Consider the following 57,259-nt stretch of genomic DNA (forward strand, 5'->3'; position numbering starts at 1 on the left):
ATGGTCGTCGATGAACACGTACAGTGCCGCCAGAAGGGCGTCCAGGTTTGTCTTCACACACTGACCAACGGGCGCCCTTCGCCATGGTCGCGACCAGCACACACATCGGACTCACTCATCTAGCGGGCGCAGGCGCAGGCGCATCCCGGGGCCCGGTGCGCGGCGGCGTACGAGACCGCCCGGCGGCCCCACCGCCGCGGCTCACCGGCCCCCGCCCCGCCGCAGCACCGCCCGCCGTACCGCCCCCTCCCACGGCCCCGGCCGACGGTTGGCGCCGCTCGGCCCGGACTCCGGGTCCAGGACGAAGCCGAGCCGCTCCAGGAAGCGTTCCCCGGCGTGCCGGCCGGTGGGGACCGTCGCCGTCACCAGGGGCGGATCCCCGGCCCGCGCCAGCAGGGAGCGGGCCAGCCGGTGGCCGAGGCCGCGGCCCCGGCACCAGGGGGCCAGCAGGAACAGGCCGACGGCCACCGCGCCCGGCTCGGGGTGGTCGCGCACCGCGTCCACGACGCCCGCGACCACCCCGTCCCGCTCCAGCACCAGCAGCACCTTGTCCTCGGGGCGCGCGCCCTCGGGCAGGCCGTAGTACAGGCTCTGCACATCGCCCGGCGCCGACGGCAGCCCGGTGGCCGCAAGGAACCAGTCCTCGCACTCCTCGAACAGCCGGATCAGCGGTGCCTCGTCCGCCGGGGCGAGTTCCCGCACCAGCACCCGTTCGCCCGGCACCTCGAGCATCCACGTGTCCACCATCCGGCCGACGGTAGTGGACGATCCTCCCCGCTCCGACAAGTTTTCCCCGTACGGCAGTACCCACGTGCGGGTTCCGCTCGTTGCACGTACGGGACACCCCCTCTTCCCGTACCACCCGGAGCCCACGCGGCGCGCCCCCGAGCAGCCCCGAGAGCGGAGGCCAGCCCATGCCGACCCAGCCCCTCGCCTCGGGCCCGCACGGCCCGGACGTCCTCCGCCCGCTCCTGGACACGGTGCTGGACGCGCTGGCGGAAGGCCGGAAGGCGCGCGGCGGCCCCCTCCCCGCGGGCGGACCCCAGGCCACCGCCCGGCGGGTCGCCGACGTGCTCGGGGAGGTACTGCCGGACGAGGGCGACCCGGACGGCCTGCGCGATCTCGTACGGCTCCTCGCCGAGGGCGCCGCCGACCCCGCCGACCCGCTGTGCGCCGGCCATCTGCACTGCCCGCCCCTCGCCGTGGCCACCGCCGCCGACCTCGCGGTCAGCGTCCTCAACCCCTCCCTCGACTCCTGGGACCAGGCCCCCGGCGCCACCGCCCTGGAGGCCGCCGTCACCCAGGCCCTCGCGCGGGCGGCCGGACTGGCCGACGCCCTGGTCACCACCGGCGGCACCGAGTCCAACCAACTCGCCCTGCTGCTCGCCCGCGAGGCGGGCCACGGCAGCGTCCAGCTCGTCTGCGCCGCCGCCGCCCACCACTCACTGGCCCGCGCCGCCTGGCTGCTCGGACTGCCCGACCCGGTGCTCGTTCCGGCCCCCGGCGGCACCCTCGACCCGGCCGCCCTCGACGCCGCCCTCACCGCGCTCCCCGGCCCCCTGCTGGTCGCCGCCACCGCGGGCACCACCGACGCCGGCCTCATCGACCCGCTGCCCGAGATCGCCGCCCTGTGCGCGGCCCACGGCGCCCGGCTGCACATCGACGCCGCCTACGGGGGCGGACTCCTCTTCAGCGACCGGCACCGCGCCAGACTCGCCGGGCTCGACGCCGCCCACACCGTCACCCTCGACCTGCACAAACTCGGCTGGCAACCGGTCGCGGCCGGCCTGCTCGCCGTCGCCGACCCGGCCGAACTCGCCGTACTCCACCACCGGGCCGACTATCTGAACGCGGACGACGACACCGAGGCCGGCCACCCCGATCTGCTCGGCCGCTCCCTGCGCACCACCCGCCGCCCCGACATCCTCAAGGCCGCGGTCACCCTGCGGACCCTCGGCCGCCGCGGCCTCGGCGCCCTGGTCGACCAAGTCTGCGACCTGGCCCGCGAGTTCGCCGCGCTCATCGAGGCACACCCCGCCTTCGAGCTGTACGACACCCCCGTCATCAGCACCGTCCTGTTCCGCCCCGCCGAGGCCACCGACGCCGCCGTGGCCGACGCCCGCCGCGAACTGCTGCACGAGGGCCGGGCCGTCCTCGGCCGCGCCCGGCTCGACGGCCGCCTCTGGCTCAAGGCCACCCTCCTCAACCCCCGCACCCGGCCGGACGACCTGGCCCACCTGTTGAAACTCGTCGAAGGAAGCACCCCCAGATGACCCCCCACCCGGCTCCCCAGACGGCCTCCCGGACCGCCCTGCTGCCGCGCCGCGACCCCGACGCCCCCCGCGACCTGGTCGGCATCGGCATCGGCCCCTCCAACCTCTCCCTCGCCGCCCTCGCCCAGCCGCTGCCCGAACTGGACGCCGTCTTCTACGAACAGCGGCCCGGCTTCAGCTGGCACCCCGGCCTGCTCATCGAGGGCTCCACCATCCAGGTGCCCTTCCTCGCCGACCTGGTGAGCCTCGCCGACCCCACCAGCCCCTGGAGCTTCCTCAACTACCTCAGAACCCGCGAACGACTGTTCCCCTTCTACTTCGCCGAGCGCTTCCACATCGAACGCGCCGAGTACGACGCCTACTGCCGCTGGGCCGCCCGGAACCTGCCCGGACTGCGCTTCGGCCACCAGGTCGACGCCGTCCGCTGGAACCCCGAACGCGCCCTGTTCGAGGTCGACTTCACCCAGCTCGACGCCGACGGCGAGGCCGACGCCCTCGGTCGCGCCTACACCCGCAACCTGGTCCTCGGCGTCGGCACCGTCCCCCATGTGCCGGCCCCGCTCAAGCCCATGGTCGACGCCGAGGGCCTGCCCGTCGTACACGCCGCCGACTATCTCGACCACCGCGAGGAACTGCTGGCCGCCGGGCACATCACCGTGGTGGGCTCCGGGCAGTCCGGCGCCGAGATCTTCCTCGACCTGCTGCGCCGCCGCCCGGTCGGCGAGGAGCGGCTGCACTGGATCGGCCGCAGCCCCGCGTTCTCCCCGATGGAGTACTCCAAGCTCGGCCTCGAACACTTCACCCCCGACTACACACGCTACTTCCACGCCCTCACCGAACCCGTCCGCGACCGGCTGGTCGGCGCCCAGTGGCAGCTGCACAAGGCCGTCGACGCCGGCACCCTCGCCGCCATCCACGACGAGCTGTACCGGCGCACCCTGAACGGCGGCTGGCCCGACGCCGTCCTCACCCCGGGCGTGCGGGTGCGCACCGCGGGCCGGATCGCCAGCAACAAGATCGAGCTGCACCTGGAGCACCTGGACGAGAGCAGCCGCTCCCGGCTCGCCACCGACGCCGTCGTCCTCGCCACCGGCTACCAGCAGCGGCCCCTCGACCGGCTGCTCACCGGGCTCGACCCCTATATGCGCCGGGACGGCGGCGAACGGCCACGCATCGACGCGGACTTCCGCCTGGTCCTCGACCCCTCGGTCAAGGGCTCCGTCTACGTCCAGAACGCCGAACTGCACACCCATGGCGTCGGCGCCCCCGATCTGGGCCTCGCCGCCTGGCGCGGCGCCACCATCCTCAACTCGCTCACCGGAAAGGACCCGTACCCCCTTCCGGCCCGTACGGCCTTCACCACCTTCGGCCTGCGCGAACCGCATTCCGCCGTCCCCCAGGCCCGGCACTCCGCCCAGCGGCTCACCCCGCTCGTCGAAGAGAAGTGAACGGAATTCGCTCATAGGAGCGGCCGCCCGCACAATTCAACACTTGTCAATAAGGCTTCATGTAAAGGTTGTTGAGTGGTCATGCGGCCCGGAATCTCTACCGACGGGTAAGCCCTAGGCTCGAAGCATGCGCCGAGCAAAGATCGTTTGTACATTGGGGCCCGCCACCGACTCGTACGACCAGATCAAGGCACTGGTCGAGGCCGGAATGGACGTCGCCCGCTTCAACCTCAGCCACGGCACTCGCGCCGAACACGAGGAGCGTTACCAGCGCGTGCGCAAGGCTGCCGACGAAACCGGCCGCAGTGTCGGAATCCTCGCCGACCTTCAAGGTCCGAAGATCCGCCTCGGCCGTTTCGCCGAGGGGCCGGTACTCCTTGAACGCGGCGACGAGTTCACCATCACCGTCGAGGACGGCGTGGAGGGCGACCGCCACCGCTGCGGCACCACCTACGCGGGGCTCGCCGGGGACGTCGCCCCCGGCGAACGCGTCCTGGTGGACGACGGCCGGGTCTGCCTGGAGGTCACCGCCGTCGACGGCCCCCGGGTGCGCACCCGGGTGGTCGAGGGCGGCATGGTCTCCGACCACAAGGGCCTCAACCTGCCCGGTGTCGCCGTCTCCGTGCCCGCGCTGTCCGAGAAGGACGAGGAGGACCTGCGCTGGGCGCTGCGCATCGGGGTCGACGTCATCGCCCTCTCCTTCGTGCGCAGCGGCGACGACGCCCGGGTGGTGCACCGCATCATGGCCGAGGAGGGCCGCCGCCTCCCGGTGATCGCGAAGGTCGAGAAGCCGCAGGCGGTGGCCAACCTGGACGACATCGTGGCCGCTTTCGACGGGTTGATGGTCGCGCGCGGCGACCTCGGGGTGGAGATGCCCCTGGAGCAGGTGCCGATCGTCCAGAAGCGCGCCATCAAGCTCGCCCGGCGCAACGCCAAACCGGTCATCGTCGCCACCCAGATGCTCGACTCCATGATCGACAACGCCCGGCCCACCCGCGCCGAGGCCTCCGACGTGGCCAACGCGGTCCTCGACGGCACGGACGCGGTGATGCTCTCCGGCGAGACCAGCGTCGGCAAGTACCCGGTCGAGACGGTGCGCACCATGGCGAAGATCGTCATGGCGGCCGAGGAGGACATGCTGGCCAAGGGGCTGCCGCCGCTGACCGAGCGGAACAAGCCGCGCACCCAGGGCGGCGCGGTCGCCCGCGCGGCCGCCGAGATGGGCGACTTCCTCGGCGCCAAGTTCCTGGTGGCCTTCACCCAGTCCGGGGACACCGCCCGCCGGCTCTCCCGCTACCGCCCGCCGATCCCGCTGCTCGCCTTCACCCCCGAGCCGGCCACCCGCTCCCAGCTCAGCCTCACCTGGGGCGCCGAGACCTTCCTCGGCCCGCACGTCGACTCCACCGACGCCATGGTCGACCAGGTGGACGAACTGCTGCTGCGGTACGGCCGCTGCGAGAAGGGCGACGTCGTGGTGATCACGGCCGGCTCCCCGCCCGGGGTCTCCGGCTCCACCAACATGGTCCGCGTCCACCGCATCGGCGAGGACGACGACCCGGAGGCGTAGGCGGCGGGCAGGTACGAAAAAGGGCCCCTTCGCCGAAGGGGCCCGCACAAACCTGCGAATCAAGAAATCCGGTGACCTTGGAAAACAAGGAAAAGGTGCCCCGGGTCGGACTCGAACCGACACTGTACGGGTTTTGAATCCGTTGCCTGCTGCCAATTGGGCTACCGGGGCTCGCAGAATCAAAGGTTTCCCCCGACCCTCCGCGCGTCCACCATACCGTAGCTAGGTAGGCTCTTGTCAGCAGTACCCCTGCACCGAACGAGGAGCCCCCGTGACCGCCGAGTCGCCCCAGCCCGTAGACGCGCCCGACGACGACAAGTCGCACGTGCCTCCGCTGACGACCCGTGTCGTCATCGCCGAGGACGAGGCACTGATTCGCCTCGACCTCAAGGAGATGCTGGAGGAGGAGGGGTACAGCGTCGTCGGTGAGGCCGGCGACGGCGAGCAGGCGATCGAGCTGGCCCGCGAGCACCGGCCGGACCTGGTCATCCTGGACGTGAAGATGCCCAAGCTGGACGGCATCTCCGCGGCCGAGAAGATCGCCGAGGAGTCCATCGCCCCGGTCCTGATGCTCACCGCCTTCTCCCAGCGCGACCTGGTCGAGCGCGCCCGGGACGCCGGCGCGATGGCCTACCTGGTCAAGCCGTTCAGCAAGAGCGATGTGGTGCCGGCGATCGAGATGGCCGTCTCCCGCTTCACCGAGCTGAAGCAGCTGGAGCAGGAGGTCGCCGACCTCACCCTGCGCCTGGAGACCCGCAAGCTGGTCGACCGCGCCAAGTCCATCCTCCAGACCGAGTACGGCCTGACCGAGCCGGCCGCCTTCCGCTGGATCCAGAAGACCTCCATGGACCGCCGCATGTCGATGCAGCAGGTCGCCGAGGCCGTGATCACGGACAACGAGGAGAAGAAGGCCGCCAAGAACGGCTGAGCCCGCTCCCGCGTACGACGATGCCCGCGCCCCCTGGAAAAGGGGGCGCGGGCATCGTCGTACAAGAGGCGCGTCAGTCCTCGCCCAGATACGCCTTGCGGACCGACTCGTCGTGCAGCAGATCCTGTCCGCTGCCGGACAGCACGATCGAGCCGACCTCCATCACATGGCCCTGGTCGGCGAGCGAGAGCGCCGCCTGGGCGTTCTGCTCGACCAGCAGGATGGTGGTGCCCTGGGACTTCAGCTCCGCGATCGTCGCCAGGATCTTCTGCATCATGATCGGCGACAGACCCATGGACGGCTCGTCCAGCATCAGCAGCTTGGGCCGGGACATCAGCGCCCTGCCCATGGCCAGCATCTGCTGCTCGCCGCCCGAGAGGGTGCCCGCGGCCTGCTTGCGCCGCTCGCCCAGGATCGGGAAGAGGTCGTAGGCACGCTGGATGTCCCGCTCGATGCCGTCCTTGTCCTTGCGCAGGAAGGCGCCGAGCTGGAGGTTCTCCGCGATGCTCAGCCGCGGGAAGATGTGCCGGCCCTCGGGGGAGTGGGCCAGGCCCAGGGCGACGATCTTGTGCGCCGGGACGCCGGTGAGCGGCTTGCCGTCGAACAGGATCTTGCCGCCGACCGGCTTGAGCAGCCCGGACAGGGTGCGGAGGGTGGTCGTCTTGCCGGCGCCGTTGGTGCCGATGAGGGTCACGACCTGGCCGGCCTCGACGCTGAACGAGATGCCCTTGACGGCCTCGATCTTGCCGTAGGCGACCCTGAGGTCCTCGACCTCCAGCAGTGCGGTCACTGGGTCTCTCCCTCTGTGCTGTCGGCGGAACCAGCCGCCTCGACCTCGGCCGCACCGGCCTCCGTCGCCTCGCCCTCGGCCGTGACGGCCTCGGCCGTGGTCGCTGCGGCCTTCGCCGTGTCCACCGTCCCGGCCGCGTCGGCCGCGGTCGCTCCGGCCTCCGCCGCCTCGACCTCCGCGGCCTCCGCCGCGCCCGGTTCGCCCTCGAAGGGCTCGCCCAGATAGGCGGCGATGACCCGCTCGTCGGCCTGGACGACCTCGGAGGTGCCCTCGATCAGCTTCTCGCCCTGCACGAGCACGGCGACGCGGTCGCACAGGTTGAAGATGAACCGCATGTCGTGCTCGATGACGAGGACGGCGATGCCCATGTCCCGGATGGCGAAGACCAGTTCCTCGGTGGTCCGGGTCTCCTGCGGGTTCATGCCCGCCGTCGGCTCGTCCAGGAGCAGCAGGCCGGGCTCGCTGGCCAGTGCCCGCGCGATCTCCAGCTTGCGCTGCTCGCCGTAGGGCAGATTGCGCGCCAGGTGCTCGCGCTTTCCGGCCAGGCCGACGAACTCCAGGAGTTCCTGGGCCCGCGCCTCGGACTCGCGCTCGGCCTTGCGGAAGCCGGGGCCGCGCAGCAGCGCCGACCACAGGCCCTCCTTGGTCCGCGTGTGGCGGCCCACCAGGACGTTCTCCAGGACGGTCATGTTGGCGAAGAGCCGGATGTTCTGGAAGGTACGGGCGATGCCCGCCTGCGTCACCAGGTGCGGCTTGGGCGGCAGCACCTTGCCCTGGTAGGCGACGGTGCCCTCGGTGGGGACGTACAGACCGGTGAGGCAGTTGAAGAAGGTGGTCTTGCCGGCGCCGTTCGGCCCGATCAGGCCGACGATCTCGCCGCTGTTCACCGTGATGTCCACGGACCGTACGGCGGTCAGACCGCCGAACCGCATGGTGACGTCACGGGCTTGGAGTACAGGTGTCGTCATGGTTCCTTACGCCCCTGCCTTGGTGACGGCCGTGTCCTCGGACAGCGTCGTCTGTGCCGGTACGTCGAGCTGGCCGGTCTCGTGGAACTCCAGCTTGCGGCGGCGGTTGGCGATGATGCCCTCCGGCCGGAACCGCATGAGCAGGATCAGCGCCACACCGAAGGCGAGCAGCTCGTAGTTCTGCATGAACTGGAGCTTCTCCGGGATGAGGTAGAGCAGGCTGGCGCCGAGCAGCGGGCCGCTGACGGTGCCCATGCCGCCGAGGACGACGGCGGCCAGCAGGAAGGCCGAGTTGGGCGGGGCGGCGCCGGCGAACTGGTACGGCTGCGGGTTGACGCTGTAGTTCACATGCGCCATCACAGTGCCGGCCAGGCCCGCCAGGGAGGCGCCGAGCGCGAACGCGATCAGCTTGACCCGGAAGCCGTTGATGCCCATGGCGGTCGCGGCGGTCTCGTCCTCGCGGATGGCGATCCAGGAGCGGCCGATACGGGAGTCGGCGGCGCGGGTGAAGACGAGCACCACGATGGCCGTGATGATCAGCATCAGGAACAGGTAGTTGGCGAACCGGCCGAGGGTGAACGAGCCGAGGGTGTGGGCGTCGCCCAGGTTGAACCCGAAGAGCTGGATGTCGGGGATCTGGGTGATGCCGTTGGGCCCGCGGGTGATGTTCGGACCGGAGTCGCCGTCCAGGTTGTTGACGGTGATGCGGAAGATCTCTCCGAAGCCGAGCGTCACGATGGCCAGGTAGTCACCGCGCAGCCGCAGCGTCGGACCGCCGATCAGGACGCCGAAGACCAGCGAGGCGGCCATGCCGGTGAGCGCGGCGGCCCAGAAGGGGAAGTGCACCTGGAAGGGCGAGTACTCGGAGCCGGAGACCAGGGCGGCCGCGTAGGCGCCGACGCCGAGGAACGCGACGTAGCCGAGGTCGAGCAGACCGGTGAGGCCGACGACGATGTTCAGGCCGAGCGCGACGGTGGCGAAGATGAGGATGTTCACGCCGATGTTGGCGTTGTGGTCGTTGCTCTGCGTGAACGGGAAGATCACCGCGGCCACGAACGCCAGGCAGGCCGCGAAGCCCTTGTGACGGGTGGACAGGGTCGTGTACCGGTCGAGGAGCCCGGCGTGCACCAGGCCCCAGGCGGCGAAGACGCAGATCAGCAGGAAGCCGATGAAGGTCTCGCTGTCGTCGTCGTCGATGCCGATGCCGTAGGTGAAGACCACCAGGCCCAGCGCGGTGCCGACGGTGACGACGGCGCGTTCCACGAGCGGCGACAGGGTGCCGGTGCGGGGCTGGTCGGGCTTGGTGAGATAGCCCTTGAGACCGGTGCCCGGGGCCGGGTGCGGCAGGGCGAGGGCACCCAGCACGGGCAGCAGGGAGGCGACCATCGCGACGTACGCGCCCGGGTCGAGGTTGACCAGTCCGCCGAGGTCGACGGCGATGGCGATACCGGTGAACCAGCAGACGGCGAACGCCGACAGGGCGGTCAGGAACACCGGGCTGGTGGCGCCCGCCGGGTTCAGCCAGCCGAGGCCCTTCACCCGCCACAGGGCGAGCGCGTACAGCAGGGTGAGCGCGCCGGCGACCAGGGCCAGGATCTGGAGTCCGGCCGGGTAGCCGTAGATGGTCAGGTTGCCGGGGAAGTCGGGCGTCCAGGTCCAGCTCATGAAGGCGCTGGCGATGGTGCCGACGGCGCCGACGGCGATGAGCGGCCGGGCCACGGCGGCCGGGAGCGGCAGGGGGCCGCGCTCCGCCGGGGTCTGGAGGGTGGTGTCGGTCATGGTGCTCACGCCCTGTCCGCGACGCGTTCGCCGAGCAGACCTTGTGGTCTGAAGAGGAGTACGAGGATGAGGAGGACGAAGGCCCAGACCGGCGCCCAGCCCTGGCCGCCGAGCTGGTGCATGCCGGGGATGTCCGCGATGTAGGCGGTGGCCATGGCCTCGGCGATGCCGAGGACGAGTCCGCCGAGCATGGCGCCGTAGATGTTGCCGATGCCGCCGAGGACGGCCGCGGTGAAGGCCTTGAGGCCGGCGAGGAAGCCCATGTCGTAGGAGACCGAGCCGTACTTGAGGCCGTACGCGGTGCCCGCGACCGCCGCGAACAGGCCGCCGATGGCGAACGCGATCACGATGATGCGGTTGGTGTCGATGCCCATCAGCTGGGCGGTGTCCGGGTCCTGCGCGGTGGCCTGCATGGCGCGGCCGGTGCGCGAGAGCCGGACGAAGAAGGCGAGGATCGCCATGCACACCGGGGCGGCGATGATCAGGAAGAGATCGCCGCTCTGCACGGTGACCGAGCCCAGGTGGTAGGGCCCGAAGGGCAGTTGCGGGAAGACCCGGGCGGCCTTGGCGTTCGGGTACAGGTTGAAGACGAGCTGCTGGAGCGCGAGCGAGAGACCGATGGCCGTGATGAGCGGCGCCAGGCGTGGCGCGCCGCGTAGCGGCCGGTAGGCGAAGCGTTCGGCGCCGACGGCGATGAGTACGGCGACCAGGGCGCCGCCGACGAGCATCGCCGGCAGGGCTATCCACATGGATATGCCGTCCGGCAGGACGAGATACACCGTGAGGGCGCCGAAGCCTCCCGTCATGAAGATCTCGCCGTGAGCGAAGTTGATGAGCTGGACGATGCCGTACACCATCGTGTACCCGATGGCGATCAGACCGTACATCGAGCCGAGGAACAGCCCGTTGGCCAGCTGCTGCGGCAGGGTGTTCACCGCATGGCCTCCATGTGGTGGGGAGAGTCAAGGGGGCGGTAGAGGGCGGGCCGCGCGGTGACGGTGGTCAGTGCCGCGCGGCCCTGGAGTCGCGATGGGTGCCGGGGGCTACTTGGGGTTGGCGACGCCGCTCTTGACGGACTTCCACGCACCGTTGACGACCTGGTAGACGGTCAGCTGCTTGTTCGTGGTGTCACCGAACTCGTCGAACGAGATCTTGCCGGAGATGCCGTCGAAGGAGTTGTGCTGCACGGCGTCGACGACCTGGGCGCGGGCGTCGTCGGGGAGCTTGCCGTCCTTGATGACCTGGCCGACGGCCTTGATGATCGCGGTGGTGGCGTCGTAGGAGTACGAGCCGTAGGTGCCGTAGTCACCGGGGTACTTCTTGGCCTTGTAGGTGGCCACGAAGTCCTTGGCGGCGGGCAGGGTGTCGACCGGGACGCCGATGGAGGTCGCGAGGTCGCCCTCGGCGGCCTTGCCTGCGGTCTTGATGTAGGTCGGGGTGAACATGCCGTCGCCGCCGAACAGCGGGATGTTGGCGCCGGCGTCCTTGAGCTGCTTGGTCAGCACCTGGGACTCGTCGTACTGGCCGCCGTAGTACAGGATGTCGGCGCCCGAGTTCTTGATCTTGGTGACGAGGGTGGAGAAGTCGCGGTCGCCCACGCTGACGTGGTCGGTGCCGATGACCTTGCCGCCCTGCTTGGCGAACTGCTCCTTGAAGATCTTGGAGAGGCCGGCGCCGTAGGTCTGCTTGTCGTCGACGACGAACGCCTTCTTCTTGTGCAGACCGTTGTAGGCGTAGTCCGCCGCGAAGGCGCCCTGGAGGGCGTCCGTGGTCGCGGTGCGGAAGTAGTTCTTGAACGGGCGGACCTTCTTGGTCTGCCAGTCCTTGCCCTGGGTCAGCTCCGGGGCGGTGTTCGACGGGGAGATCTCCACCAGGTTGGCGGTGTTCAGGACCTGCTGCATCTGGGTGGCCACGCCCGAGTTGAGCGGGCCGACCACACCGAGGACGTCCTTCTCGGCGACCAGCTGGGTGGCGTTCTGCTGGCCGGTGGCCGGGATCGCCTTGTCGTCCAGCGCCTTGACCTTGAAGGTCACGCCCGGGACCGTCTTGTTCTTGTTCGCGTCGTCGACCGCTATCTGCGCGCCGTACTGGATGCCGAGGCCGGTCGCGGAGTTCTGGCCGGTCAGCGGGGCGTCCACGCCGATGGTGACCGTCACGTTGCCGCTGTCGCCGCCCTTGCTGTCATTGTTGCGGGAGCCGCAGGCGGTGAGAGTCAGAGCTCCGGTCGTCAGAACGGAGGTAAGAATCACCAGAGAACGCTGTCGCACAATCGATCCTTTCCGCAGGCATGAGCGGTCCCTGGAACGGGACGGCGTAGAGCCGCGTTGGTACCGAACTCCCGTTGGAGCGGTGACTGGCCGTGACTCTAAGCCCGCTATGGAGACCTGGGCAGCGCCGTAGGCGTCCTTGTGACTTTCTTGTTATGACGGCGTGGACGGGAAAGTTCCGCCAGGGATACTCTCGGCCGGTTTGGCGGAATTTCCCCACGGTCCACATTTTGAGAATGCGCACTTCCGGTTGGCCCTCGGGCCGAGGTCGCGGGCCGGTGGGCGCGGCGCCCCCGGGGCGCCCGGGGAAGATCACTCAGAGGTGCGCCCCCGAAGCGGAGCCAGGGGGCGCTTATTGCGCGCACGTTACGCAGCGTTACGCCGGAAAAGAAAGGTGCGGCATACAGCAATTTTGGCCGGCCGGATGCCGATATCTCCGCCCCGGACCCGGTGGACGTCAAGGGCTGTTCCGGCCGGACCAGGGAATTCCACTTTTCCATATGCGGGATGACGCCGCATCGGTGACAAAAAGGCCCGGTCGCACCCCTTTTGGGGAGTGGACCGGGCCTTTACTGAGAGGACGTCAGACCGCCGCGGACGCCTGCTCGCCGTTCTGGGCGCCGAGGTCACGGAGCATGCAGGTCAGTCGCGCGCTGCACACCCGGCGGCCCTGCTCGTCGCTGATGACGACCTCGTAGGTCGCCGTCGACCGGCCCCGGTGCACGGGCGTGGCCACACCGGTCACCAGACCCGAGCGGATCCCGCGGTGGTGCGTGCAGTTGAGGTCCACGCCGACCGCGACCTTGGCGCTGCCGCCGTGCATCATCGCGCCGATCGAGCCCAGCGTCTCCGCGAGCACCGCCGAGGCGCCGCCGTGCAGCAGGCCGTACGGTTGGGTGTTGCCCTCCACCGGCATCGTGCCGACGACCTTCTCGGCGGACGCCTCCAGGATCCGCACGCCCATCCGCACGCCGAGGTCACCGGCCGAGAACCGCGCGGGCAGGTCCACGCCGAGCGCCGCGTACTCCTCGATGACCTCCTGCGGGAACTGCACCTGCTGCTGCTCGCCCATGAACCCGGCTCCGTTCGTCGTACACCTGTCTTAACCTGAGCGAACGCTCAGTCGGTCGCCGATTGTTCCAGACGGCCTTCCACGTGCGCCTCCAGGCGTACGACCACCGACTTGCTGGCCGGGGTGTTGCTGGTGTCGGCGGTCGCGTCCAGCGGCACCAGGACGTTGGTCTCCGGGTAGTACGCCGCCGCGCAGCCCCGGGCCGTCGGGTAGAGCACCACCCGGAAACCGGGCGCCCGCCGCTCCACGCCGTCCCGCCACTCGCTCACCAGATCCACGTACGCCCCCTCGGCGAACCCGAGCGAACGCGCGTCCTCGGCGTTCACCAGCACCACCCGGCGGCCGCCCGTGATGCCCCGGTAGCGGTCGTCCAGGCCGTAGATCGTGGTGTTGTACTGGTCGTGCGAGCGCAGCGTCTGCAACAGCAGCCGGCCCTCGGGCAGTTCGGGGTACTCCACCGGCGCCGCGGTGAAGTTCGCCTTGCCGGTGGCGGTCGGGAAACGGCGCTCGTCGCGCGGCGCGTGCGGCAGCGCGAAACCGCCGGGCCGGGCCACCCGCGCGTTGAAGTCCCCGAACCCCGGGACCACCCGCGCGATCCGGTCGCGGACGGCCGCGTAGTCCTTCTCGAACTCCTCCCACGGCACCACGCTGCGCTCCCCGAGGACCGCGCGCGCCATCCGGCACACGATCGCCGGCTCGGACAGCAGGCGCGCGCTCGCGGGCGCCAGCCGGCCGCGCGAGGCGTGCACCATGCCCATGGAGTCCTCGACGGTCACGAACTGCTCGCCGCTCGCCTGCTCGTCGCGCTCGGTGCGGCCCAGGGTGGGCAGGATCAGCGCCCGCGCGCCGGTGACCGTGTGCGAGCGGTTCAGCTTGGTCGACACATGCACCGTCAGCCGCGCCCGCCGCATCGCCGCCTCGGTCACCTCGGTGTCCGGGGACGCGGAGACGAAGTTGCCGCCCATGGCGAAGAACACCTTCGCCTCGCCGTCGCGCAGCGCGCGGATCGCCCGTACGACGTCGAAGCCGTGCTCCCGGGGCGGCGCGAACCCGAACTCCCGCTCCAGGGCGTCCAGGAAGGCGGGCGCGGGCCGTTCGAAGATGCCCATCGTGCGGTCGCCCTGCACGTTCGAATGACCGCGCACCGGGCACACGCCCGCGCCCGGGCGGCCGATGTTGCCGCGCAGCAGCAGGAAGTTGACGACCTCGCGGATCGTCGGCACGGAGTGCTTGTGCTGGGTCAGACCCATCGCCCAGCACACGATGGTCCGCTCGGAGGCGAGCACCAGCTCCAGCGCCCGCTCGATCTCCGCGCGGCTCAGGCCGGTCGCGGCCAGCGTCTCGTCCCAGTCGGCGGACTCGGCGGCCTTGGCGAACTCCTCGAATCCATGCGTGTGTTCCCGCACGAACTCCTCGTCGACCGCGCCGTCCGTCGCCAGGATCAGCTTGTTGAGGAGCCGGAAGAGCGCCTGGTCGCCGCCGATGCGGATCTGGAGGAACAGATCGGTGAGCGCGGCGCCCTTGAGCATGCCCTGCGGGGTCTGCGGGTTCTTGAACCGCTCCAGGCCCGCCTCGGGCAGCGGGTTGACGCTGACCACCTTCGCGCCGTTCGCCTTGGCCTTCTCCAGCGCGGACAGCATCCGGGGGTGGTTGGTGCCCGGGTTCTGGCCCGCCACGATGATCAGGTCGGCCCTGTACAGGTCCTCCAGGAGGACGCTGCCCTTGCCGATGCCGATGGTCTCCGTCAGCGCCGAACCCGACGACTCGTGGCACATGTTCGAGCAGTCCGGCAGGTTGTTCGTGCCCAGCTCGCGCGCGAAGAGCTGGTACAGGAACGCGGCCTCGTTGCTGGTGCGGCCCGAGGTGTAGAAAACGGCCTCGTCCGGGGAGGCGAGGGCGGTGATCTCCTCGGCGATGATGCCGAAGGCGCGCTCCCAGGTGACCGGCTCGTAGTGCGCCGCCCCTTCGGGGAGGTACATGGGATGGGTGAGCCGCCCCTGCTGGCCCAGCCAGTACCCGCTCCTGGTCGCCAGGTCGGCGACGGGGTGCGCGGCGAAGAACTCCGGGGTGACCCGGCGCAGGGTGGCCTCCTCGGCCACCGCCTTCGCGCCGTTCTCGCAGAACTCCGCCGTGTGCCGGTGCTCCGGCTCGGGCCAGGCGCAGCCCGGGCAGTCGAAGCCGTCCTTCTGGTTCACCCGCAGCAGCGTCAGCGCGGTGCGCCTGACCCCCATCTGCTGCTGGGCGATCCGCAAGGTGTGCCCGATGGCCGGCAACCCCGCCGCCGCGTGCTTCGGCTCCGCGACCTGCGGCGCGTCCTGCACCGGATCACCCTTGGGCGGCTTCGTCGCCATCGCACGCTCCCCTTCGACTGCGTGTACCACGTACGGGCCGATCCTCCCACGGGGGACTGACAGGGGGAACGGGCGGCTCCGGGGGGAGGAGGGGGTACGGCCGGGGCGGCGGGGCCGCGCCGGATCCGGTCGGCCGTGGGTCGGTGGGGCTGGCCGGTGGGGTGTGGTTCCTCCGGTGCAAGGGCGCCCGGCGGTGTCGGTGATCGGCTTGCCCGGAGAGGCGGGAGGACGGGCTGCCGGGGCGACAGCCTCCGGGGATACGAGTCCGTGCCGACCGCCCGCGCCACCTTGTGAGTCACCCTCTTCGGAGCCCGGAGAGGACCTTGGCCGCACAGGGCTGCCCTTTGTCCGCCGCGACGGTGTCCGGTTGCGGTCGCGGCGGACGGCGCCCCTGAGCTGTCCTCGGGCCCGCTGTCTCGCAAGCGCCCCGCGGGGCCGGTCCCGGTTCCGCTCGCCGTGCGTCGCTCTCCTCGGCCGTTGGCCTTCCGGCGCGCCTGGCGGCCAGATACGTCGGCGCGTAGACGCGCGGCACTTGGTGATACCGAACCGGACCGGCCCGAGCCCCGCCGGTCGCGCCTGCCTGGCCGACGGCCGCTGGTTTGTCCGCCGCGTGGCGGCCAAGCATGGCGGCGGCGAGCGGCCGACCTGGCTGGGGCTTCTTTTCGACTGCGATTTTTCGACTGCGATGGTGTTCGGCCGCGGTCGGGGCGACCGGTGCTCCTGAGCCGTCCTCGCCGCGCGGCGGCCCGGTCGGTCCTGGTCCGCTCGTCGTGCGCTGCCCTCCCTGGCCGGAGGCCACCGGCGGCGCCTGGCGACACCGGTGCTGGGCCCGGCCCACCCGGCCACCGGAGGCACACCGCGGCCGGTGCTCCTGAGTCGTCCTTGCTCTCTCCTGGTGGCCACCCCCGAGGTGTCCGGCCTGGTCCGCTCGCCCCGGCGGGAGGCCACTGGCGGCCGGTGCTGGGCCCTCTCCGCCCGGCTGCCGGAGGCGCACCGTGGCCGGTGCTTCTGAGCCGTCCTCGTTCTCTCCCGGTGGCCACCTCCGGGGTGCCCGGTCCTGGTCCGTTCGCCCCTGGCCGGTGGCCATCGACGGCACTCGGTGACGCCGGTGCTGGGCCTTCTCCGCCCGGCTGCCGGAGGCGCACCGCGGCCAGTGCTCCTGAGCCGTCCTCGTTCTCCCCTGGCGGCCACCCCGTGGTGCCCGGTCCTGGTCCGTTCGCCCCTGGCCGGTGGCCACCGGCGGCACTCGGTGACGCCGGTGCTGGGCCCCCTCCGCCCGGTTGCCGGAGGCGCACCGTGGCCGGTGCTTCTGAGCCGTCTTCGTTCTCTCCCGGTGGCCCCCCGTGGTGCCCGGTCCTGGTCCGTTCGCCCCGGCGGGAGGCCATCGACGGCACTCGGTGACGCCGGTGCTGGGCCCCTCCGCCCGGTTGCCGGAGGCGCACCGTGGCCGGTGCTTCTGAGCCGTCCTCGTTCTCCCCTGGCGGCCACCCCGTGGTGCCCGGTCCTGGTCCGTTCGCCCCTGGCCGGTGGCCACCGGCGGCACTCGGTGACGCCGGTGCTGGGCCCCCTCCGCCCGGCTGCCGGAGGCGCACCGCGGCCAGTGCTCCTGAGCCGTCCTCGTTCTCCCCCGGTGGCCACCCCGTGGTGCCCGGTCCTGGTCCGTTCGCCCCTGGCCGGTGGCCACCGACGGCACCCGGTGACGCCGGAGCTGGGCCCCCCGCCCGGCCGCCGGAGGCACACGGCGGCCGGTGCTCCTGAGTCGTCCTCGTTCTCCCCTGGCGGCCACCTCCGGGGTGCCCGGTCCTGGTCCGCTCGCCCCGGCCGGAGGCCACCAGCGGGGCCCCCGACGCCGGACCTGGCCCCGGCCGCCGGAGGCGCACGCGGTTCGGAGTGTCAGTGGGGCGTGGCAGGATCGGTGGCGTGGCAGAGACAGCATCGAAGAAGACCGACAAGACCCCCGGCGGCTCCCGTCCCCGGCTGATGCTCATGGACGGGCACTCGCTGGCCTACCGCGCGTTCTTCGCGCTGCCCGCGGAGAACTTCACCACCGCGACGGGCCAGCCGACGAACGCGATCTACGGTTTCGCGTCGATGCTGGCCAACACCCTGCGTGACGAGGCGCCCACCCACTTCGCCGTGGCCTTCGACGTCTCCCGCAAGACCTGGCGCTCCGAGCGCTTCACCGAGTACAAGGCGAACCGCTCCAAGAGCCCCGACGAGTTCAAGGGCCAGGTCGAGCTGATCGGCGAGCTCCTGGACGCGATGCACGCGCCGCGCTTCGCCGTCGACGGCTTCGAGGCCGACGACGTCATCGCCACCCTCGCCACCCAGGCCGAGGCCGAGGGCTTCGACGTACTGATCGTCACCGGCGACCGCGACTCCTTCCAGCTGGTCAGCGAGCACACCACCGTGCTCTACCCGACCAAGGGCGTCTCCGAGCTGACCCGGTTCACCCCGGAGAAGGTTCTTGAGAAGTACGGCTTGACGCCCGCCCAGTACCCCGACTTCGCCGCCCTGCGCGGTGACCCGTCCGACAACCTCCCCGGCATCCCGGGCGTCGGCGAGAAGACCGCCGCCAAGTGGATCAACCAGTTCGGCTCCTTCGCCGAGCTGGTCGAGCGCGTCGAGGAGGTCAAGGGCAAGGCGGGCCAGAACCTCCGCGACCACCTGGAGTCGGTCAAGCTCAACCGCGTCCTCACCGAGCTGGAGCGCCAGGTCGAGCTGCCGAAGGCGGTCGCCGACCTGGAGCGCGCGCCGTACGACCGCAAGGGCGTCGCGCTGGTCCTGGACACCCTGGAGATCCGCAACCCGTCCCTGCGCGAGCGCCTCTTCGCGGTCGACCCCGGCGCCGAGGAGGCCGACACCACCCCGGTCGCCACCGAGGGCGTCGAGGTCGACGGCACCGTCCTGCGCACAGGTGAGCTGGCCCCCTGGCTCGCCGAGCACGGCACGGGTCCGCTGGGCGTCGCCACCGTCGACACCTGGGCGCTGGGCACCGGCTCGGTCGCCGAGGTCGCCCTGGCGGCGGCCGGGGGAGCGGCCGCCTGGTTCGACCCCGCGGAGCTCGACGAGGCCGACGAGAACGCGTTCGCGGCCTGGCTGGCGGACACCGAGCGCCCCAAGGTGTTCCACAACGCCAAGGGCGCCATGCGCGTCTTCGCCGAGCACGGCTGGCGCATCGAGGGCGTGCGCATGGACACCGCGCTCGCCGCCTACCTGGTCAAGCCCGGCCGACGCTCCTTCGACCTGGACGCGCTGTCCCTGGAGTACCTGCACCGCGAGCTGGTCCCCGCCGCCGCGGCCGACGGCCAGCTGGCCTTCGGCACGGACGAGGCCGCCGAGGCCGAGGCCCTGATGATCCAGGCCCGTGCCGTCCTGGACCTCGGCGAGGCGTTCGAGGGCCGCCTGGAGGAGGTCGGCGCCGCCGATCTGCTGCGCGACATGGAGCTGCCCACCTCGGCCCTGCTCGCCCGCATGGAGCGGCACGGCATCGCCGCGGACCGCGCGCACCTCGACGCGATGGAGCAGATGTTCGCGGGCGCGGTGCAGCAGGCCGTGAAGGAGGCACACGCGGCCGCGGGCCACGAGTTCAACCTGGGCTCGCCCAAGCAGCTCCAGGAGGTCCTCTTCGGCGAGCTGGCGCTGCCCAGGACCAAGAAGACCAAGACCGGCTACACCACGGACGCCGACGCCCTGGCCTGGCTCGCCACCCAGACGGACAACGAGCTGCCGGTGATCATGCTCCGCCACCGCGAGCAGGCCAAGCTCCGCGTCACCGTCGAGGGCCTGAGCAAGACCATCGCGGGCGACGGCCGTATCCACACCACCTTCAACCAGACGGTGGCCGCGACCGGCCGGCTGTCCTCCACGGACCCGAACCTCCAGAACATCCCGGTCCGCACCGACGAGGGCCGGGCGATCCGCCGCGGCTTCGTCGTCGGCGAGGGCTTCGAGTCCCTGATGACCGCCGACTACAGCCAGATCGAGCTGCGCGTGATGGCGCACCTCTCCGAGGACGAGGGCCTGATCAGGGCGTTCACCTCCGGCGAGGACCTGCACACCACCGCCGCCTCCCAGGTCTTCGGCGTCGAGCCGGCCGCGGTGGACGCGGAGATGCGCCGCAAGATCAAGGCGATGTCGTACGGCCTGGCGTACGGCCTGTCCGCGTTCGGCCTCTCCCAGCAGCTGAACATCGAGGCGGCGGAGTCCCGCGCCCTGATGGACGCGTACTTCGAGCGCTTCGGCGGGGTCCGCGACTACCTGCGCCGCGCCGTGGACGAGGCCCGGGCCACGGGCTACACGGCGACCGTCTTCGGGCGCCGCCGCTATCTGCCCGACCTCAACAGCGACAACCGCCAGCGCCGCGAGGCCGCCGAGCGGATGGCCCTGAACGCGCCCATCCAGGGCACGGCGGCGGACATCGTCAAGATCGCCATGCTGAAGGTGGACACCGCGCTGCGGGCCGCGGACCTGAAGTCCCGGATGCTGCTCCAGGTCCACGACGAAATCGTCCTGGAGATCGCCCCCGGGGAACGCGACCGCGTCGAGGAACTCGTTCGCCACGAGATGTCCGGCGCCGTGACCCTCCTGGCCCCCCTGGACGTCTCGGTCGGTGTCGGCCCGGACTGGGAGTCGGCCGCGCACTAGCCCGCGCCGCATCGCCGTGGAAGCCGCCGCGCCCGGGCGGCACCCGGGCCGCACCGGTGAGGGGGCGCCGTGTTCCGACGGAATACGGCGCCCCGCGGCTCGCGCAAGCCGGAATCCTCCATTCCGTGCCGGCACCACAAAGACGGCTCAACCCCCGGCGGGACCGTCACTCACGTGGCCCCCGTCAAAACGCCCCGCACCCTCCGCAGCCGCAACACTGCGGGCATGGGTATACGCATGCTTCACCGCCGGACGCCCGAGGCAGTGACCCGGGTCTGGGCGGACACCGCCTCGGCGCAGGCACTGCCCGCCTCGCCGGTCCCGGCCCTCGCGGCCGACGCAAGCACCGCCCGCATCCCCGCCGACCCGGCCACGACCGTCCGCAGGGCCGCCAGGAACGTCCGGCGCGGGCTCAAGGACCGCACCGCCCGGACCGGGGCCGCCGCCCACGCGGGCCGCGCCCCCGACTGGCGCCAGTGGGCCGATCTGGCCCGCGGCTATCTCGCGCTCACGCTCACGCTGATCCCGAGATCCCGCCCCCGCCCCACCCTCACGGTCTTCGTCGCCCCCCTCGCCGAACGCCCGGCCCGCCACGATCCCCGCGACCCCGGACCGCGCACCGCCTTCTAGGGCCGAGCCTCCCTCCCCCCCAACTCAAGAGCGGGCCATTGTCACCGCCCTGGCGGACCGTCGGGCGCGCCCACCTCAACGACAGGTGGCCAACCGGTGAAAATCGGGCATGAACGGGTGCCCCGGCAAAGCAAGTTGCCGTAGGGTCGCCTGCGGCGCCGTGCCGGGCGCACGGGCCGGGCAACGTCACACAGGTGAAAGGGCGGCACAGGGGCAACCGGAACGCCGGGTCGTTCGTCAGACCAGGGCGGGACACACATACGTGGATATGGACGCACGACGTCCTTGGGAGGGGTTCACTCTATGGCGGCGCATATCGGCAGGCGGCTGCGCAAGGGGGCGGCGACCACCGCCGTGGCCGCGGCAGCGGTCGCGGCTCTCTCCGCGTCCCAGGCTCCGGGCGCGACCGGCGACGACCACGGCAGACAGATGACGACCGGTGCCGCCGCCCCCGTACCGGACCCCACCGGCGACGACGCCACGGGCAACTCGCCGTACTACACGGACCTGCCGCCCCTGAACAGCCCCAACCCGAGCCCCTCGCCGAGCACCGGCACCCCCGTCGCCCAGGGCGCCGCCGAGGCCGGCATACCGGCCACGGTCCTCGACGCGTACAAGAAGGCCGAGGCGGAGCTGCGCACCTCCAAGCCCGGCTGCAACCTGCCCTGGCAACTCCTCGCCGCCATCGGCAAGGTGGAGTCCGGCCAGGCTCGCGGCGGCGAGGTCGACGCCTCCGGCACCACACTGCGGCCGATCCTCGGCCCGGTCCTCGACGGCAACGGCTTCGCGCTCATCAAGGACACCGACCACGGCGCGTACGACGGCAACGCCCAGTACGACCAGGCCGTCGGGCCCATGCAGTTCATCCCGTCCACCTGGGCCTGGGCCGGCCGCGACGGCAACGGCGACGGCAAGAAGGACCCCAACAACATCTACGACGCCGCGCTCGCCGCCGGCCACTACCTGTGCCGCGGCGACCGGGACCTGTCCCAGGCGGCCGACCTGCACGGCGCGATCCTCGGCTACAACAACTCGCAGGACTACCTGAACACCGTCCTGTCCTGGATGGAGTACTACAGCAAGGGCACCTACTCCGTGCCCGACGGCACCGGCACCGCGCCCGGCCACCGCAGCGACGACGGCACCCCGCGCACGACCCCGTCCACGCCCGCCGAGCCCGCGAACCCGCACCAGGGCAAGCCGGGTTCGAAGGACCAGGGCGGCCGGCCGAGCCCCTCGCCCACGCCGTCGAAGCCCGGCGGCGGCCAGGACGGCGGCGACCCGGCCCCGCGGCCGCCCGGCACGCCCGACCCGACCACGCCCACCCCCACCGACACGGTGGACCACCTGGAGAACGCGGGCACCGCCACGGTCAAGCTCACCGCGACGGCCGGGGACGCCTTCACCGGGACGATCAGCACCCGCGCCGAGACCAAGGCGGGCGCCGCCGTGGCCAAGGTCAGGATCCGGTTCACCATCTCCGGGGACACCGACGCCACCTTCACCGGCGGCGAGGACGTGGCCACGGTCGCCACCGACAGCAAGGGCGTCGCGAAGGCACCCGCGCTCCAGGCAGGCGAGAAGACCGGCGGCTTCAAGGTCACCGCCACCGTCGTGGGCCGCTCGCTCAAGGGCGTCGACTACCAGGCGACCGTCACCGAACGCCCCGCCGACACCCTGACCGCCACCACCGACGGCGACACCCCGCTGACCTGCACCCCCGGCGGCGCGTTCGCCGACCAGGTCCAGGTGAAGGCGACGTACAAGGGCGCCGTCGCGGACAAGGTCGCGGCCACCGCCACCCTGATCAAGTCCGCCACCGACGCCACCGAGAACGACAAGGGCCCCTACTTCAAGGACGCCACCACCGGCAAGGCCGTACGCACCCTCACCGGTCTGAAGACGGACGGCAAGGGCCTGTTGACGCTGCCGAAGCTGTACGCGGACGACACCACCGGCACGTTCCTGCTGCGCGTCACCACCCCCGGCGGCGGCACCCTCACCGTCCGGCTGACGGTGGCCGCCGACGGCACCGCCACGGCGAGCCCGTCCCCGTCCCCGAGCGCGTCGGCGACCTCCTGAGCCGACCGGACCGTCACGGCGCCCTCCCCGCTTCCGGCGGGGAGGGCGCCGCCGTTCGTGGGCGCACCGCTGTTCTCATCTCGCCCGCCCGTTGCTACGGTGCCCGCACCTGACACGCCATCAGGAATCCTCAGGACCCCGACCGGCCACCGGGAGGCCCCGCATGCGCGCCCTGATCGCCGCCGCGACCGGCCTCGCCCTCGCCTTCGCCCTGGTCCTCACGATCGGCGCCCTCGGCGCGCCCTCCGGCCGCACCTCGCCGAAACCGCTGCTGACCACGGTCCCCGCACATCCGTGACCCGTCCAGGAGGGAGGCCGCGATGCGCCGCAAGGCAAGCCTGATCCTGCTCGCCTGTGCCGTCTTCTGCGCGGCACTGTCGCCACTGACACGCTGGTACGCCTTCCCGCGCCTGGCCCGGATCCCCGCGAACCAGTACCAGGACGTCGTCCTGGAGGCCAAGAACGCCACCCTCCTCGACTACGGCACCATGCGGGCGAAAAAGGTCCCCCAGGTCACCATCGTGCAGACCCTGAAAGGCGATGTGGCGGCCGCCGAGAAGATCGAGAAGAGCGCACACCGGCCGGTCGTCGTCTGGAACGCCCTCTCCTACGTCCAGGGCCCCGACGGCAAGATGGTCTCCGAGGTCCCCGAGCGCTACATCTTCGACGCCCACAGCCAGGCCCCCGTCCACGCCACCGGCGAGATGGTCGACGGCGACCCGGTCGAGCGGGCCGGCATCGAGTTCAAGTGGCCCTTCCTGACCCAGAAACGGGACTACGAGTACTTCGACGCGCAGACCCGCACCACCAGCCCCATCCACTACAAGGGCACCCGCGAGTTCCACGGCCTGAAGGTCTACTACTTCGAACAGACCGTCCCCTGGACCAAGGTCCCCATGCCGAAGTCCATGCCGGTCAAGGGCATCACCCCGCAGACCGTCGCCAAGACCGGCACCACCCGCTGGTACACCACCGAGCGCCGCTTCTGGGTCGAACCGGTCACCGGCGCACCGGTTTACGGCGAGGAGATCCACCAAGAGGAACTGCGCGGCGGCACCCTGCTCGGCGGACGCGCCAAGGTCACCGCGTTCGCCGGGGACGTGAAGATGCGCGAGGACTACGTCGAGCACACGGTCGCCCTCGTCAAACACAACCGCACGCTCGTCCTCGCACTCACCTCCTACGTCCCCTGGGGCGCCCTGACCCTCGGCCTGCTCCTGCTCGCCCTCTCCCTCCTCCTGGAGGCCCGCGCCCGCCGCCCCGGGGACCCGGCACCCGCCCCGGCGGCGCCACCGCGGCCGGTCAGCGCCTGAGCCGCGCGTTGGTGTGCCGGGTGGGCTCCTCCGCCGCCGGATCCTCCGGCCACGGGTGCTTCGGATAACGGCCGCGCAGCTCGGCCCGCACGGCCCGGTAGCCATCCCGCCAGAACGACGCCAGATCGGCCGTCACAGCCGCGGGCCGCCCGGCGGGGGAGAGCAGATGCACGAGCAGCGGCACGCCCGCCACCGACGGCGTCTCCCGCGACCCGAACATCTCCTGGAGCTTCACCGCGAGCACCGGCCGCTCGGGATCCCGGTAGTCGATCCGGATCCTGGACCCGCTCGGCACGGTCATCCGCTCGGGCGCCAGCTCGTCCAGGCGCACGGCCTCCCCGCTCGCCCAGGGCAGCAGCCGCGCCAGCGCCTGCCCGGCATCGATCCGCGCCAGATCCGCCCGCCGCCGAGCCCGGCCCAGCTCCGGCTCCAGCCACCGCTCCGCACCCGCGTACAGCGCCTCGTCCGACACATCCGGCCACGGCTCCCCGAGCCGGGCCCGCAGGAACGCCAGCCGCAGGCGCAGCACCTGAGCGTCCGGCGTCCACCGCAGCAGCGCGGGCCCCTCCTGCCGCAACCCTTCGAGCAGCGCCGCACGCACCAGCTCGGGCGCGGCGTCCGCCAAGGGCCGCACCGCCAGCTCGACGGCCCCGAGCCGCTCGACCCGCCGGGCCACGACATCGCCGTCCGCCCAGCGCACCTCGTCCCGCTCGTCCAGCACCGCGCCCGCCGCCGCCCGCGCCACCTCCTCGGACACGGCGGCCCCGAGCCGCACCCGGGCATGCCCCTTCCCGCCCGGCCGGTCCGCCACGGCCACCACGACCCACGGCGCCCCCCGCAACGCCGACCCCTCCGCCACCTCGGCCCGCGTCCCGGACACCATGAGGTACGACCCACCGTCCGACTTCCCGACCCGCTCGGGGAAAGCGAGCGCGGCGACCAGCCCGACGAGGCCGTCCGCACCCACACCGGACGGGACCGGCCGCCCGGAACCCGGACCCCGGGCACCCGGCCCGGGGCCCACCCGGGACCGGCCCTCCTGCACGGCCGGGTCGGAGAACTCCGCCGCGACCGACCGCAGCCGCCGTACCTCCGCCGCCCACCGCCCCGCGTAGCCGTCACCCCCACGCCGAGCGGAGCGCAACGCCCCGGCGAGATCGTCGCCGTACTCCCGCGGCACCTCCTCCGAGAGCAGCGCCACCACCTCCGCCCCCGCCCCCGACGTGTCCAGCAGCGCCCGCCCCAGCCGCGGGTGCAGCCCGAGCCGGGAGAGCCGTACGCCGCGTTCCGTCGCCCGCCCCGCGGAGTCCACCGCGCCCACCGCCACCAGCGCGGAGCGCGCCGCCGCCATCGCACCGCCCGGCGGCGGATCCAGCAGCGCCAGACCCGAGGCGTCCGGATCACCCCAGCAGGCGGTTTGGAGCGCGAACGACGTCAGATCGGCCACCTTGATCTCCGGCGCCGGGAACGCCGGCAGACGGCCGTCCTCGGCCTCCGCCCAGCACCGGTACACCGCACCCGGCGCCTCCCGCCCGGCCCGGCCCGCCCGCTGCCGCCCGGCCGCACGCGACGCCCGTACCGTCGTCAGCCCACTGAGCCCCCGCGCATGATCCACCCGGGGCTCCCGGGCCAGCCCCGAGTCCACCACCACCCGCACCCCGGGCACGGTCAGCGAGGACTCCGCGACCGACGTCGCCAGCACCACCCGCCGCCGCCGACCGGCCGCCAGCACCGCGTCCTGCACGGCCGCGGGCGCCCGCCCGTGCACCTGGAGCACCTCCACCCCGGCCGGCTCACCCAGCAGCCCGGCCACCCGCGCGATCTCGCCGACCCCGGGCAGGAAACACAGCACGTCACCGTCCCGCTCGGCCAGCGCCCGCCGCACCACCGACGCCACATGCGCCAGCAGTACGGGGTCCACCCGCATCCCGTGCGGCGGCCGCACCGGCCGCACCGGCGGCGCCCACACCACCTCCACGGGATGCGCGGTCCCCGCCGCCTCGACCACCGGCGCCCCGCCCAGCAGCCGCGCCCACCCCCGCGCGTCCGTGGTCGCCGACGCGGCCACCAGCCGCAGCTCCGGCCGCAGCGCCTGCCGCACGTCCCACAGGAAAGCCGCCACCGTGTCGGCGTCCAGATGCCGCTCATGACACTCGTCGAGCACGACGACGTCCACCCCGGCCAGCTCCTGATCGCGCTGGAGCCGCTGGAGCAGCACCCCCGTGGTCACGACCTCCACCCGCGTGCGCCGCCCCACGGCCCGCTCCCCGCGCACCGTGAAACCCACGCTCTCGCCGGGCCGCTCACCCAGCAGCCACGCCATCCGCCGCGCCGCCGCACGCGCCGCGATCCGCCGCGGCTCGGCCACCACGACCCGCCGCGCGGGGATCCGCCGCGGCTCGGCCACCACGACCCGCCGCGCGGGGCCGTCCCCGACCAGCCCCGCCAGCACCAGCGGCACCAGGGTCGTCTTGCCGGTACCGGGCGGCGCCACCAGGACGGCGGCGCCGTCGGCCGCGAGCGCGTCGGTCAGGGCGGGCAGGGCGGAGCGCACGGGCAGCGCGTCCAGGGCGTCGTAACGGATCACGCCTTAAGTGTCGTACGACGCCCGAACCCGCCCCCGCGTCCCCGATCGGGGAGGTTTCAGTCCCGCTCGCACACGAAGACGGCGGTACCCGGGATCAGGCTGCCCCGCAGCGGGGACCAGCCGCCCCACTCCGAGCTGTTCCAGGCCGGCCACTCCGGCTCCACCAGGTCCACCAGGCGGAACCCGGTGGCCACGATGTCGCGGACCCGGTCGCCCAGCGTCCTGTGGTGCTCCACGTAGACCGCCCCGCCCCGGTCGTCCTGCTCCACATAGGGCGTGCGGTCGAAGTACGAGGCGGACACCGACAGGCCCTCGGGACCCGGCTCGTCCGGGAACGCCCAGCGGATCGGGTGGGTCACCGAGAAGACGAACCGGCCGCCGGGCCGCAGCACCCGCCGCACCTCGCTCAGCACCAGGCGCGGATCCGCGACGAACGGCAGCGCGCCGTACGCCGAGCACGCCAGGTCGAAGGAACCGTCCGCGAAGGGCAGCGCGCCCGCGTCCGCGCACACCAGCGGAAACGATCCGCCGATGCGCAGCGCGTGCTGGAGCTGGCGGTGCGAGAGATCCAGGGCCACCGGACGGGCGCCCTGGGCGGCCAGCCAGCGCGCGCACTGCGCCGCGCCCGCGCCGATCTCCAGGACCTCCTTGCCCTTCAGGTCCTCCGGCGGGCCGAGCAGCTCGGCCTCCACCTCGTCCAGACCCTCCGGGCCCCACACGAAGCGGTCGTCGCCGAGGAACGTGCCGTGCTCGACCTGGTACTCGTCCGCGTTGCGGTCCCACCAGCCCCGGTTGGCCCGGCTGCTCTCCGCGACATCGGCGTCACGGCGGGTGGCTTCGGGCTCGAACCCCTCGGGCTCGGGCCGTTCGGACTCTTGGATGATCGGCTCCCTCGTCGTAATCTTCCGTCCCGACCCACCGGACGGCGGTACGCCGTGGACGGGGTCGCACAGCCCTGCCGCGCGGACTTATGGGACATTTTGTGCCGGGTATACGGCGATCCGCCCCGGGTGTGCGCCTTCGCGCATTGACCCTTTCCGGCTGCCCCCGTATGCTACAAGTTGCGCTGCGGGCTTGCGCGCCTCAGACGTAGCAGGCTGCGCTCGCATCTGTATGTATGTCCCCTCGGTTTTCGAGGCGCCACCGGGCACCCGGTGTCCTGAAAAGGTGGCGCTTCCTTGGCTGTCCGGCTTCTGCAGAGCGAAACAGGCTCCCGGCGTAAGCAGTACCTACGACTTCAATGTCCGTACCGGAGCCCTTTCCCACATGACGAGCAGCACCGAGACCACCGCCACCACCCCGCAGGTAGCGGTCAACGACATCGGTAACGAGGAAGCCTTCCTCGCCGCGATCGACGAGACGATCAAGTACTTCAACGACGGCGACATCGTCGACGGCGTCATCGTGAAGGTCGACCGGGACGAGGTCCTGCTCGACATCGGTTACAAGACCGAAGGTGTCATCCCGAGCCGCGAGCTCTCGATCAAGCACGACGTCGACCCGAACGAGGTCGTGGCCGTCGGCGACGAGATCGAGGCCCTGGTCCTCCAGAAGGAGGACAAGGAAGGCCGCCTGATCCTCTCGAAGAAGCGCGCCCAGTACGAGCGTGCCTGGGGCACCATCGAGAAGATCAAGGAAGAGGACGGCATCGTCACCGGTACCGTCATCGAGGTCGTCAAGGGTGGTCTCATCCTCGACATCGGCCTCCGTGGCTTCCTGCCGGCTTCCCTCGTCGAGATGCGTCGTGTCCGCGACCTCCAGCCGTACGTCGGCAAGGAGCTCGAGGCCAAGATCATCGAGCTGGACAAGAACCGCAACAACGTGGTCCTGTCCCGCCGTGCCTGGCTGGAGCAGACCCAGTCCGAGGTCCGCCAGACGTTCCTCACGACCCTCCAGAAGGGTCAGGTCCGCTCCGGCGTGGTCTCCTCGATCGTCAACTTCGGTGCCTTCGTGGACCTGGGTGGCGTCGACGGTCTGGTCCACGTCTCCGAGCTGTCCTGGAAGCACATCGACCACCCGTCCGAGGTTGTCGAGGTCGGCCAGGAAGTCACCGTCGAGGTCCTCGACGTGGACATGGACCGCGAGCGCGTCTCCCTGTCGCTGAAGGCGACCCAGGAAGACCCGTGGCAGCAGTTCGCCCGCACCCACCAGATCGGCCAGGTCGTGCCCGGCAAGGTCACGAAGCTGGTTCCGTTCGGTGCGTTCGTCCGCGTGGACGAGGGCATCGAGGGTCTGGTCCACATCTCCGAGCTGGCCGAGCGCCACGTGGAGATCCCGGAGCAGGTCGTCCAGGTCAACGACGAGATCTTCGTCAAGGTCATCGACATCGACCTCGAGCGTCGTCGCATCAGCCTCTCGCTGAAGCAGGCCAACGAGTCCTTCGGCGCCGACCCGTCGGTCGTCGAGTTCGACCCGACCCTGTACGGCATGGCCGCGTCCTACGACGACCAGGGCAACTACATCTACCCCGAGGGCTTCGACCCCGAGACCAACGACTGGCTCGAGGGCTACGAGAAGCAGCGCGAGGAGTGGGAGCGCCAGTACGCCGAGGCGCAGTCCCGCTTCGAGCAGCACCAGCAGCAGGTCATCAAGTCCCGCGAGGCCGACGCCGCTGCCGCGGCCGAGGGCGGCGAGGCTGCGGCTCCGGCCGCGACCGGCGGCGGCTCGTACTCCTCCGAGGGTGCGGACACCTCCGGCGCCCTGGCGTCGGACGAGGCGCTGGCCGCGCTGCGCGAGAAGCTCGCGGGTGGCCAGAGCTGAACGCTGGCCGCTGAGGCTTAGCAGGTAGCTGCTTGAGGGGCTCCACCTTTCGAGGTGGGGCCCCTCAGGGTTTTCCCGGGGCGGTTCGGTGGTGGGCCGCTGCGGGTCCGTCGTGGCTGGTCGCGCAGCTCCCCGCGCCCCTAGGGGATCACCGCAGCCCTTGTCAGGAAGTCACCGCGATATTCGTCAGGCCCTTGCCGCCTGTCGCCGTGTTCGAGGTGTAGACCGTCGTCCGGCAGTCAGCGCTGTAGTTGGTCACGTTGACGGCCAGCTGGGTGGGGCCCGTGGCGCCGGTCAGGGTGGAGTGGTTGCCCTTGAAGATCGTGCCGCAGCCCCAGCCCGGCTGCTGGGTGTGGGTCTGGTAGCCGTCGTTGCTGGTACGGGTGCCGGTGTTGTCCTGGACCAGGACGTCGTTGCCCTTCACATCGACCCAGGAGTCGTCGTAGTTCGCGCCGGTCAGGCCGCTGCCGTCGAAGGTGTTGCCGATGATCCGGGTGCCGGTCGTGCCCTCCTTGACGTCGACGTTCTCACCGCCCACGTCCGGGCCGATGGTGTTGTCGACGATCTGCACGCGGTCGCTGTTGTCGGACAGGGTGTTGGCCGTGCCGACGTAGACGCCCTCACCCATGCCGCCGCCGTCGTTCCCGGTGTCGTAGATCCGCGAGTTCCTGATCACGCCGTCCGTGCTGGAATCGCGGAAGTGCACGCCCTCCATGGCCAGGCCGTGCACCGTGACGCCGTCCACGATCACGCCCTCGGCCGCGTCGATCATGATGCCCTTCTGGCTCCCGGTCACGGTCAGTCCGCTGACCGTCCAGTAGGAGGCGCCGTTCAGATGGAGCCCGTAGCCGCCGCTCGCGGTGAGGACGGCCTCGGCGGAGCCGGTGAGGGTGATCCTGGCGGACGCCGTGGCCGGTGCGGTCGCGTTGAAGTTGCCCTTGTAGGTGCCGTCCGCGAGATGGATCGTGGCGCCGGGCCGCGCGTTCGCGAGTGCGGTCTTCAGCTGGGCCGCGGTCGTCACCTCGACCGTCGACGCGGCCATGGCCGGAGCCGGGCCCGCGAGCAGCAGACCACCGGTGACGGTGGCCGCCGCGATCAGGGAGGTGAGCGGCATGGATATGCGCATAGGGGGTGCCTTCCTGTCCCAGGGACGAGCTCTTACGGGCTCTTACGTGAAACCGGGCGATCTCATACGTGAATCGTGGCCGTCATGGTGAACAGTGCACCGTGAAGGTACGGACCAGGTGACGGAGCGTCAAGACGGAGCGTCAGGACGGTCTACGGAAGATCGCTGATCAGCGGCGTGTCGCGGGAATGCCCCCGTTCCAGGCCGCGTTGTAGCGGAGGAACAGGAGGAGGAGCGGTCACAGTGCTTGATCCGCAGGGTTTGTACGCATGGGAGCCGAAGGGCCTCGCCGTGGTCGACATGGCGCTCGCCCAGGAATCGGCCGGCCTTGTCATGCTCTACCACTTCGACGGATACATCGACGCGGGCGAGACCGGTGACCTCATCGTCGACCGGCTGCTCGACTCACTGCCCCACCAGGTCGTCGCCCGGTTCGACCACGACCGGCTCGTGGACTACCGGGCCCGCCGGCCTCTGCTCACCTTCAAGCGCGACCGCTGGACCGACTACGAGACCCCGGCCATCGAGGTCCATCTCGTCCAGGACACCACCGGCGCCCCCTTCCTGCTGCTGTCCGGGCCCGAGCCGGACGTGGAGTGGGAGCGCTTCTCGACGGCGGTACGACAGATCGCCGACCGGCTCGGCGTCCGCCTGGCCGTGAACTTCAGCGGCCTGCCCATGGGCGTGCCGCACACCCGCCCCGTGGGCCTCACCCCGCACGGCAACCGCACCGACCTGGTCCCCGGCCACACCAGCCCCTTCGAGGAGGCCCAGGTGCCCGGCAGCGTGGAGCAGCTGGTGGAGTACCGGCTCATGCAGGCCGGTCATGACGTCCTGGGCGTCGCCGCGCACGTCCCGCACTACATCGCCCGCTCCCCGTACCCGGACGCCGCGCTGACCGTCCTGGAGGCCATCACCGCCGCCACCGGCCTGGTCCTGCCCGGCATCGCGCACTCCCTGCGCACGGACGCGCAGCGCACCCAGACCGAGATCGACCGGCAGATCCAGGAGGGCGACGAGGAGCTCACCGCCCTCGTCCAGGGCCTGGAGCACCAGTACGACGCGGTGGCCGGCGCCGAGACCCGGGGCAATATGCTCGCCGAACCGGTGGAGATCCCGTCCGCCGACGAGATCGGGCGCGAGTTCGAGCGATTCCTCGCGGAGCGTGAGGGGGAGGCCTGAGCCTCGGCTTCCGCCGCTGTCCGGCCTCAAGGCCCTGCCCCTGTCGGTGGCAGGGCCTAAGCTTCCGCTCATGCTGAAAGTTGGCCTGACCGGCGGGATCGGCGCCGGCAAGAGCGAGGTGTCCCGGCTGCTCGTGGAGCACGGAGCCGTGCTGATCGACTCCGACCGCATCGCACGGGAGGTCGTGGCGCCCGGCACGCCCGGTCTCGCCGCCGTGGTCGAGGCGTTCGGCCCGGACATCCTCGCCGAGGACGGGGGTCTGGACCGGCCCCGCCTCGGCTCGATCGTCTTCGCCGACTCGGCCAGACTCGCGGTCCTCAACTCGATCGTGCACCCCTTGGTCGGCGCCCGCTCCCGTGAACTGGAGGAGGCCGCGGCCCCCGACGCCGTGGTGATCCACGACGTCCCCCTGCTCACCGAGAACGGCCTGGCGCCGTTCTACGACCTCGTGATCGTCGTGGACGCGAGCCCCGAGACCCAGCTCGACCGGCTGATACGGCTGCGCGGAATGACCGAGGACGACGCCCGCGCCCGCATGGCCGCGCAGGCCACCCGCGAGCAGCGACACGCGATCGCGGACCTGGTGATCGACAACGACGTGCCGCTGGACGCGCTGCGCAAGCGGGTCGACGCGGTCTGGGACGACCTGGTGCGCCGGGCCCACGGGCGCTCCACCGGGGACCGGCCCGCGGAATAGCGGCCCGGGCAGGGGCGTTGAACCTCGGGAACAAGGGAAGGACTCTGCCGTGCCCGAGACCAGCGGTTCCCCCGGACCCACTCCGGAGACGCATGTCATCGATTTCCGTGCCGCGGAGCAGCTGCTCCACGCGCGGGATCCGCGGGGTGCGGTGAAGCTGCTCGACGGAGTCATCGCCGCGCATCCCGAGAACACCGCGGCCCGGCTGCTGCGCGCGCGTGCCTTCTTCGCCGCCGCGCAACTGCGGCCCGCCGAGCTGGAGTTCACCATCGTCCTGGAGCGGGAGCCGGACAACGCCTACGCGCACTTCGCCCTGGCCCGCACCTACGAGCGCCAGGGCCGCGCCGACCAGGCCAAGCGCCACTTCCGGCTGGCCGCGGCACTCGATCCGAACCCGGAGTACCTGAAGGCGGCCCGGTTCGACGGCTGATGCCGTGCCCGTGACGGCGGACGTCCGTCAGGGGTGCCGGTGGCGCGGCGGCCGGGCCCAGGAGGGGCCGCGCCGCGACAGCCGGGGACCGCGGGGCCCGTCGTCGTCCGGCGGCTGGTACGGCGGCACGTCCCGGCCCGGCTGATAGTGCGGGCCCTGCCTCAGATGCCGGACGATCATGGCGAGGTCGACGGTGACGATCAGCAGCAGCACCCCGCAGGCGGCCGCCCAGCCGGGGCGTCCGACGAGCGCGAACACCACCGTGCCGAAGACCGCCCAGACCAGCCCCCACACACTCAGCCACAACCGCGCCCGCAGAGCACTGCGCGCGGTCGCCGGTTCACTGCCTGTACGCATCGGATCACCACTCCTTCTTGCAACGTACTCCCCGGGGCGGTGGGGTGCGTGCAGCTCGTTCCCCGTCCCGCGAGTTCCCGTTCTGCGGTGAATCGCTCGAACGGATGAACCGTGGTCGAACGGGAACGGGACGGCGGGGACGGGCCGTTCTTCGGGCATGACGGTCGAGATGCGTGAGGGATACGAGGGCACAGGCACGGGTGCGATCACCCCGGACGGCTGCGCGGTGGAGGTCTACACGCGGCTGCCGATCGGACCGGAGCCGGACATCATCGCCGCGGCGGTACCGCCCGGGGCGCACATCCTGGAACTGGGCAGCGGGGTGGGCCGGATGACCCACCCGCTGCTGGAACGCGGCTTCACGGTCACCGCGGTGGACGAGTCCCCCGACATGCTGGCCCGGATCCACGGGGCACGCGCCATATGCGCCCCGATCGAGGAACTGGACCTGGGCGGCGAGAAGTTCGAGGTGGTGATGCTCGCCTCGTTCCTGGTCCATGCCGGTGACGAGGAGGTGCGCCGGGGCCTGCTGCGCACCTGCGCCCGCCATGTGGCCGACGGCGGCTGCGTGCTCATCCAGCGGGAGGGCGCGGACTACCACACCGATGTGCCGAGAGAGCGGGTCGACCCGGCCGGCTTCACGGTCCGCATCGCCTCGGTGACCCCCGTAGGCGACGGAGTGGACTCCGTCCATGTCGAGTACGACTTCCCGGACGGCACCTGGACCCAGACCTTCCTCGCCCGGCCCCTGACGAAGGAACAGTTCGAATCAGCGCTGGCGGAGGAGGGGCTGGAGGTGGACAAGTACCTGACGCCGGACGGGATGTGGGTACGGGCCGTGCGGACGACACGGTAGGTGCCCAGGAGGACGCGGCGGCCGGCAGGAGGACGCTGGGGGCGTAAGAGGGACGCGGTGGGCGCGAGGCGGACGCCGTGGGGCGGGCGCGGTGTGCCCGGCGTCACCCGTCACCGTCCCCTCGACCGCCCCTCGGGTCCGCTCATGCCGCTGCTGAACCCCGGTGGTGTGAGGCCGCGCAGGCGTTCCATGTCCCGGCGGTCGCGCTTGGTGGGCCGACCGGTGCCCCGGTCGCGGATCCCGGCGGGGGCGACGGTCTCGCGGGGCGGCGGGGGAGGGGAGTTGTCGATGTAGCACTGCACGGCCACGGGCGCACCGACCCGCTTGCGGATGAGGCGCTTGACGATCACGATCCGCTCCCGGCCCTCGCTTCGCAGGCGGACCTCGTCGCCCACCCGTACCGAGTAGGCAGGCTTCACCCGCTCACCGTTCACACGCACATGCCCACCACGGCAGGCGGTGGCGCCCTGGGAACGCGTCTTGATCAGGCGTACGGCCCAGATCCAGCTGTCGATCCGGACCGTCTCCCCGCTGCCGGGCCCCGCGGCCCTGGCGGCGGCGACCGCGGCGGCGACCTCGGGGTCCACCGCGGGGTTCGCCGCGGGTTCCGCCTCGGGGTCCACCGGTCCGCCGGCCGAGGCACCGGCGTTCCCGGCACCCTGGGCGGGTCCCGTCCCGGCCGTCCCGTCGGTGCCCGGGTCCACGTTCTCGTCCGCATCCTCGGAAGCCATGCCCCGACCCTAACGCCAGGCCCGGACGACCTGGACAGGTTTTCCGGGGGCGGCCCGAGGCCGAAGACCGCGGAAGGAAGGGGGTGCCAGTCCGGAGGGAGGGCGCGCGGAGGCCGACTCGCACAGGACCGGTGCGCACGGGCCGGTGTGGAGCGGCCGGCATGGGGAGACCGGGTCGCGGGCATGGGCGGCGGCGACCCGGGCATACGGTGACTCTATGGACGACAGCAGCCCCCTTGCCCGGCTGGACCGGCGGGTCACGGGCTGCCGGGCCTGCCCCCGGCTGGTGGAGTGGCGCGAGGAGGTGGCGCGGACCAAGCGCGCCGCTTTCGCGGACTGGACGTACTGGGGCCGCCCGGTACCCGGCTTCGGTCCCGCCGATGCCCGGCTGCTGATCATCGGCCTGGCCCCGGCCGCGCACGGCGGCAACCGCACCGGCCGCATGTTCACCGGCGACCGCTCCGGCGATGTGCTGTACCAGGCGCTGTACGACCTCGGGCTCGCCAACCGGCCCACCTCGGTCCACCTCGACGACGGCCTGGAGCTGCACGGAGTCCGGGTCACCTCCCCGGTGCACTGCGCGCCCCCCGCCAACAAGCCGACCCCCGGTGAGCGCGACACCTGCCGCCCCTGGCTGGTCCAGGAGCTGGGGCTGCTGCGCCCGACGCTGCGGGCCGCGGTGGTCCTCGGCGCCTTCGGCTGGCAGGCGGCGCTGCCCGCGTTCACCGAGGCGGGCTGGACGGTACCCCGCCCCCGCCCGGCCTTCGGCCACGGCACCCGCGTCGCGCTCGACGGCCTGGACCTCTTCGGCTGCTTCCACGTCAGCCAGCGCAACACCTTCACCGGCAAGCTCACGCCGGAGATGCTGCGCGAGGTACTGGGCACGGCGGCGCGAACGGCCGGGCTGCCGGTGTCCTGAACCACTCCGCCACCGGGCGCCACGGTGAGCGCGACCCGGGCTTCAGGGCCGCCAGACGTACCGCACATCCGGCTCCCGCTCCTCGTTGCCGCTGCCGTCCGTGGACTCGGCGACGAGGAAGCCGTGGCGTTCGTAGAAGCGGTGCGCGGGCCTGTTGACCTGGAAGGTCCACAGGGTCAGCCCCTCGGGGCTGCGTTCCTTGGCCAGCGCGACGAACCGGTCCCCGAGGCCCCGCCCCCGCCACTCCGGTTCCAGGTAGAGCTGGGACAGCAACCGGCCGTCGAGCACCATCACCCCGATGATCCGCCCGCCGTCCTCCTCCGCCACCCAGGTCTCCCGCAACGGTACGACGACGTCCCGGAAGTAGTCGCGGACCTCGTCGTCGGTGCGCGGCCGTGCGACGGTGGGCAGGGCGGCGGCGAAGGAACGCAGCCAGACATCGGCGGCGGCCCGCGCGTCGGCCGCCCGCGCCCGCCGGAGGAGGACGCCGGTGCCCGCGTCCCTCCGGTTTGTATCCTCGGCCGCCCCGGCGTCCGGTACCGCCGCCGTCGCCGTGATCTCCACCAGCTGACCGGTGTATCCGAGGCAGGCGACCCCCAGCAGGGTGGAGGAGTGCGGCCCCTTGCTCAGCCCCGAGTCCTCCACGACCTCCCAGACCGCGGACAGCGTCGCGGGTTCGCCGCTCACGACATACACCTCGGTGCTGAGCACATGCGCCAGGTCACTGCCCACAGCGTGGAGTTGCTCCCGCAGGTTGGCGATCACCTGCCGGGCCTGGCGGACCGGATCGCCCGGTCCGACGATCTCACCGCTTTCGTCGAGCGGCACCGATCCGGCGAGGAACGCCAGCTTCGTGCCCGCCTCCACGACGGAGGCATGGGAGTAGGTGGGCGGCGGGAAAAGAGTGGGGACGGTGACGCGCTGGATCACGGAGCTGCTCCTACGACGGTCAGCGGGCAATCTCCCGATCATCGACGCCCACCCGGCGCGCGCGCACCTCAATTTCCGCGCACCACACGGGACTCGGGGACTCGGAGGAAAAGCCACGAGCGAACCCGGTGACCATGACGCAGGCTGACCCCATGTCCCACCCCGACCCGGACGCCCGTACCGGCCCCGACCCCGCCCCCGACGCCGACTTCCTCTCCGCCACCGCCGACCGGCTGGCCGCGCTCCCCACCGTCCGCGCGGTGGCCCTCGGCGGCTCCCGCGCCCAGGGCACCCACCGCCCGGACAGCGACTGGGACCTGGCGGTCTACTACCGCGGCCCCTTCGACCCCGCCGACCTGCGCGCCCTCGGCTGGCCCGGCGAGGTGAGCGAGATCGGCGGCTGGGGCGGCGGCGTCTTCAACGGCGGCGCCTGGCTGACCGTCGACGGACGCCGCGTCGATGTGCACTACCGCGATCTGGACGCCGTGGAACACGAGCTGACCGAGGCGCGGCAGGGACGGTTCCGGGTGGAGCCGCTGCTGTTCCATCTCGCCGGCATCCCCACCTATCTGATCGTCGCCGAGCTCGCCCTCAACCAGGTGCTCCGCGGCGCACTGCCCCGCCCGCTCGGCTATCCGCAGCCGCTGCGCCGTACCGCCGCCGAGCACTGGGGCGGCACCGCCCGCGCCACCCTCGGCTACGCCAGGGCCAACCACGCGCCCCAGGGCCGCCTCACCGAGACCGCCGGTGCCCTCGCCACCGCCGCGGCCCAGGCGGCCCACGCGGTCCTCGCGGCCCGCGGCGAGTGGGTCACCAACGAGAAGCGGCTGCTGGAGCGGGCCGGACTGCGGGAGTTCGACGAGGTGACGGGCCGGCTGCGGGCCACCCCCGACGCCCTGGTCGCGGCGGTCACCAGGGCCGAGGAGATCATCGCCGGGGCACTGCCGCCGACTTGGTGAACAGCACCGTCGTAAACCCGCCGGAGAAAATCCACGCCCTGGCGATGAATTCCGTGTCCGCCGCCGGTCACCACCCCGAACCGACCGTCGGACAGGAGGACCCATGTCGTTACCGGAGATCGTCTCGCGCGAGCAATGGCGCGCCGCGCGTGAGGAGCTGCGGCGCCGGGAGGAGTCGGCCAGACGGGAGCGCGAGGCACTCGGCGCCGAGCGGCGGCGGCTGCCCATGGTCGAGGTCGACCCCGAATACCTCTTCGAGGGCGGCGACGGCAAGGCCACCCTGCTCGACCTCTTCGAGGGACGCTCCCAACTCGTCGTCCACCACTTCATGTTCGCCCCCGAATGGGTGACCGGCTGTCCGTGCTGCGCCGCCTTCCTGGACCAGGTCGGCCACCTCGCCCATCTGCGCGCCCGCAACACCACGTTCGCCGCGGTCTCCCGGGCGCCGTTCACCCGCATCCTGCCCTTCAAGGCGCGGATGGGCTGGACCGTGCCCTGGTACTCCTCGGCACCCGGCGACTTCAACGACGACTTCGAGGCGACCGTGCGGGACGGCGGGAAACCGGTCGAGCGACCGGGCCTGAGCTGCTTCCTGCGCGACCGCGACCGGGTCTTCCACACCTACTCGGTGTACGACGCGGACCTGGACGAACTGGGAACCACCACCGCCCTCCTCGACCTGACCGCCCTCGGCCGCCGCCCCGCCGGCAGCGAGGCGCTCCGTCTGCACGACGAGTACGACTTCTGACCCGGACGGCACCACTTCGTGCCGATCGGTGACCGAATCGTCATGATCTGTGCCGGAATCGTGTCAAGCGTGTCTCAGTCGGGTCACCGAGCGAGGCGTTCGCCCCTCCAGCGCGTTAACTCCCAGCAGGACGACGCTTTGTGGAGGTGCGCGATGGTGAACGGGCGAACAGTGCTCGAACGCTTTCCCGCCGGTGGCCCGCGCGGATCATGGCCCGCGGAGGAGTTCGCGCACGCACGACGGCTGGAGGGCCTGCCCGTGGAGGTCGTCATGGACCTCACGACGGACACGTTCCTGGTGGTCGTGCGGGGGAGCGGGACGATCGAGTGAGGCCCGCGCGACGACGGGTCCTGACCGGTCCTGCCCGAGGGCGGAACCCTACGCGGTGATGGTGCGCGACCAGTCCGGAGTCGTGCCCGTCGCCCGGCACAGCGCCAGATAGAGGGGGATCGGCGGCGTGTACGGCGCCGTGCCCCCGGGCCGGTGGATCAGCCGCGCGGTACCCCTGACCAGGGCACCCGGAGCGTACTGGGCGGGCGCCGGCCACGGCAGGGCGTAGTCCGAGTCCGACGGGACGATCCACCACCAGTAGGCATCGTCGGCGTACACACACCCCAGCCGCGGCAGCCGCGACACGACGAGCGGCCCGAGCCGGTCGGGTACGCCCACGGCGTCACAGCCCAGCGGCACCGTCATGCCCTCCGGCACCTGAAGCCGGTGGAGCGGCTGCCCGGCCGGGCGGCGGCGCTGAAGCCGTACCAACGTGTCCATCCCCATCGCCCGCTCGGACCCGGCGGCCTCGGAACGGACGTCGAGACGCCTGCCGGAACCCCGGGCGTCGTGCCGCCCCCGGCCCGTCGCGCCGGTCACGGCCGCCCCCAGAGCCGCTGCTCGGGCGCTCTGTGCGCACGGCGATCCGATACGCCGTACCGCTCCTGCGCCCCGTGCCACCGGTGATCCGGGACCCGCAGCGGGAGCCGCCCGGCCGCCTCGTACGGAGGATGCTGCGCCGGCACCCGGTGCGCGGGCTGTTCGAGAGTGCCCCAGAGCCGGTCGGTACCCATGTCGCCGTCCCTACCGTGGTCCGGGCCGTGGCCCTTGTCGTGATCCGAACCGAGCCCGGGAGAGGGATCCAGGCCGAGGCCCGGACCACGGCCCGAGCCGTGTCCCATCCCGGGGCCCTCGGCCGGTTCGTCCCCGTCGGAGTCGCCCGGCCGGTCCGGCTTGGGGCGGGCGGCACCCCAGCCCAGGTCGGCGCGCGGCTCGGCACATCCCGGCGGCACCTCGTCCCGGCGAGCCAGCTCCGCCCAGACCAGCAGCCCGGAACCGTGCTCCTGCGCGCCCCAGGACCGGCACAGCGCCTCGACGAGGAGCAACCCCCTCCCGTGCTCCTCGTCGGGGCGCTGCGGGGACGGGTGAGGCTCGCCAGGGGCGCAGCCCTCGTCCCGCACGGCGATACGCACCAGATCGTCACGGTCGTGCAGCTCGCACACGACCCGTGTGCTCGCGGTGTGCACGATCGCGTTGGTGACCAGCTCGGATATGACCAGAGCCGCGCTGTCACAGGTGTCCGCGCACACCGACCAGCCGGTCAGCCGGGCATGCGCCAGGCGCCGTGCCCGGGCTACGGAACCCGGATGAGCGGCCAGCTCGAAGCGGAACCGGCGCTCTACGGCGGCGGCACCCCGAGGGGCCGTCGCCGCTGCGGCGCCGCGACCGGAACGGTCCCCGGCGGCGTCTGTTCCTAAAGGCGCGGACGGAATCACGCCTGCCACTATCGCCCCGCCGCGGACACTTGGCAAGAGTCACTCTGGAAATTGCAGAGTGCGGTGTGACTCGGTCAGGCGCCGTGGCACACTGCTCGCAACAGCACGTCGAGCGGCGCCAATTGGGTCCATCGGAGGTTTGCCCCGATCTCCGAGTGAGTCTTCGAACGGCGCCGCACGGCTGTCAGGGTTCCTTCAGGAGAAGGCTTTCGGTGGAGGTGGGAGCGTGAGCGAACCGCGGTCCGCGCCGACGGTGGGTCAGGTGGTCCTCGGGCGGCGCCTGCTGGACCTGCGGGAACGCGCCGGACTGAAGCGCGAGGACGCCGCCCGGGTACTGCGCGTCGCCCCCGCGACCGTCCGCCGCATGGAGATGGCCGAGGTCGCCCTCAAGATTCCGTACCTCCAACTGCTCCTGAAGACGTACGGCGTCCCCGACGAAGAGGCCGAAGCCTTCGTCCAGCTGGCCGAGGAGGCCAACCGCCCCGGATGGTGGCAGCGTTTCCACGACATCCTGCCGGGCTGGTTCTCCATGTACGTCAGCCTGGAGGGCGCCGCGAGCCTCATCCGCTCCTACGAGCCGCACTTCGTCCCCGGACTCCTCCAGACCGAGGACTACGCGCGCGGAGTGCTCAGGTCCGGGGCGATCGGCGAGACCAGCCCCGACGACATCGAGCGCCATGTCGCGCTGCGCATGCGACGCCAGGAACTCCTCCACCGCCCCGACGCACCCCGCTTCTGGGCCGTGATGGACGAGACCGCCCTGCGCCGCCCCGTCGGCGGCCCCGAGGTGATGCGCGCCCAGCTCGAACGGCTCATCGAGGCCGCGAGCCTGCCGAACGTGACGCTCCAGGTCGCCCCGTTCGAGAACGGCCCGCACCCGGGGACGTACGGGCCCTTCGTGCTGTTCCGATTCGCCATGTCAGAACTTCCGGACATGGTCTACAGCGAGTACCTGACCGGCGCCGTCTACCTCGACGCGCGCTCAGAGGTGGCGACCCACCTCGAGGTCATGGACCGCATGGCGGCGCAGGCCGCCACGGCACAACGCACGAAAGAGATCCTCCGGGATCTCTGCAAGGAGCTGTGAATGAAACACATCAAGCCGCGCGCCCGCGTCTACAACGGCATGCCCGCACGGGAACTGGGCAGCGAGGGCTGGCACAAGCCCTGGAGCGGCGGCAACGGCGGCAACTGCCTGGAAGCGATGAAACTGGCCGACGGCCGAATCGCCGTACGCCAGTCCACCGACCCCGACGGACCGGCCCTGATCTACACCACGGACGAGATGACCGCCTTCATAGAAGGAGCCAAGGCGGGGGAGGCCGACTTCCTGCTCTCCTGACACGTGTCGCCTGTGTTGCTACTTGCTCGACTTCTCGCATTGACAACAGACTTGACTACCCATCACCACAGACGCTTACGGAGTGCCGCATGAGCGGGCAGGACCCGACGGCCGTAGAGATCGACACCAGCAAACCGCATCCCGCACGGATGTACGACTGGTACCTCGGCGGCAAGGACAACTACCCCGTCGACGAGGAAATGGGCCGCCAGATGCTGGCGCTCGAACCCCGCGTCCCGGTCATGGCCCGGGTCAACCGCGCCTTCATGCACCGCGCCACGAGGTGGCTGGCCCAGCAGGGCGTACGGCAGTTCCTCGACATCGGCACCGGCATACCGACCGAGCCGAACCTGCACCAGGTCGCCCAGGAGGTGGCGCCCGACGCCCGGGTCGTCTACTGCGACAACGACCCGATCGTCCTCGCCCACGCGGCCGCCCTGCTGCGCAGCACGCCCCAGGGAGCCACCGAATACCTCCAGGCCGATGTCCGCGACCCGGACGCGATCATCGCCGGCGCCCGCGAGATCCTCGACCTGAAGCAGCCGGTCGCCCTCTCCATGATCGCCCTGCTGCACTTCATCACGGACGCCGACGGCGCCCACGAACTCGTCCGCCGACTGCTGTCCGAACTGCCCACCGGCAGCTACCTGATGATGACCCACGCCACCTCGGACTTCACCCCCGAGGACTCCGTCACCGCCACCGACAAGCTCAAGGGCGCCGGCATCACCATCGCCCTGCGCTCCCGCGAGGAGTTCACCCGCTTCTTCGACGGCCTCGAACTCGTCGACCCCGGCGTCGAGATCGTCCACAAGTGGCACCCGGAACTCGGCGAACCGGTGCCCGGCCAGGACGACGGAGTGATCCCCGGGTACGGCGCGGTCGCCCGCAAGCGGTAAACGGCGAGCGGCAGGTCGTGAGCAAGTAGGCCGCAACCACGGCGAGGGTGGCGTACGTCCACGGACGGGACGCCACCCCCGCCCACCTCGGCGCCGGCCCCTCACACCCGCATCGGCCTGTCCCCGGGCGAGATCGGCGCGGGCAACTGCGAACTGCCCGTCAGATACCGGTCGACGGCCGCCGCCACCGCCCGCCCCTCCGCGATCGCCCAGACGATCAACGACTGCCCACGCGCCGCGTCCCCGGCCGCGAACACCCCCGGAACATTGGTCGCGAAACCGACGTCCCGGGCGATCGTGCCCCGCTCGTCAAGCACCAGCCCCAACTGCTCGACCAGCCCGTCCTCCCGGTCCGGCCCCGAGAACCCCAGCGCCAGCAACACCATGTCCGCCGGGATCGTCCGCTCCGTCCCCCGCATCGGCTGCCGCCGCTCGTCCACCTCCACCAGCTCGAGCGCCCGCACATGCCCGCCCTCGTCCCCGGAGAAACGCAGCGTCGACGCCGCGAACACCCGCGCGTCCGCGTGCGCCGCCGGCGCCGTCCGCAACTCACCCGCCTCCTCGTGCGCGGGCGACAACCGGTAGATCTTCGGATACGTCGGCCACGGCTCCGCGTACTCGTCGCGCGCCACCTCCGGCTGCGCGTAGATGTCCAGCTGGGTCACCGACGCGGCACCCTCCCGCACCGCCGTCCCCAGACAGTCCGCCCCCGTGTCCCCGCCCCCGACGATCACCACATGCCGGCCCGCCGCCGACAACGGCGAAACCGCCAGATCCCCCTCACCCACCCGGTTGGAGAGCGGCAGATACCGCATCGCCTGATGTATCCCCTCCAACTCCCGGCCCGGCACCGGAAGTTCCCGCCACGCCGTGGCACCCGTCGCGAGCACCACCGCGTCGAAGCGCGTCCGCAGCTCCGCCGCGTCGACATCCCGGCCCACCGACGTCGATGTACGAAACCTTGTCCCCTCGGCCCGCATCTGCCCCAGCCGCCGCTCCAGATGCCGCCGCTCCATCTTGAACGAGGGGATCCCGTACCGCATCAACCCACCGATACGGTCGTCCTTCTCATACACCGCGACCGTGTGCCCGGCCCGCGTCAACTGCTGCGCGGCCGCGAGCCCCGTCGGCCCCGAACCGATCACCGCGACCGTCTTCCCCGACAACCGCTCCGGCGGCCGGGCCGGCACGAACCCCTCCTCCCAGGCCCGGTCGGCGATCGCACACTCGACGTTCTTGATGGTGACGGCCGGTTGATTGATCGCCAGCACACACCCCGTCTCACAGGGTGCGGGACACAACCGCCCGGTGAACTCAGGGAAGTTGTTCGTCGCGTGCAACCGATCGCTCGCCGCCCGCCAGTCCTCCCGCGCCACCAGGTCATTCCACTCCGGGATGAGATTCCCCAGCGGACAGGCCTCATGACAGAACGGGACACCGCAGTCCATGCACCGGTCCGCCTGCTTGCTGATGATCGGCAGCAGCGCCCCCGGCACATACACCTCGTCCCAGTCCCGCACCCGCTCCTCGACGGGCCGCCGCGCCCACTCCTGACGCGGAGTGGTCATGAACCCCTTGGGATCGGCCATGATCATCTTCCTCGCCTACGGCCCCCCGGCACCGGCCACCCGACCGGCCATACGCCACCGGACAGCACGTATCGGCATCCTTCCGGCCACGATACGTCCGTGACGGGGCCGGCGCAGGGCGGGCGACGGCGAGGGTGATGGAGCGACGGCGACGGCGAGGGTGATGGAGGTGGGGGAGTGGGAGGAGGGGAGGAGGACGGAGGAGGGGAGGAGGACGGAGGAGGGGAGGGAGGCCGGAGGGGGGAGGAGGACGGAGGAGGGGAGGGAGGCCGGAGGGGGGAGAGGAGGGTGGGGCTTACGGTCCGTAGTCGAGGACGCCCGCCCCCTCCTTACCCTCAGCCAGCATCCTCTTCCCCGGACCCCTGCCACGCCCGCAGCACACCCTCCACGGCAGGAGCGATCCGGCGCCGTGCCTCATACCGTGACACCCCGCTCATCAGCAGCTGGTCGTACGGCGTGTCCACATGCCGTACGCCCGCCACCACCGCCGAGATCACCGCCCCCTCGGACAACGCCCGCCCCGCCGCACTGCGCCCCACCCGCCCACTGCCCCGCACAGAGGCATGCGCCGCGATCGCCCGCGCCCGCTCCGCCGGACACCCCGGGAACAACCTGAGGATCTCCGCCGCGAACGCCGCCGCGAACCGCTCGTCCTCCACCCCCCTGCGCCGCGCGTCCCGCGCCCGCCGCCGACGCCGAGCCTCCGCATCCGCCAGACAGCGCTCCTCGGCACGGACCAGCGCCGCCTCCTCCACGAGCACACCCTGCCGCTCGTACCGGCCCTTGCGCCGGTTGAACCGCACCACCACCGCCGACAACCCGCTCTCCTCCCGCGACCTGCGGGTCAGCGCCGTGTCACCACGCGGCAGAAGGACCAGGTGGCCGAGATCCGCGCAGTTCAGGCAGCGGGGGACACCGTTCTCCAGGACCAGCAGGGACAGCGGCCCGCGTCGGCAGGCGGAGCAGCGCTGGTGCCTGAGGGGCTGGATGACGACAAGGCCGTGCGGGGGGTGGGGAGTTGAGGGGGTTCCCATGGTTTGTTTCTTCCCCGGTGGTGGGGGTGGCTTGCGTTTGGGGTTGTCGTACTTCGTGAGTGGGCTTCTTTTCTCGCCTCTAGGGGGCCCTCCCCCCCCCGCCCCCTCCCCTCCACCCCTCGCCCCCCACCCCACCCCCCGAACACACCCGGCATCATGGCCCTGTGCGACTCGAAGCGATCACCTGGGACCGGCTCGCCGAACTGCTCGCCGACCGGCTGGCCGGGCTGGAGCCGGCCGACGGTGGCGCGTGGCTGCGCGTCGCCTTCGACGGGGCCCCGGCCGCCCGCCCCGGGGACCTGGCCGAGCGGGTCGGTGAGGCGCTCCGGGTGCGTGGCCGGCCCTCGCTCGTCGTCGGGGCGGAGGGCTTTCTGCGCCCCGCCTCACTGCGCCTGGAGCACGGGCGACGCGACGCGGAGTCGTACTACGGCGGCTGGCTCGACACCGGCGCCCTGTGGCGGGAGGTGTTCGGGCCGCTCGACCCCGGCGGCAGCGGGCGCGTCCTGCCCGACCTGTGGGACCCGGCCACCGACCGTGCCACCCGCAGCCCTTATGTTCAACTCCCGCCCGGTGGCGTCCTGTTGCTCCATGGCCCCCTTCTGCTGCGCCACTGGTTCCCGTTCGACCTGACCGTCCATGTCCTCCTGTCCCCGGCGGCTCTGCGCCGCCGTACTCCCGAAACCGACCACTGGACGCTCCCCGCCTTCGAGCGCTACGAGTCGGAGACCGACCCGGCGGCCACGGCGGACGTCCTCGTCCGCGCCGATGATCCACGCCACCCCGCCTGGCGCGGCTGACCCGAGGGGCGTCGCACCGGACCTTCCGTGCCGCCGCGCCGCCCGTGCCGGACCACCGGCATCCGTTCGTCGCCCGGCGTGCCCGCCGGTCCGGGGCCGGCCGTCGCGGCTCAGAGCCAGCCGTTGCGGCGGAAGCCCCGGTACAGCGCCAGGCAGGCCGCCGCCATCATCGCCATGGCCAGTGGGTAGCCGAACCGCCAGTGCAACTCAGGCATGTGGTCGAAGTTCATGCCGTACACCCCGCACACCATGGTCGGTACGGCGATCACGGCCGCCCATGCCGTGATCTTCCGCATGTCCTCGTTCTGCGCGACCGTCACCTGTGCGAGGTGCGCCTGGAGGATGGAGTTGAGCAGTTCGTCGAAGGCGGCTATCTGTTCCTTGGCCCGGGTCAAGTGGTCGAGGACATCCCGGAAGTACGCCTGTATGTCGGGGGCGATGACCCGCAGGGGCCGGGTGGCCAGGTCCTCCACGGGGCGGGCCAGCGGTATCACCGCCCGCTTCAGCTCCAGCAGTTCGCGCTTCATCTGGTAGATCCGTCCCGGGTCGAGCCGCGCGCCCCCTTCCGAGAACACCTCCGTCTCCACTTGGTCGATGTCGGCCTGCACAGCGTCCGTCACGCTGAGGTAGCCGTCGACCACATGGTCCGCGAGGGCGTGCAGCACCGCGGCCGGGCCCTTGGAGAGCTGGTGCGGGTGGGCTTCCAACTCCTCGCGCAGCGGCCCGAGCGAGCCGTGCCGGCCGTGCCGCACCGTGATGACGAAGTCCTCGCCGACGAAGGCCATGATCTCGCCGGTGTTCACCACCTCGCTGGTCGCCGTCAGCCGTTCGTGCTCGACGTAGCAGACGGTCTTGAACACCGCGAACAGGGTGTTGCCGTAGTGCTCCAGCTTCGGCCGCTGATGGGCCTCGACGGCATCCTCCACCGCGAGCGGATGCAGGTCGAACAGTTCGGCGACGCCCGCGAACTCGCGGTCCGTCGGCTCGTGCAGCCCCAGCCAGACGAAGCCCTCGCCGGTCTTGCGGACCATCCGAACCGATTCCAGCAGATCGGTGCACTGCGGGACCCGTATGCCGTCCTGGTACGTCACGCAGTTGACCACGGAGGAGCCCAGAGGCGAGCGGGCGGGGTGGCTCAGATCCACGCGCGGCCGCCGCCGGGCCAGCTGCGCGACCTTGCGCAGGCCGCCGGCCGTGCCCAGCTTCGTGACCTTCCGCAGATTCCCTGCCATGGACATCTGGATCTCCTCGCGTGGATCCTCCCCGTGCGACGCTTTCGCGCCCTGGCCCGAAAGTGTGCCAGTCCTGAGCAAAGAGCGGGCAAGCCTGTGGGAACAGGGAGTTCCGCTTTGTTCCCGCCTGTGGAAAACCTCCGCCCGTTCGCGAGGAGCCGGTCGGCCGCCGCCGACGGACCGATCACCCGCGCCCGAGGAGCCGAACCCTCGGACCAGCCCGCCACCTGGGATGATGCGCGGCATGACAGCATCCGACGGGTATCTCCTGGACAACCAGCAGCGTGAGGCGGGGGAGCGCTTCGACGCATTCGCCACCCTGTTCGACCCCACGACGTTCCGGCACATCGAGGCCCTCGGTATCGAGCCGGGCTGGCGCTGCTGGGAGGTCGGGGCGGGCGGCACCTCCGTGGTGTCCTGGCTCGCGCGGAAGGTGGGGCCGGACGGCGCGGTCGTCGCCACCGACATCGACACCTCGAGGCTGACTCCCGTGGACCACTCGCCGGTGGAGATCCGCACCCACGACGTGGGCACCGAGGAACCGCCGGGGGAGGGCTTCGACCTGGTCCACGCCCGGCTCGTCCTCGTCCATGTCCCGGACCGCGCACGCGCGTTGAGTTCCATGATCAAGGCGCTGAAGCCCGGCGGTCGACTGCTGATCGAGGACGCCGACCCCGCCCTCCAGCCGCTGACCTGCCCCGATGAGCACGGCCCCGAACAGCGGCTCGCCAACCGGCTCCGCCAGGGCTTCCGCAGCCTGCTCGCCGAACGGGGCGCCGACCTCTCCTACGGCCGCCGACTGCCGCGCCTGCTCCGCGAGGCCGGACTGCACGAGGTCGAGGCCGACGGCTTCTTCCCCATGACCTCGCCCGCCTGCACCGCCCTGGAAGCCGCGACGGTCCGCCAGATCCGCGGCCGGCTCCTCGACGCGGGCCTGGCCACCGACGAGGAGATCGACCAGCACCTCGCCAATATCGAGACCGGCGACATGGACCTGACCACGGCACCGATGATCTCGGCGTGGGGCCGCAAGATGTAACCCAGCCCGCACGGCATACCCAGCCCGCCAGGCATAACTCAGCCCGCCAGGCGCAACCCGGGCCGCATGGCGTATCCCCCGGTCACGAGGCGCGGCACCTTCGGCGCGGCGGCCGGTCCGACCTCTGACGCGGGCGGCCCGCCCTCGCCCGCGTCGATCGACGCCGAGTCGAATCCCCCTGTCCGGCGGCTCTCTCGGTCGTCCCGTCCCACGTCCCTCAGCCGCCCACCCGCGCCCCACTCTCCTCGGTCGCCTCGCCCCGGTGCGGTGGTCTGCCGCCGACCCGGCTCACCGCCCGCGCGCCCGCCCGGCACCCCCGTGCCGCCGCCTCCCGCGGGTCCGCGCCCGGCACCCCCGTGCCGCCGCCTCCCGCGGGTCCGCGCCCGCGAGGAGGGCGGCGAGGAAGGCCCCGGTGAAGGCGTCACCGGCGCCCGTGGTGTCCCGCGCGTTCGCCGGTACGGCCGGGACCCGCACCGGCGCACCCCCGGAGCGGGACACCAGCGCCCCGTCCGCCCCCGCCTTGACCACCACCAACGGGACGGCACGGCTCAACTCGGCCGCCGCGTCGGCCGGTTCCGGCAGCCCCGTCAGCAGAGCCGCCTCGTCCAGGCTGGGCAGCAGCGCGTCCAGCCCTTTGGCGAAGGCGAGAAACCGGCCGACCCCCAGCTCCGCCAGAAAGCCCGCCGACGCCGGATCCATGCTGACCGGCACGCCTCGCGTCCGGGCGGCATCGAGCGCGGTTCCCGCGAGCGCACGGCTCGACTCCGTGAAGAGCAGATAACCCGACAGATGCAGCCAGGCGACCCCGTCCAGCAAGGCGTCCGACCAGTCCGCGGGCTCCAGCCGCAACGACGCCCCGCTGTCCGTGAGGAACGTACGTTCAGCCGCCGCGCCCGCGTCGACCAGGCACACCACCGTCCCGGTCGCCGCCTGCGGATCGGTCACCAGGAGCGGCCGTACCCCGGACGCGACCAGCTCGCGTTCGTGCCACACCGCCGCGTCCGCGCCGACCCGGCCGAGCAGCCGTACGTCCGTACAGCCCGAATGGGCCGCCCAGCAGGCCACGTTGGCGCCCGCGCCGCCCGGCAGCGTCCGGATCACCGCGGCCGTGTCCGTGCCGGTCGCGAGCGGTCCCCGGTGCCGGGCGACCACATCGGTGACGACATCGCCGACGACCAGCAGCGCACCCGTGCGGCCCCCGGTCACCCCCGCGCCCACGCCGTGGCGATCCGCGCCCCCAGCCGCACATTGCCGCGCACCGCCGCCAGGTTGGCGCGCAGCGACGCGCCGTCCGTGTGCCGTACCAGGTAGTCGAGGAGGAACGGGGTCACCGCCTGGCCGGTGACGCCCCGCTCCGCACAGGCGGCGAGCGCCTCGTCGAGCACGCGCGCGTGCAGCTCGGGGTCGAGCTGTTCCGCCTCCGGCACCGGATTGGCGACGATCAGCGCCGACTCCGCCACGCCCAGCCCGTCCTGGGCACGCATCACCTCCGCGACCTCCTCGGGGGCGTTCAGCGTCCAGTCGACCGGATGCCCCGAGTCGGAGAGGTAGAAGCCGGGGAACCGGTCCGTGCGGTACCCGGCGACGGCCACGCCCAGCGTCTCCAGCCGCTGCAGGGTCGCGGCGACGTCCAGGATCGACTTCACGCCCGCGCACACCACCGTGATCCCGGTCCGTGCCAGCAGCCCCAGGTCGGCCGACTCGTCCTGAGTCACCGTCCACTCCCGGTGCACCCCGCCCAGTCCGCCGGTGGCGAAGACCCGGATGCCCGCCAGCGCGGCCAGCCGCGCGGTCGCCGACACCGTGGTCGCCCCGCTCGCCCGCGCCGCCACGGCGAACGGCAGGTCGCGATGGCCCAGCTTGCGGATGCCCCCGTCATGGGCGACCCGCTCCAGCTGCTCCTTGTCCAGGCCGATCAGCGGCCGACCGTCGAGCACGGCGACGGTCGCCGGTACCGCGCCCTCGCCGCGTACCGCGTCCTCCAGCTCCAGGGCCACCCGCAGATTGCGCGGACGGGGCAGACCATGGGCGATGATCGTGGACTCCAAGGCCACCACCGGCCGCCGCGCCTCGATCGCCTCCCGGACCTCTTCCGACACCACCAGCACCATGTGCCCGCCTCCTGTCCGCCGGTCCCTGCCGGTATCTCTGGCGGGCACCGGCCACGGCTAAACGCCGAGGAGCCCGGGGCCGGGCGCGAAGCGGCCGTACCTGGCCGAACGGCGACCGGCCCTGGCCGGATACGGCGGGGCCGTTCAGAACAGCGGCTCGGGAAGCACCCCCTCCAGGGCGAGCAGCTGCCGCTTGGTCTCCAGACCGCCCCCGAAACCCCCGATCCCGCCGTCGCTCTCGACCACCCGGTGGCACGGCACGACCACCGGCAGCGGATTGGCGCCCATCGCCACGCCGACCGCCTGCGCCCCACCGGGCTGCCCGACCCGGCCGGCGAGATCGCCGTACCCCACCACGCTGCCGTACGGCACCCCGGACGCCAGCTCCCGGAGCACCTGCCGGTTGAACCCGGAGATCAGCGACCAGTCCAGCGGCAGCTCGAAGTCCTGCCGCGCACCGGCGAAGTAAGCCCGCAGCTGCTGTATCGCCTCGACCAGCACCGGAGCCCGCGGATCCGCCACGGGCGTGCTGCCGAACCGGGTCGCCAGTCGCTCCAGCGTCCGCTCGCGCACCGCGTCGGTGGCGTGGAAGACCACGTTGACCAGTCCGTTCCTGGTCGCCGCCAGCATCAGCGGGCCGATGCCGGTCTCGACGACGGCCCACACCACCCGCTGCTCGTCCTGCCCATGGCTGTCCATGCGCCCACAGTACGACCCACCACTGACAACGCCCGCCGGTCCGGTGCCGCCCGCCCCCGGCACGCCCGGTCGAGGCCCGGGTCACTTGGTGCTCAGAGCCGCCCGCACCACGTCCGCCTTGCTGCTGATGATCCCGTCGACGCCGTACCCGGCGACCTTGCGGGCGGTGGCCTTGTCGTCCACCGTCCAGGCGTACACCCCGAGCGGCCGGCCGTGCGGCCCGCGGACACCGTGCACCGCCGACACGTACGACTTGGTGAGCGATCCGTACGACGGGTTGACCAGGTCGACGAAACGCGCGTACCGCTTCAGCTGCGACACCGGGGGCGTCCCGAGATAGGCCGTGGTCAGCGCGGGCTTCAGCTCATGGACGGTCCGCACGCTGTCCGCGCTGAAACTCTGCACGACCAGCCGCTTCAGATGATCGCGGTCCAGCCAGCCCTCGTTGCCGAGGACCTTCAGGATCTGCTGTTCGATGCCTGGATACAGCTCCGGGTTCTTGACCTCCAGCAGCAGGCTCTCGTGATTGTGCTCGACCCGGCGCATGTACTGCTCCAGGGTCGGCACGCGCGTGCCCGCGAAGGCGGGGGCGAACCAGCTGCCCGCGTCCAGCCGGGCGATCTCGGCGGCGGTGAAGTCCTTCACCTTCCACGGCGCCCGGCCGGGGAAGACCTTCTCGGCGTTCGTGGTGCGCTTCAGGCTGTCGTCGTGGATGACCACCAGTTCGCCGTCCTTGGTGCGCTGGACGTCGTTCTCGACCCAGGTGGAGCCCAGCCGCGCCGCCGTGTCGATCGAGGGCAGCGTGTTCTCGGGAGCGTGGGCGGGGGCACCCCGGTGGGCGATCACCAAGGGCGGCCGAACGCCCGCCTTGGCGTCGGAGGTGAGACTCACCAGGGCCACCGCGGACAACACGGCCAGGACCACGGCGGCCAGAACGGCGACCAGGCGCGCGCGCATGCTTACTCCTCGCGTCGAACGAAAACCCACGCCGGACCGGCGACCGACAGCACCAGAGTGACAGCAGAGAGCCAACGGTACGCGACCGTACGAAGGCCACATATCGCAGGAAGACGCCTCCAGGTGCTCACCGGTGCCCCACAACTGGGGCAAGGCCGTGTTTCTTTGTCGGAAAGTCGTTCGACCATTCCGGTGGCAGTCATACTCTCTGCGACACCCCCGGCCGCCCGCGCGGTCCTGGTACGGCGCGGATTTTCAGGGTTTCCGGGACATACGAGGGCGAAGGGCAGCCGCGGATGCAGGGCACGGTCGACGGTTTCGGCTACGGGGCCGTCACCCCGTTGGTGGCCTATCTGATGGCCTGCCTCGGTGGCGCCCTCGGGCTGCGCTGTATCACCCGGTCCTTGCTGGTCACGCATGCGCGGCGGCCGGCCTGGCTGGCCCTCGGCGCCGCCGCGCTCGGCTGCGGCACCTGGACCATGCACTTCGTCGCCATGATGGGCTTCAGCATCGTGCAGGCGCCGGTCCACTACGACGAGCCGGTCACCTACGCGAGCCTCGGACTCGCCGTCGTCATGGTCGGCGTAGGAGTCTTCATCGTCGGCTACCGGGGTGCCACCGGGGCACCGCTCTTCACCGGCGGCACCGTCACCGGACTGGGCGTCGCCTCGATGCACTACCTCGGCATGGCCGGGATGCGCTTCCACGGAAGCTTCGCCTACAGCACGCCCAAAGTCGTCGCCTCCGTCGCCATAGCGGTCGCCGCCGCCACCGCCGCCCTGTGGGCCGCCGGACGCGCCCGCGGACTGCTGCCGAGCGTGGGGGCGAGCCTCCTGATGGGCCTCGCCGTCAGCGGCATGCACTACATGGCCATGGCCGCCCTCAGCGTCCACCTGGACGGCACCGCCGAGACCACCGCCGACACGCCGGACGCGTCCGCGCTCGTACCCATGCTGCTCGGCCCCCTGGTCCTCCTGGTCCTCGCCGGGGTCGTCGTGATCCTCGACCCGATGCTGGTCCTGCGCCACCCCGACCGGGCGCCCGCCCTGCCCGCCCCCGGCGTCCCGGCCGCTTCCCTCACTCCCCGCACCCGCCCCCTCCCCGCCCCTCACCAGCACCGACACCCCGACCCCAGGCCCGTACGGCAGGGCGCCCGCACCCCGCAGAACCGCTGACCGGGACCCGTTGTCAGTGGGGGGTCGTACGGTTGATGGCATGCGGCCCGTTTCCCACATCGAACGCACGGTGGCGCCCATCGAGGTCGTCAGTCCCTACCAGCCCAGCGGCGACCAGCCGACGGCCATCGCCGACCTGGCCAAGCGCATCAAGGCCGGCGAGAAGGACGTCGTCCTGCTGGGCGCGACCGGCACCGGCAAGTCCGCCACCACCGCGTGGATGATCGAGAAGCTCCAGCGCCCCACCCTGGTGATGGCGCCGAACAAGACCCTGGCCGCCCAGCTGGCCAACGAGTTCCGCGAGCTCCTCCCGAACAACGCGGTCGAATACTTCGTCTCGTACTACGACTACTACCAGCCCGAGGCGTACGTCCCGCAGTCGGACACCTACATCGAGAAGGACTCCTCGATCAACGAGGAGGTCGAGCGGCTGCGCCACTCGGCGACCAACTCGCTGCTCACCCGCCGTGACGTCGTCGTGGTCGCCTCGGTGTCCTGCATCTACGGCCTGGGCACCCCGCAGGAGTACGTGGACCGCATGGTCCCGCTCAGAGTCGGCGACGAGATCGACCGGGACGATCTGCTGCGCCGCTTCGTCGACATCCAGTACACACGCAACGACCTGGCCTTCACCCGCGGCACCTTCCGCGTCCGCGGCGACACCATCGAGATCTTCCCGGTCTACGAGGAGCTCGCCGTCCGCATCGAGATGTTCGGCGACGAGATCGAGGCGCTGTCCACGCTCCACCCGCTCACCGGCGAGATCATCAGCGACGACCAGCAGCTGTACGTCTTCCCCGCCTCCCACTACATCGCAGGCCCCGAGCGCATGGAGCGGGCCGTCAACGACATCGAGAAGGAGCTGGCCGAGCGCCTGGCCGAGATGGAGAAGCAGGGCAAGCTCCTGGAGGCCCAGCGGCTGCGGATGCGCACCACCTACGACATCGAGATGCTCCGCCAGATCGGCACCTGCTCCGGCGTGGAGAACTACTCGATGCACTTCGACGGCCGCCTGCCCGGCTCCCCGCCCAACACCCTGCTCGACTACTTCCCGGACGACTTCCTGCTCGTCATCGACGAGTCGCACGTCACCGTCCCGCAGATCGGCGCGATGTACGAGGGCGACGCCTCCCGCAAGCGCACCCTCGTGGAGCACGGCTTCCGCCTGCCCTCCGCCCTGGACAACCGGCCCCTGAAGTGGGAGGAGTTCCAAAAGCGCGTCGGGCAGACCGTCTACCTGTCGGCCACCCCGGGGAACTACGAGCTGTCGCGCTCCGACGGCGTCGTCGAACAGATCATCCGCCCGACCGGCCTGGTCGACCCCGAGGTCGTGGTCAAGCCCACCGAGGGCCAGATCGACGACCTGGTGCACGAGATCCGCAAGCGCACCGACAAGGACGAGCGCGTCCTGGTCACCACGCTCACCAAGAAGATGGCCGAGGACCTCACCGACTACTTCCTGGAACTGGGCATCCAGGTGCGCTATCTGCACAGCGACGTCGACACCCTGCGCCGCGTGGAACTGCTGCGCGAACTGCGCGCCGGTGAGTACGACGTCCTGGTCGGCATCAACCTGCTGCGTGAGGGCCTCGACCTGCCCGAGGTCTCCCTGGTGGCGATCCTCGACGCCGACAAGGAGGGCTTCCTGCGCTCCGGTACCTCGCTGATCCAGACCATCGGCCGCGCGGCGCGCAATGTCTCCGGCCAGGTCCATATGTATGCCGACAAGATCACCCCGGCGATGGACCGCGCCATCGACGAGACCAACCGCCGCCGTGAGAAGCAGATCGCCTACAACAAGGCCAACGGCATCGACCCGCAGCCGCTGCGCAAGAAGATCAACGACATCGTCGCGCAGATCGCCCGGGAGGAGGTCGACACCGAGCAGCTCCTCGGCAGCGGCTACCGCAAGTCGAAGGACGGCAAGGGCGCCAAGGCCCCCGTGCCCGCGCTGAGCGACAAGGCGGTCAAGGGCGGCAAGGCGGCCAAGGGCGCGAAGGGCAAGGCCGCGGCCACGGTGCCGACGGACCGTCCGGCGGCCGAACTCGCCGAACAGATCGAGGAGATGACCGAGCGCATGCGCGCCGCCGCCGCGGAGCTCCAGTTCGAGATCGCGGCCCGGCTGCGTGACGAGGTCTCGGAGATGAAGAAGGAGCTGCGCCAGATGCGGGAGGCGGGCATCGCCTGATCCACGAGACGCCGCCGGACCTCGGCATACGCGCCGAGTGTTGCAACACCGACACAAAGCGCGGGCCGGGGTGCGGCGGTGTCGGTGCCCCTGCGTAGGGTTCTGATCAGCCGCGCGGTCTGCGGCAACAGGGGACCTTCGAGAGGGGATTCAGCCGTGTCCGTCAACTTGAGCAAGGGTCAGGCCATCAGCCTGGAGAAGAACGACGGGGGCACCCTCACCGCGGTCCGTATGGGGCTGGGCTGGCAGGCGGCCAAGCGCCGCGGTCTGTTCGGTTCGCGCACCAAGGAGATCGACCTGGACGCCTCCGCGGTGCTCTTCGCGGAGAAGCAGCCGGTCGACGTCGTCTTCTTCCGGCACCTGGTGAGCGACGACGGATCGGTGCGCCACACCGGCGACAACCTGGTGGGCGGCGTCGGCCAGGGCGGCGACGACGAGGCGATCCTCGTCGACCTCCAGCGCGTCCCGGTCCACATCGACCAGATCGTCTTCACCGTGAACTCCTTCACGGGCCAGACCTTCCAAGAGGTGGAGAACGCGTTCTGCCGCCTGGTGGACGAGTCCAACGGCCAGGAACTCGCCCGCTACACGCTGGCCGGCGGCGGCGAGTACACCGCCCAGATCATGGCCAAGGTGCACCGCGCGGGCTCCGGCTGGACGATGACCGCCCTCGGCACCGCCGCCAACGGGCGCACCTTCCAGGACCTGATGCCGGCGATCCTGCCGCACCTGTAGCCGCGGATCCGGCGGGCGGGGCTTCACCACGACACGACGCGGGGGCGACGGGGATGACGGCCGAGCTGGTGCGGGGACAGAACCACCCATTGCCCCAGGTCCGGCTGGAGATCCGGATCTCGGCCGGGGTCCCGGTCCTGGCCGGGGCCACGCTGGGCGACGAGAACGGCACGCTGCACGGCCCCCAGCGGGTCGCCCACCCCGGCGCCCCCACGCTCCCCGGTGTCGAGGCCCCCCGGCGGACGGCGGCCGAACACCGCCTGGCCGTGGACCTGTCGGTCGTGCCCGAGGCCGTCCACCGGGTCGGTGTCTTCCTCGCCCTGCCCACCGGGACCACGGGCCCGCTCCGGTTCGGCGCCGTCCCCGCCCCGCACATCACGGTGCACGGCCCCGACGGCACCGAGATCGCCCGCTACACCGTCAGCGGCCTGGACACCGAGGCGGCCCTGATCGCCCTGGAGCTGTACCGCAGACAGGGCGCCTGGAAGATCCGCGCGACGGGCCAGGGCTACGCCGACGGCCTCCCCGCCCTCCTCGCCGACCAGGGTCTGCCCGAGGCCGACACGCTCGCCGCCGCCATACAAGCGACCACGTACCCCGGCCCCACGACCACGTACGACCACGGCACGCACCGCGAGGAAGACGCGGGCCGCGACCCGTACGACACCCCGGCACCAGCGGACGTGCCCACCCTCGGCGGCCCGATCGACTACTCCCATCCCCGCCGGCCCCGGCACACCGCACCACCCCCGCCCGCGGCCTCCCCGGTCTCCGACGGACAGCCCGTCCTGCCGGTCGCGGGCGACGCCGTGGGCTGGTCGCTGGAGGAGCGGCTGTACAACCAGGTCTGGGGCATGTTCGAGGACCTGTCGCGCACCACGGCCGCGTATCGCGGCGCCGTCGACTTCGCCGACAGCCGCCTGGAGAGGGAGCTCGACCAGGCCCTCGCCGACCCGCGCGCCCGACTCGGCGACAGGAACGCGGCCGCGCGCGAGGCGGCCCGGACCCGCCGGGACCAGCTGGCCGATCAGGCGCGCGCCGCCCTTGACCGCGACCTCGCCCAGCTCACCGCGGAATCCGAGGTGGTGGAACCGGCGCTCCCGCCCGCCTACGCCCGCTGGGACAGCCCCGCCTGGCACGGCTACCGCGTGCCCACCGAGCCGCCGATGGCGCTCCGGATCGGCGATCTGCATCTGCCGGAGAGCCTGCCGTTGCGCATCCCGCTGCTGGTCAGGCTGCCGCTGGAATGCGGTCTGTGGATCGACAGCGGTGCCACGGCCATGCCCGAGGGCTCCTTCG

Annotated in this window: 47 protein-coding genes, 1 tRNA gene and 4 pseudogenes (1 of these 52 cut by a window edge); 27 read left to right on the forward strand and 25 right to left on the reverse strand. The window is 71.7% G+C overall.

The features are described from left to right. Window positions 1-201: 201 nt before the first annotated feature. Window positions 202-747, reverse strand: a complete 546-nt coding sequence (locus ACLF5H_RS05585) for a GNAT family N-acetyltransferase (protein WP_421674949.1) — start codon at window positions 745-747, stop codon at window positions 202-204. A gap of 167 nt (window positions 748-914) precedes the next feature. On the opposite strand from ACLF5H_RS05585, the gene ACLF5H_RS05590 reads away from it, so the two are divergent. The 3 genes from ACLF5H_RS05590 to pyk all read left to right on the forward strand — a co-directional run bounded on the left by ACLF5H_RS05590 (window position 915) and on the right by pyk (window position 5,288). Next, entirely contained in the window at window positions 915-2,273 is a 1,359-nt protein-coding gene (locus ACLF5H_RS05590) for a pyridoxal phosphate-dependent decarboxylase family protein (protein WP_421674950.1), read from the forward strand. After that, entirely contained in the window at window positions 2,270-3,721 is a 1,452-nt protein-coding gene (locus ACLF5H_RS05595) for a lysine N(6)-hydroxylase/L-ornithine N(5)-oxygenase family protein (RefSeq protein WP_421674951.1), read from the forward strand. The genes ACLF5H_RS05590 and ACLF5H_RS05595 overlap by 4 nt, the downstream gene beginning before the upstream one ends. A 127-nt stretch (window positions 3,722-3,848) precedes the next feature. Further along, window positions 3,849-5,288, forward strand: a complete 1,440-nt coding sequence (gene pyk, locus ACLF5H_RS05600) for a pyruvate kinase (RefSeq protein WP_421674952.1) — start codon at window positions 3,849-3,851, stop codon at window positions 5,286-5,288. Between the two features lie 96 nt (window positions 5,289-5,384). Here the strand turns inward: pyk and ACLF5H_RS05605 are convergent. Next, window positions 5,385-5,459: transfer RNA gene (locus tag ACLF5H_RS05605), tRNA-Leu, on the reverse strand. Window positions 5,460-5,559: 100 nt separating this feature from the next. Here ACLF5H_RS05605 and ACLF5H_RS05610 point away from each other — a divergent pair. Beyond that, window positions 5,560-6,216, forward strand: coding sequence for an ANTAR domain-containing response regulator (locus tag ACLF5H_RS05610; RefSeq protein WP_421674953.1), 657 nt, complete (start codon window positions 5,560-5,562; stop codon window positions 6,214-6,216). A 73-nt stretch (window positions 6,217-6,289) separates the two neighbouring features. Here ACLF5H_RS05610 and ACLF5H_RS05615 read toward each other — a convergent pair whose 3' ends face one another. The 7 genes from ACLF5H_RS05615 to ACLF5H_RS05645 all read right to left on the reverse strand — a co-directional run bounded on the left by ACLF5H_RS05615 (window position 6,290) and on the right by ACLF5H_RS05645 (window position 15,443). Continuing rightward, a complete protein-coding gene (locus ACLF5H_RS05615; RefSeq protein WP_421674954.1) occupies window positions 6,290-7,006 on the reverse strand; it encodes an ABC transporter ATP-binding protein in 717 nt (238 codons plus the stop codon). Further along, entirely contained in the window at window positions 7,003-7,974 is a 972-nt protein-coding gene (locus ACLF5H_RS05620) for an ABC transporter ATP-binding protein (protein ID WP_421674955.1), read from the reverse strand. The genes ACLF5H_RS05615 and ACLF5H_RS05620 overlap by 4 nt, the downstream gene beginning before the upstream one ends. 6 nt (window positions 7,975-7,980) lie before the next feature. Then, window positions 7,981-9,753 carry a branched-chain amino acid ABC transporter permease gene (locus tag ACLF5H_RS05625; RefSeq protein ID WP_421675117.1) on the reverse strand — a complete coding sequence of 591 codons (1,773 nt, stop codon included), beginning with the start codon at window positions 9,751-9,753 and terminating at the stop codon, window positions 7,981-7,983. Between the two features lie 5 nt (window positions 9,754-9,758). Continuing rightward, complete coding sequence (locus ACLF5H_RS05630; RefSeq protein ID WP_421674956.1) at window positions 9,759-10,688, reverse strand: branched-chain amino acid ABC transporter permease; 930 nt, start codon at window positions 10,686-10,688, stop codon at window positions 9,759-9,761. 108 nt (window positions 10,689-10,796) lie between these two features. Beyond that, window positions 10,797-12,005, reverse strand: a complete 1,209-nt coding sequence (locus ACLF5H_RS05635; protein ID WP_086809864.1) for a branched-chain amino acid ABC transporter substrate-binding protein — start codon at window positions 12,003-12,005, stop codon at window positions 10,797-10,799. Window positions 12,006-12,603: 598 nt separating this feature from the next. Then, window positions 12,604-13,092: a hotdog fold thioesterase gene (locus ACLF5H_RS05640; protein WP_421674957.1), complete on the reverse strand. Its 489-nt coding sequence runs from the start codon at window positions 13,090-13,092 to the stop codon at window positions 12,604-12,606. Between the two features lie 47 nt (window positions 13,093-13,139). Further along, a complete protein-coding gene (locus tag ACLF5H_RS05645; RefSeq protein ID WP_421674958.1) occupies window positions 13,140-15,443 on the reverse strand; it encodes an FdhF/YdeP family oxidoreductase in 2,304 nt (767 codons plus the stop codon). Between the two features lie 1,920 nt (window positions 15,444-17,363). Here ACLF5H_RS05645 and polA point away from each other — a divergent pair. The 5 genes from polA (at window position 17,364) to ACLF5H_RS05670 (ending at window position 24,115) form a co-directional block, all read left to right on the forward strand. Next, window positions 17,364-20,090 carry a DNA polymerase I gene (gene polA / locus ACLF5H_RS05650; protein ID WP_421674959.1) on the forward strand — a complete coding sequence of 909 codons (2,727 nt, stop codon included), beginning with the start codon at window positions 17,364-17,366 and terminating at the stop codon, window positions 20,088-20,090. A gap of 225 nt (window positions 20,091-20,315) precedes the next feature. Further along, window positions 20,316-20,720: a hypothetical protein gene (locus ACLF5H_RS05655; RefSeq protein WP_421674960.1), complete on the forward strand. Its 405-nt coding sequence runs from the start codon at window positions 20,316-20,318 to the stop codon at window positions 20,718-20,720. Between the two features lie 303 nt (window positions 20,721-21,023). Then, a complete protein-coding gene (locus ACLF5H_RS05660) occupies window positions 21,024-22,802 on the forward strand; it encodes a lytic murein transglycosylase (protein ID WP_421674961.1) in 1,779 nt (592 codons plus the stop codon). A gap of 163 nt (window positions 22,803-22,965) precedes the next feature. Continuing rightward, window positions 22,966-23,100, forward strand: a complete 135-nt coding sequence (locus ACLF5H_RS05665) for an SPW_0924 family protein (RefSeq protein ID WP_111582475.1) — start codon at window positions 22,966-22,968, stop codon at window positions 23,098-23,100. Between the two features lie 22 nt (window positions 23,101-23,122). Next, entirely contained in the window at window positions 23,123-24,115 is a 993-nt protein-coding gene (locus ACLF5H_RS05670) for a DUF3068 domain-containing protein (protein ID WP_421674962.1), read from the forward strand. On the opposite strand, the gene hrpB is transcribed toward ACLF5H_RS05670, so the two are convergent. Both hrpB and ACLF5H_RS05680 read right to left on the reverse strand, forming a co-directional pair. Then, the gene (gene hrpB / locus ACLF5H_RS05675) at window positions 24,105-26,702 is read right to left on the reverse strand and encodes an ATP-dependent helicase HrpB (RefSeq protein WP_421674963.1); all 2,598 of its coding nucleotides are present in this window, start codon (window positions 26,700-26,702) and stop codon (window positions 24,105-24,107) included. The two genes, ACLF5H_RS05670 and hrpB, sit on opposite strands and share 11 nt — an antisense overlap. 56 nt (window positions 26,703-26,758) lie before the next feature. Beyond that, window positions 26,759-27,604: a class I SAM-dependent methyltransferase gene (locus ACLF5H_RS05680; protein ID WP_421675118.1), complete on the reverse strand. Its 846-nt coding sequence runs from the start codon at window positions 27,602-27,604 to the stop codon at window positions 26,759-26,761. Between the two features lie 364 nt (window positions 27,605-27,968). On the opposite strand from ACLF5H_RS05680, the gene rpsA reads away from it, so the two are divergent. Beyond that, on the forward strand, window positions 27,969-29,462 hold the full coding sequence (gene rpsA, locus ACLF5H_RS05685; RefSeq protein ID WP_421674964.1) for a 30S ribosomal protein S1: 1,494 nt from the start codon (window positions 27,969-27,971) through the stop codon (window positions 29,460-29,462). A 163-nt stretch (window positions 29,463-29,625) separates the two neighbouring features. Here the strand turns inward: rpsA and ACLF5H_RS05690 are convergent, their stop codons facing one another. Then, entirely contained in the window at window positions 29,626-30,588 is a 963-nt protein-coding gene (locus tag ACLF5H_RS05690; RefSeq protein ID WP_421674965.1) for a right-handed parallel beta-helix repeat-containing protein, read from the reverse strand. 243 nt (window positions 30,589-30,831) lie between these two features. On the opposite strand from ACLF5H_RS05690, the gene ACLF5H_RS05695 reads away from it, so the two are divergent. The 3 genes from ACLF5H_RS05695 (at window position 30,832) to ACLF5H_RS05705 (ending at window position 32,897) form a co-directional block, all read left to right on the forward strand. Further along, window positions 30,832-31,770: a PAC2 family protein gene (locus ACLF5H_RS05695; RefSeq protein ID WP_421674966.1), complete on the forward strand. Its 939-nt coding sequence runs from the start codon at window positions 30,832-30,834 to the stop codon at window positions 31,768-31,770. A 70-nt stretch (window positions 31,771-31,840) separates the two neighbouring features. Continuing rightward, on the forward strand, window positions 31,841-32,467 hold the full coding sequence (gene coaE, locus ACLF5H_RS05700; protein ID WP_421674967.1) for a dephospho-CoA kinase: 627 nt from the start codon (window positions 31,841-31,843) through the stop codon (window positions 32,465-32,467). 49 nt (window positions 32,468-32,516) lie between these two features. Then, window positions 32,517-32,897, forward strand: coding sequence for a tetratricopeptide repeat protein (locus tag ACLF5H_RS05705; RefSeq protein ID WP_421674968.1), 381 nt, complete (start codon window positions 32,517-32,519; stop codon window positions 32,895-32,897). A gap of 105 nt (window positions 32,898-33,002) precedes the next feature. Here ACLF5H_RS05705 and ACLF5H_RS05710 read toward each other — a convergent pair. After that, a pseudogene (locus ACLF5H_RS05710) lies at window positions 33,003-33,254 on the reverse strand (DUF6343 family protein); the annotation flags it as partial. A 157-nt stretch (window positions 33,255-33,411) separates the two neighbouring features. On the opposite strand from ACLF5H_RS05710, the gene ACLF5H_RS05715 reads away from it, so the two are divergent. Beyond that, window positions 33,412-34,110, forward strand: a complete 699-nt coding sequence (locus ACLF5H_RS05715; protein ID WP_421674969.1) for a class I SAM-dependent methyltransferase — start codon at window positions 33,412-33,414, stop codon at window positions 34,108-34,110. 110 nt (window positions 34,111-34,220) lie between these two features. Here the strand turns inward: ACLF5H_RS05715 and ACLF5H_RS05720 are convergent, their stop codons facing one another. After that, window positions 34,221-34,841: an RNA-binding S4 domain-containing protein gene (locus ACLF5H_RS05720; RefSeq protein ID WP_421674970.1), complete on the reverse strand. Its 621-nt coding sequence runs from the start codon at window positions 34,839-34,841 to the stop codon at window positions 34,221-34,223. Window positions 34,842-35,058: 217 nt separating this feature from the next. On the opposite strand from ACLF5H_RS05720, the gene ACLF5H_RS05725 reads away from it, so the two are divergent. Next, window positions 35,059-35,760, forward strand: a complete 702-nt coding sequence (locus tag ACLF5H_RS05725) for a uracil-DNA glycosylase (protein ID WP_421674971.1) — start codon at window positions 35,059-35,061, stop codon at window positions 35,758-35,760. Between the two features lie 42 nt (window positions 35,761-35,802). Here ACLF5H_RS05725 and ACLF5H_RS05730 read toward each other — a convergent pair whose 3' ends face one another. Then, window positions 35,803-36,192 carry a GNAT family N-acetyltransferase gene (locus ACLF5H_RS05730; RefSeq protein ID WP_421675119.1) on the reverse strand — a complete coding sequence of 130 codons (390 nt, stop codon included), beginning with the start codon at window positions 36,190-36,192 and terminating at the stop codon, window positions 35,803-35,805. A 165-nt stretch (window positions 36,193-36,357) separates the two neighbouring features. Beyond that, window positions 36,358-36,732: pseudogene (locus tag ACLF5H_RS05735) on the reverse strand (RidA family protein); the annotation flags it as partial. A gap of 110 nt (window positions 36,733-36,842) precedes the next feature. Between ACLF5H_RS05735 and ACLF5H_RS05740 the strand changes: the two are divergent. The 3 genes from ACLF5H_RS05740 to ACLF5H_RS05750 all read left to right on the forward strand — a co-directional run bounded on the left by ACLF5H_RS05740 (window position 36,843) and on the right by ACLF5H_RS05750 (window position 38,727). Beyond that, the gene (locus ACLF5H_RS05740) at window positions 36,843-37,649 is read left to right on the forward strand and encodes a nucleotidyltransferase domain-containing protein (protein WP_421674972.1); all 807 of its coding nucleotides are present in this window, start codon (window positions 36,843-36,845) and stop codon (window positions 37,647-37,649) included. Between the two features lie 103 nt (window positions 37,650-37,752). Continuing rightward, entirely contained in the window at window positions 37,753-38,397 is a 645-nt protein-coding gene (locus ACLF5H_RS05745) for a DUF899 family protein (RefSeq protein WP_421674973.1), read from the forward strand. A gap of 153 nt (window positions 38,398-38,550) precedes the next feature. After that, complete coding sequence (locus ACLF5H_RS05750; protein WP_421674974.1) at window positions 38,551-38,727, forward strand: hypothetical protein; 177 nt, start codon at window positions 38,551-38,553, stop codon at window positions 38,725-38,727. Between the two features lie 48 nt (window positions 38,728-38,775). On the opposite strand, the gene ACLF5H_RS05755 is transcribed toward ACLF5H_RS05750, so the two are convergent. Further along, on the reverse strand, window positions 38,776-39,174 hold the full coding sequence (locus ACLF5H_RS05755; RefSeq protein WP_421675120.1) for a hypothetical protein: 399 nt from the start codon (window positions 39,172-39,174) through the stop codon (window positions 38,776-38,778). Between the two features lie 404 nt (window positions 39,175-39,578). After that, window positions 39,579-40,172: pseudogene (locus ACLF5H_RS05760) on the reverse strand (ATP-binding protein); the annotation flags it as partial. A gap of 217 nt (window positions 40,173-40,389) precedes the next feature. Between ACLF5H_RS05760 and ACLF5H_RS05765 the strand changes: the two are divergent. The 3 genes from ACLF5H_RS05765 (at window position 40,390) to ACLF5H_RS05775 (ending at window position 42,404) form a co-directional block, all read left to right on the forward strand. Then, window positions 40,390-41,250, forward strand: coding sequence for a helix-turn-helix domain-containing protein (locus tag ACLF5H_RS05765; RefSeq protein WP_085564210.1), 861 nt, complete (start codon window positions 40,390-40,392; stop codon window positions 41,248-41,250). Continuing rightward, the gene (locus ACLF5H_RS05770; protein ID WP_037653243.1) at window positions 41,251-41,505 is read left to right on the forward strand and encodes a DUF397 domain-containing protein; all 255 of its coding nucleotides are present in this window, start codon (window positions 41,251-41,253) and stop codon (window positions 41,503-41,505) included. Between the two features lie 89 nt (window positions 41,506-41,594). Next, window positions 41,595-42,404: an SAM-dependent methyltransferase gene (locus ACLF5H_RS05775; protein ID WP_421674975.1), complete on the forward strand. Its 810-nt coding sequence runs from the start codon at window positions 41,595-41,597 to the stop codon at window positions 42,402-42,404. A 101-nt stretch (window positions 42,405-42,505) separates the two neighbouring features. On the opposite strand, the gene ACLF5H_RS05780 is transcribed toward ACLF5H_RS05775, so the two are convergent. Next, window positions 42,506-43,993 (reverse strand): glutamate synthase subunit beta, encoded by a 1,488-nt coding sequence (locus ACLF5H_RS05780; protein ID WP_421674976.1) that lies wholly within the window; start codon window positions 43,991-43,993, stop codon window positions 42,506-42,508. A 335-nt stretch (window positions 43,994-44,328) separates the two neighbouring features. After that, a complete protein-coding gene (locus tag ACLF5H_RS05785; RefSeq protein ID WP_421674977.1) occupies window positions 44,329-45,027 on the reverse strand; it encodes a DUF2293 domain-containing protein in 699 nt (232 codons plus the stop codon). A gap of 164 nt (window positions 45,028-45,191) precedes the next feature. Here ACLF5H_RS05785 and ACLF5H_RS05790 point away from each other — a divergent pair, with 164 nt between their 5' ends. Beyond that, window positions 45,192-45,824: a uridine kinase gene (locus tag ACLF5H_RS05790; protein ID WP_232985799.1), complete on the forward strand. Its 633-nt coding sequence runs from the start codon at window positions 45,192-45,194 to the stop codon at window positions 45,822-45,824. Between the two features lie 110 nt (window positions 45,825-45,934). On the opposite strand, the gene ACLF5H_RS05795 is transcribed toward ACLF5H_RS05790, so the two are convergent. Continuing rightward, window positions 45,935-47,062, reverse strand: coding sequence for a magnesium and cobalt transport protein CorA (locus ACLF5H_RS05795; protein WP_421674978.1), 1,128 nt, complete (start codon window positions 47,060-47,062; stop codon window positions 45,935-45,937). Between the two features lie 238 nt (window positions 47,063-47,300). Here ACLF5H_RS05795 and ACLF5H_RS05800 point away from each other — a divergent pair, with 238 nt between their 5' ends. Continuing rightward, a complete protein-coding gene (locus ACLF5H_RS05800) occupies window positions 47,301-48,095 on the forward strand; it encodes a methyltransferase domain-containing protein (RefSeq protein ID WP_421674979.1) in 795 nt (264 codons plus the stop codon). Window positions 48,096-48,312: 217 nt separating this feature from the next. Here ACLF5H_RS05800 and ACLF5H_RS05805 read toward each other — a convergent pair. The 4 genes and pseudogenes from ACLF5H_RS05805 to ACLF5H_RS05820 all read right to left on the reverse strand — a co-directional run bounded on the left by ACLF5H_RS05805 (window position 48,313) and on the right by ACLF5H_RS05820 (window position 51,862). Continuing rightward, window positions 48,313-49,313, reverse strand: a pseudogene (locus ACLF5H_RS05805) (carbohydrate kinase family protein). Then, complete coding sequence (locus ACLF5H_RS05810; protein WP_421674980.1) at window positions 49,298-50,206, reverse strand: pseudouridine-5'-phosphate glycosidase; 909 nt, start codon at window positions 50,204-50,206, stop codon at window positions 49,298-49,300. The pseudogene ACLF5H_RS05805 and the gene ACLF5H_RS05810 overlap by 16 nt, the downstream one beginning before the upstream one ends. A 144-nt stretch (window positions 50,207-50,350) precedes the next feature. Continuing rightward, complete coding sequence (locus tag ACLF5H_RS05815) at window positions 50,351-50,905, reverse strand: methylated-DNA--[protein]-cysteine S-methyltransferase (protein WP_421674981.1); 555 nt, start codon at window positions 50,903-50,905, stop codon at window positions 50,351-50,353. Window positions 50,906-50,986: 81 nt separating this feature from the next. Beyond that, complete coding sequence (locus ACLF5H_RS05820; protein ID WP_421674982.1) at window positions 50,987-51,862, reverse strand: glycerophosphodiester phosphodiesterase; 876 nt, start codon at window positions 51,860-51,862, stop codon at window positions 50,987-50,989. A gap of 296 nt (window positions 51,863-52,158) precedes the next feature. Here ACLF5H_RS05820 and ACLF5H_RS05825 point away from each other — a divergent pair, with 296 nt between their 5' ends. The 4 genes from ACLF5H_RS05825 to ACLF5H_RS05840 form a co-directional block, all read left to right on the forward strand. Then, window positions 52,159-53,037: an MHYT domain-containing protein gene (locus tag ACLF5H_RS05825; protein ID WP_421674983.1), complete on the forward strand. Its 879-nt coding sequence runs from the start codon at window positions 52,159-52,161 to the stop codon at window positions 53,035-53,037. 40 nt (window positions 53,038-53,077) lie between these two features. Next, on the forward strand, window positions 53,078-55,225 hold the full coding sequence (uvrB, locus tag ACLF5H_RS05830) for an excinuclease ABC subunit UvrB (protein WP_421674984.1): 2,148 nt from the start codon (window positions 53,078-53,080) through the stop codon (window positions 55,223-55,225). Between the two features lie 156 nt (window positions 55,226-55,381). After that, the gene (locus ACLF5H_RS05835) at window positions 55,382-55,960 is read left to right on the forward strand and encodes a TerD family protein (protein ID WP_037662684.1); all 579 of its coding nucleotides are present in this window, start codon (window positions 55,382-55,384) and stop codon (window positions 55,958-55,960) included. A 53-nt stretch (window positions 55,961-56,013) separates the two neighbouring features. After that, a protein-coding gene (locus tag ACLF5H_RS05840; RefSeq protein ID WP_421674985.1) for a TerD family protein crosses the window boundary here: on the forward strand, window positions 56,014-57,259 show its 5' portion. Its footprint extends 617 nt past the window's final position; the window shows 1,246 of its 1,863 coding nt (coding positions 1-1,246); the start codon lies at window positions 56,014-56,016; its stop codon lies beyond the right edge, outside the window.

The organism is Streptomyces sp. LaBMicrA B280 (assembly GCF_049222185.1).
GTDB classification, from domain to species: domain Bacteria; phylum Actinomycetota; class Actinomycetes; order Streptomycetales; family Streptomycetaceae; genus Streptomyces; species Streptomyces murinus.

Bases quoted from the DNA above. Each gene is read 5' to 3' on its own strand.
- ACLF5H_RS05585 (WP_421674949.1), bottom strand. From the start codon at position 747: ATGGTGGACACGTGGATGCTCGAGGTGCCGGGCGAACGGGTGCTGGTG.
- ACLF5H_RS05590 (WP_421674950.1), top strand. From the start codon at position 915: ATGCCGACCCAGCCCCTCGCCTCGGGCCCGCACGGCCCGGACGTCCTC.
- ACLF5H_RS05595 (WP_421674951.1), top strand. From the start codon at position 2,270: ATGACCCCCCACCCGGCTCCCCAGACGGCCTCCCGGACCGCCCTGCTG.
- pyk (WP_421674952.1), top strand. From the start codon at position 3,849: ATGCGCCGAGCAAAGATCGTTTGTACATTGGGGCCCGCCACCGACTCG.
- ACLF5H_RS05620 (WP_421674955.1), bottom strand. From the start codon at position 7,974: ATGACGACACCTGTACTCCAAGCCCGTGACGTCACCATGCGGTTCGGC.
- ACLF5H_RS05625 (WP_421675117.1), bottom strand. From the start codon at position 9,753: ATGACCGACACCACCCTCCAGACCCCGGCGGAGCGCGGCCCCCTGCCG.
- ACLF5H_RS05640 (WP_421674957.1), bottom strand. From the start codon at position 13,092: ATGGGCGAGCAGCAGCAGGTGCAGTTCCCGCAGGAGGTCATCGAGGAG.
- ACLF5H_RS05645 (WP_421674958.1), bottom strand. From the start codon at position 15,443: ATGGCGACGAAGCCGCCCAAGGGTGATCCGGTGCAGGACGCGCCGCAG.
- ACLF5H_RS05655 (WP_421674960.1), top strand. From the start codon at position 20,316: ATGGGTATACGCATGCTTCACCGCCGGACGCCCGAGGCAGTGACCCGG.
- ACLF5H_RS05660 (WP_421674961.1), top strand. From the start codon at position 21,024: ATGGCGGCGCATATCGGCAGGCGGCTGCGCAAGGGGGCGGCGACCACC.
- ACLF5H_RS05665 (WP_111582475.1), top strand. From the start codon at position 22,966: ATGCGCGCCCTGATCGCCGCCGCGACCGGCCTCGCCCTCGCCTTCGCC.
- ACLF5H_RS05670 (WP_421674962.1), top strand. From the start codon at position 23,123: ATGCGCCGCAAGGCAAGCCTGATCCTGCTCGCCTGTGCCGTCTTCTGC.
- rpsA (WP_421674964.1), top strand. From the start codon at position 27,969: ATGACGAGCAGCACCGAGACCACCGCCACCACCCCGCAGGTAGCGGTC.
- ACLF5H_RS05690 (WP_421674965.1), bottom strand. From the start codon at position 30,588: ATGCGCATATCCATGCCGCTCACCTCCCTGATCGCGGCGGCCACCGTC.
- coaE (WP_421674967.1), top strand. From the start codon at position 31,841: ATGCTGAAAGTTGGCCTGACCGGCGGGATCGGCGCCGGCAAGAGCGAG.
- ACLF5H_RS05715 (WP_421674969.1), top strand. From the start codon at position 33,412: ATGACGGTCGAGATGCGTGAGGGATACGAGGGCACAGGCACGGGTGCG.
- ACLF5H_RS05720 (WP_421674970.1), bottom strand. From the start codon at position 34,841: ATGGCTTCCGAGGATGCGGACGAGAACGTGGACCCGGGCACCGACGGG.
- ACLF5H_RS05725 (WP_421674971.1), top strand. From the start codon at position 35,059: ATGGACGACAGCAGCCCCCTTGCCCGGCTGGACCGGCGGGTCACGGGC.
- ACLF5H_RS05740 (WP_421674972.1), top strand. From the start codon at position 36,843: ATGTCCCACCCCGACCCGGACGCCCGTACCGGCCCCGACCCCGCCCCC.
- ACLF5H_RS05745 (WP_421674973.1), top strand. From the start codon at position 37,753: ATGTCGTTACCGGAGATCGTCTCGCGCGAGCAATGGCGCGCCGCGCGT.
- ACLF5H_RS05750 (WP_421674974.1), top strand. From the start codon at position 38,551: ATGGTGAACGGGCGAACAGTGCTCGAACGCTTTCCCGCCGGTGGCCCG.
- ACLF5H_RS05755 (WP_421675120.1), bottom strand. From the start codon at position 39,174: ATGGGGATGGACACGTTGGTACGGCTTCAGCGCCGCCGCCCGGCCGGG.
- ACLF5H_RS05770 (WP_037653243.1), top strand. From the start codon at position 41,251: ATGAAACACATCAAGCCGCGCGCCCGCGTCTACAACGGCATGCCCGCA.
- ACLF5H_RS05775 (WP_421674975.1), top strand. From the start codon at position 41,595: ATGAGCGGGCAGGACCCGACGGCCGTAGAGATCGACACCAGCAAACCG.
- ACLF5H_RS05780 (WP_421674976.1), bottom strand. From the start codon at position 43,993: ATGGCCGATCCCAAGGGGTTCATGACCACTCCGCGTCAGGAGTGGGCG.
- ACLF5H_RS05785 (WP_421674977.1), bottom strand. From the start codon at position 45,027: ATGGGAACCCCCTCAACTCCCCACCCCCCGCACGGCCTTGTCGTCATC.
- ACLF5H_RS05795 (WP_421674978.1), bottom strand. From the start codon at position 47,062: ATGTCCATGGCAGGGAATCTGCGGAAGGTCACGAAGCTGGGCACGGCC.
- ACLF5H_RS05800 (WP_421674979.1), top strand. From the start codon at position 47,301: ATGACAGCATCCGACGGGTATCTCCTGGACAACCAGCAGCGTGAGGCG.
- ACLF5H_RS05810 (WP_421674980.1), bottom strand. From the start codon at position 50,206: ATGGTGCTGGTGGTGTCGGAAGAGGTCCGGGAGGCGATCGAGGCGCGG.
- ACLF5H_RS05815 (WP_421674981.1), bottom strand. From the start codon at position 50,905: ATGGACAGCCATGGGCAGGACGAGCAGCGGGTGGTGTGGGCCGTCGTC.
- ACLF5H_RS05820 (WP_421674982.1), bottom strand. From the start codon at position 51,862: ATGCGCGCGCGCCTGGTCGCCGTTCTGGCCGCCGTGGTCCTGGCCGTG.
- ACLF5H_RS05825 (WP_421674983.1), top strand. From the start codon at position 52,159: ATGCAGGGCACGGTCGACGGTTTCGGCTACGGGGCCGTCACCCCGTTG.
- uvrB (WP_421674984.1), top strand. From the start codon at position 53,078: ATGCGGCCCGTTTCCCACATCGAACGCACGGTGGCGCCCATCGAGGTC.